48 protein-coding genes (2 of these 48 cut by a window edge) are annotated in these 57,671 nt (G+C 46.9%); 17 read left to right on the forward strand and 31 right to left on the reverse strand.

The annotated features are described in order from the left end of the window. The 9 genes from AB4111_RS03505 to AB4111_RS03545 all read right to left on the reverse strand — a co-directional run. Window positions 1-658, reverse strand: partial view of a carbohydrate ABC transporter permease gene (locus tag AB4111_RS03505; RefSeq protein ID WP_253434624.1) — the 5' portion only. 215 nt of this gene lie to the left of the window's left edge; only the first 658 of its 873 coding nucleotides appear in the window; the start codon lies at window positions 656-658; its stop codon lies beyond the left edge, outside the window. Window positions 659-697: 39 nt separating this feature from the next. Continuing rightward, window positions 698-1,600, reverse strand: a complete 903-nt coding sequence (locus AB4111_RS03510) for an ABC transporter permease (RefSeq protein ID WP_062834078.1) — start codon at window positions 1,598-1,600, stop codon at window positions 698-700. A gap of 111 nt (window positions 1,601-1,711) precedes the next feature. Beyond that, window positions 1,712-3,313, reverse strand: a complete 1,602-nt coding sequence (locus tag AB4111_RS03515) for an extracellular solute-binding protein (protein WP_442030490.1) — start codon at window positions 3,311-3,313, stop codon at window positions 1,712-1,714. 396 nt (window positions 3,314-3,709) lie between these two features. Then, a complete protein-coding gene (locus AB4111_RS03520; RefSeq protein WP_442030491.1) occupies window positions 3,710-4,084 on the reverse strand; it encodes a hypothetical protein in 375 nt (124 codons plus the stop codon). Between the two features lie 232 nt (window positions 4,085-4,316). Then, on the reverse strand, window positions 4,317-6,560 hold the full coding sequence (locus tag AB4111_RS03525) for a helix-turn-helix domain-containing protein (RefSeq protein WP_442030492.1): 2,244 nt from the start codon (window positions 6,558-6,560) through the stop codon (window positions 4,317-4,319). Window positions 6,561-6,581: 21 nt separating this feature from the next. Next, on the reverse strand, window positions 6,582-7,805 hold the full coding sequence (locus tag AB4111_RS03530) for an MFS transporter (RefSeq protein WP_442030493.1): 1,224 nt from the start codon (window positions 7,803-7,805) through the stop codon (window positions 6,582-6,584). 43 nt (window positions 7,806-7,848) lie between these two features. After that, the gene (locus tag AB4111_RS03535) at window positions 7,849-8,907 is read right to left on the reverse strand and encodes an ROK family protein (RefSeq protein ID WP_442030494.1); all 1,059 of its coding nucleotides are present in this window, start codon (window positions 8,905-8,907) and stop codon (window positions 7,849-7,851) included. Window positions 8,908-8,943: 36 nt separating this feature from the next. Beyond that, entirely contained in the window at window positions 8,944-10,170 is a 1,227-nt protein-coding gene (locus AB4111_RS03540) for an ROK family protein (RefSeq protein WP_442030495.1), read from the reverse strand. Window positions 10,171-10,702: 532 nt separating this feature from the next. Continuing rightward, window positions 10,703-11,542 (reverse strand): YitT family protein, encoded by an 840-nt coding sequence (locus AB4111_RS03545; RefSeq protein ID WP_339242091.1) that lies wholly within the window; start codon window positions 11,540-11,542, stop codon window positions 10,703-10,705. A gap of 374 nt (window positions 11,543-11,916) precedes the next feature. Between AB4111_RS03545 and AB4111_RS03550 the strand changes: the two genes are divergently transcribed. From AB4111_RS03550 to AB4111_RS03560, 3 genes are all read left to right on the forward strand, one after another. Continuing rightward, window positions 11,917-12,975: a fatty acid desaturase gene (locus AB4111_RS03550; RefSeq protein ID WP_442030496.1), complete on the forward strand. Its 1,059-nt coding sequence runs from the start codon at window positions 11,917-11,919 to the stop codon at window positions 12,973-12,975. A gap of 87 nt (window positions 12,976-13,062) precedes the next feature. Next, window positions 13,063-14,211, forward strand: a complete 1,149-nt coding sequence (locus AB4111_RS03555; protein ID WP_253442520.1) for a histidine kinase — start codon at window positions 13,063-13,065, stop codon at window positions 14,209-14,211. Continuing rightward, a complete protein-coding gene (locus AB4111_RS03560; protein ID WP_253434599.1) occupies window positions 14,208-14,807 on the forward strand; it encodes a response regulator transcription factor in 600 nt (199 codons plus the stop codon). The genes AB4111_RS03555 and AB4111_RS03560 overlap by 4 nt, the downstream gene beginning before the upstream one ends. A 175-nt stretch (window positions 14,808-14,982) precedes the next feature. Here AB4111_RS03560 and AB4111_RS03565 read toward each other — a convergent pair whose 3' ends face one another. The 3 genes from AB4111_RS03565 to AB4111_RS03575 all read right to left on the reverse strand — a co-directional run bounded on the left by AB4111_RS03565 (window position 14,983) and on the right by AB4111_RS03575 (window position 17,691). Beyond that, window positions 14,983-15,894 carry a hypothetical protein gene (locus AB4111_RS03565; protein WP_442030497.1) on the reverse strand — a complete coding sequence of 304 codons (912 nt, stop codon included), beginning with the start codon at window positions 15,892-15,894 and terminating at the stop codon, window positions 14,983-14,985. 79 nt (window positions 15,895-15,973) lie between these two features. Then, window positions 15,974-16,714 carry a polysaccharide deacetylase family protein gene (locus tag AB4111_RS03570; protein ID WP_442030498.1) on the reverse strand — a complete coding sequence of 247 codons (741 nt, stop codon included), beginning with the start codon at window positions 16,712-16,714 and terminating at the stop codon, window positions 15,974-15,976. Window positions 16,715-17,187: 473 nt separating this feature from the next. Further along, window positions 17,188-17,691, reverse strand: a complete 504-nt coding sequence (locus tag AB4111_RS03575; protein ID WP_339242083.1) for a ferritin — start codon at window positions 17,689-17,691, stop codon at window positions 17,188-17,190. Window positions 17,692-17,863: 172 nt separating this feature from the next. On the opposite strand from AB4111_RS03575, the gene AB4111_RS03580 reads away from it, so the two are divergent. Beyond that, on the forward strand, window positions 17,864-19,123 hold the full coding sequence (locus AB4111_RS03580; RefSeq protein WP_442030499.1) for an amino acid permease: 1,260 nt from the start codon (window positions 17,864-17,866) through the stop codon (window positions 19,121-19,123). A gap of 59 nt (window positions 19,124-19,182) precedes the next feature. Here AB4111_RS03580 and AB4111_RS03585 read toward each other — a convergent pair whose 3' ends face one another. The 4 genes from AB4111_RS03585 to AB4111_RS03600 form a co-directional block, all read right to left on the reverse strand. Then, a complete protein-coding gene (locus tag AB4111_RS03585; protein WP_017688846.1) occupies window positions 19,183-19,302 on the reverse strand; it encodes a hypothetical protein in 120 nt (39 codons plus the stop codon). A gap of 100 nt (window positions 19,303-19,402) precedes the next feature. Continuing rightward, window positions 19,403-19,660, reverse strand: coding sequence for a YolD-like family protein (locus tag AB4111_RS03590; protein WP_036608707.1), 258 nt, complete (start codon window positions 19,658-19,660; stop codon window positions 19,403-19,405). Between the two features lie 151 nt (window positions 19,661-19,811). Further along, window positions 19,812-21,503: a hypothetical protein gene (locus tag AB4111_RS03595; RefSeq protein WP_442030500.1), complete on the reverse strand. Its 1,692-nt coding sequence runs from the start codon at window positions 21,501-21,503 to the stop codon at window positions 19,812-19,814. Continuing rightward, the gene (locus AB4111_RS03600; protein ID WP_442030501.1) at window positions 21,500-28,210 is read right to left on the reverse strand and encodes a DUF7507 domain-containing protein; all 6,711 of its coding nucleotides are present in this window, start codon (window positions 28,208-28,210) and stop codon (window positions 21,500-21,502) included. The genes AB4111_RS03595 and AB4111_RS03600 overlap by 4 nt, the downstream gene beginning before the upstream one ends. Window positions 28,211-28,853: 643 nt before the next feature. Between AB4111_RS03600 and AB4111_RS03605 the strand changes: the two genes are divergently transcribed. Continuing rightward, window positions 28,854-29,585 (forward strand): GGDEF domain-containing protein, encoded by a 732-nt coding sequence (locus tag AB4111_RS03605; RefSeq protein ID WP_442030502.1) that lies wholly within the window; start codon window positions 28,854-28,856, stop codon window positions 29,583-29,585. 103 nt (window positions 29,586-29,688) lie between these two features. Here the strand turns inward: AB4111_RS03605 and AB4111_RS03610 are convergent, their stop codons facing one another. Together AB4111_RS03610 and AB4111_RS03615 are read right to left on the reverse strand one after the other, a co-directional pair. Then, window positions 29,689-30,210, reverse strand: coding sequence for a hypothetical protein (locus tag AB4111_RS03610; RefSeq protein WP_442030503.1), 522 nt, complete (start codon window positions 30,208-30,210; stop codon window positions 29,689-29,691). Between the two features lie 71 nt (window positions 30,211-30,281). Next, window positions 30,282-31,922, reverse strand: coding sequence for a sensor domain-containing diguanylate cyclase (locus AB4111_RS03615; protein ID WP_442030504.1), 1,641 nt, complete (start codon window positions 31,920-31,922; stop codon window positions 30,282-30,284). 459 nt (window positions 31,923-32,381) lie between these two features. Between AB4111_RS03615 and AB4111_RS03620 the strand changes: the two genes are divergently transcribed. The 6 genes from AB4111_RS03620 to mnhG are packed head-to-tail and all read left to right on the forward strand — an operon-like array spanning window position 32,382 to window position 38,290. Then, window positions 32,382-35,336 carry a Na+/H+ antiporter subunit A gene (locus AB4111_RS03620; protein WP_442031568.1) on the forward strand — a complete coding sequence of 985 codons (2,955 nt, stop codon included), beginning with the start codon at window positions 32,382-32,384 and terminating at the stop codon, window positions 35,334-35,336. A gap of 1 nt (window position 35,337) precedes the next feature. Beyond that, a complete protein-coding gene (locus AB4111_RS03625; RefSeq protein WP_036670645.1) occupies window positions 35,338-35,676 on the forward strand; it encodes a Na(+)/H(+) antiporter subunit C in 339 nt (112 codons plus the stop codon). Continuing rightward, window positions 35,669-37,147 carry a Na+/H+ antiporter subunit D gene (locus AB4111_RS03630; protein ID WP_442030505.1) on the forward strand — a complete coding sequence of 493 codons (1,479 nt, stop codon included), beginning with the start codon at window positions 35,669-35,671 and terminating at the stop codon, window positions 37,145-37,147. The genes AB4111_RS03625 and AB4111_RS03630 overlap by 8 nt, the downstream gene beginning before the upstream one ends. Window positions 37,148-37,153: 6 nt before the next feature. Next, window positions 37,154-37,630, forward strand: a complete 477-nt coding sequence (locus AB4111_RS03635; RefSeq protein ID WP_442030506.1) for a Na+/H+ antiporter subunit E — start codon at window positions 37,154-37,156, stop codon at window positions 37,628-37,630. Next, on the forward strand, window positions 37,630-37,914 hold the full coding sequence (locus tag AB4111_RS03640; RefSeq protein ID WP_017688855.1) for a Na(+)/H(+) antiporter subunit F1: 285 nt from the start codon (window positions 37,630-37,632) through the stop codon (window positions 37,912-37,914). Before AB4111_RS03635 ends, AB4111_RS03640 begins: the two co-directional genes overlap by 1 nt. Beyond that, window positions 37,898-38,290 carry a monovalent cation/H(+) antiporter subunit G gene (mnhG, locus tag AB4111_RS03645; RefSeq protein WP_442030507.1) on the forward strand — a complete coding sequence of 131 codons (393 nt, stop codon included), beginning with the start codon at window positions 37,898-37,900 and terminating at the stop codon, window positions 38,288-38,290. The genes AB4111_RS03640 and mnhG overlap by 17 nt, the downstream gene beginning before the upstream one ends. A gap of 133 nt (window positions 38,291-38,423) precedes the next feature. On the opposite strand, the gene AB4111_RS03650 is transcribed toward mnhG, so the two are convergent. The 6 genes from AB4111_RS03650 to AB4111_RS03675 form a co-directional block, all read right to left on the reverse strand. After that, a complete protein-coding gene (locus tag AB4111_RS03650) occupies window positions 38,424-39,596 on the reverse strand; it encodes a rhamnogalacturonan acetylesterase (RefSeq protein ID WP_442030508.1) in 1,173 nt (390 codons plus the stop codon). A 51-nt stretch (window positions 39,597-39,647) separates the two neighbouring features. Then, complete coding sequence (locus tag AB4111_RS03655) at window positions 39,648-40,667, reverse strand: dienelactone hydrolase family protein (protein WP_442030509.1); 1,020 nt, start codon at window positions 40,665-40,667, stop codon at window positions 39,648-39,650. A gap of 189 nt (window positions 40,668-40,856) precedes the next feature. Then, window positions 40,857-43,082 (reverse strand): MMPL family transporter, encoded by a 2,226-nt coding sequence (locus tag AB4111_RS03660; protein ID WP_442030510.1) that lies wholly within the window; start codon window positions 43,080-43,082, stop codon window positions 40,857-40,859. A 108-nt stretch (window positions 43,083-43,190) separates the two neighbouring features. Next, entirely contained in the window at window positions 43,191-44,345 is a 1,155-nt protein-coding gene (locus AB4111_RS03665) for a type III polyketide synthase (protein ID WP_442030511.1), read from the reverse strand. A 242-nt stretch (window positions 44,346-44,587) separates the two neighbouring features. Beyond that, the gene (locus AB4111_RS03670; protein WP_442030512.1) at window positions 44,588-45,208 is read right to left on the reverse strand and encodes a flavin reductase family protein; all 621 of its coding nucleotides are present in this window, start codon (window positions 45,206-45,208) and stop codon (window positions 44,588-44,590) included. A 167-nt stretch (window positions 45,209-45,375) separates the two neighbouring features. Beyond that, complete coding sequence (locus AB4111_RS03675) at window positions 45,376-46,329, reverse strand: iron-hydroxamate ABC transporter substrate-binding protein (protein ID WP_442030513.1); 954 nt, start codon at window positions 46,327-46,329, stop codon at window positions 45,376-45,378. A gap of 290 nt (window positions 46,330-46,619) precedes the next feature. Between AB4111_RS03675 and AB4111_RS03680 the strand changes: the two genes are divergently transcribed. Further along, window positions 46,620-47,213, forward strand: a complete 594-nt coding sequence (locus AB4111_RS03680; RefSeq protein WP_442030514.1) for a hypothetical protein — start codon at window positions 46,620-46,622, stop codon at window positions 47,211-47,213. 94 nt (window positions 47,214-47,307) lie between these two features. On the opposite strand, the gene AB4111_RS03685 is transcribed toward AB4111_RS03680, so the two are convergent. Next, a complete protein-coding gene (locus tag AB4111_RS03685; RefSeq protein WP_442030515.1) occupies window positions 47,308-48,543 on the reverse strand; it encodes a multidrug effflux MFS transporter in 1,236 nt (411 codons plus the stop codon). Window positions 48,544-48,549: 6 nt separating this feature from the next. Then, on the reverse strand, window positions 48,550-49,293 hold the full coding sequence (locus tag AB4111_RS03690) for a GTP pyrophosphokinase (RefSeq protein ID WP_062834047.1): 744 nt from the start codon (window positions 49,291-49,293) through the stop codon (window positions 48,550-48,552). Window positions 49,294-49,549: 256 nt separating this feature from the next. Here AB4111_RS03690 and AB4111_RS03695 point away from each other — a divergent pair, with 256 nt between their 5' ends. Together AB4111_RS03695 and AB4111_RS03700 are read left to right on the forward strand one after the other, a co-directional pair. Continuing rightward, window positions 49,550-50,428, forward strand: a complete 879-nt coding sequence (locus AB4111_RS03695) for an alpha/beta hydrolase family protein (RefSeq protein WP_442030516.1) — start codon at window positions 49,550-49,552, stop codon at window positions 50,426-50,428. A gap of 85 nt (window positions 50,429-50,513) precedes the next feature. Continuing rightward, a complete protein-coding gene (locus tag AB4111_RS03700) occupies window positions 50,514-51,233 on the forward strand; it encodes a YoaK family protein (protein ID WP_442030517.1) in 720 nt (239 codons plus the stop codon). A 61-nt stretch (window positions 51,234-51,294) separates the two neighbouring features. Here AB4111_RS03700 and AB4111_RS03705 read toward each other — a convergent pair whose 3' ends face one another. Next, a complete protein-coding gene (locus AB4111_RS03705; RefSeq protein ID WP_442030518.1) occupies window positions 51,295-52,191 on the reverse strand; it encodes a LysR family transcriptional regulator in 897 nt (298 codons plus the stop codon). Between the two features lie 137 nt (window positions 52,192-52,328). On the opposite strand from AB4111_RS03705, the gene AB4111_RS03710 reads away from it, so the two are divergent. From AB4111_RS03710 to AB4111_RS03720, 3 genes are all read left to right on the forward strand, one after another. After that, window positions 52,329-53,033 carry an O-methyltransferase gene (locus AB4111_RS03710; protein WP_442030519.1) on the forward strand — a complete coding sequence of 235 codons (705 nt, stop codon included), beginning with the start codon at window positions 52,329-52,331 and terminating at the stop codon, window positions 53,031-53,033. A gap of 77 nt (window positions 53,034-53,110) precedes the next feature. Further along, window positions 53,111-54,424, forward strand: coding sequence for an MFS transporter (locus AB4111_RS03715; protein ID WP_442030520.1), 1,314 nt, complete (start codon window positions 53,111-53,113; stop codon window positions 54,422-54,424). 144 nt (window positions 54,425-54,568) lie between these two features. Continuing rightward, window positions 54,569-55,684: an AbrB family transcriptional regulator gene (locus AB4111_RS03720; RefSeq protein ID WP_442030521.1), complete on the forward strand. Its 1,116-nt coding sequence runs from the start codon at window positions 54,569-54,571 to the stop codon at window positions 55,682-55,684. A 131-nt stretch (window positions 55,685-55,815) separates the two neighbouring features. Here the strand turns inward: AB4111_RS03720 and AB4111_RS03725 are convergent, their stop codons facing one another. The 4 genes from AB4111_RS03725 to treP form a co-directional block, all read right to left on the reverse strand. Further along, complete coding sequence (locus AB4111_RS03725) at window positions 55,816-56,019, reverse strand: hypothetical protein (RefSeq protein ID WP_339242039.1); 204 nt, start codon at window positions 56,017-56,019, stop codon at window positions 55,816-55,818. 77 nt (window positions 56,020-56,096) lie between these two features. Beyond that, window positions 56,097-56,360 (reverse strand): YkgJ family cysteine cluster protein, encoded by a 264-nt coding sequence (locus AB4111_RS03730; RefSeq protein ID WP_442030522.1) that lies wholly within the window; start codon window positions 56,358-56,360, stop codon window positions 56,097-56,099. A gap of 87 nt (window positions 56,361-56,447) precedes the next feature. Next, window positions 56,448-57,296, reverse strand: a complete 849-nt coding sequence (locus tag AB4111_RS03735; protein WP_442030523.1) for a chemotaxis protein — start codon at window positions 57,294-57,296, stop codon at window positions 56,448-56,450. 217 nt (window positions 57,297-57,513) lie between these two features. Beyond that, window positions 57,514-57,671, reverse strand: the 3' end of a protein-coding gene (gene treP, locus AB4111_RS03740) for a PTS system trehalose-specific EIIBC component (RefSeq protein ID WP_253434519.1). The gene runs 1,864 nt beyond the window's last position; 158 of the gene's 2,022 nt are visible here — the last part of the coding sequence; its start codon lies off the right edge, out of view; it ends in the stop codon at window positions 57,514-57,516.

The following is a 57,671-nucleotide window of genomic DNA, read 5'->3' on the forward strand; positions in this document are numbered from 1 at the left end:
CAGGCTTGGTAATATACATGAGTGCATCCTGGAAACCATTCCAGCGTCCTACCGCGTAGAATAGGCTCAGTGTTGCCATAACCGGAAGAGATAGCGGCAAAATAATGCGCATAAGTGTTCCGAAGTGACTGCTTCCATCAATGCCCGCTGCTTCTTCCAGACTTTCGGGAATACCTCGGAAGAAGGTAATGAGAATGATCATATAGAACGGACTAATCAATCCAGGCAGAATAAGTCCCCATGTGCTGTCGAGTAGATGCAGATTTTTGATCAGAATGTACTCGGGAATAATACCTCCACTGAAGAACATCGTCACCACAATGACAAGCATAAACCACTTGCGCCCCTTCAGATTACTCTTCGCCAGCGGGTATGCCGCTGCAATGGTCATCGCCATGCTTAGCACCGTACTGAGGACGGTCAGCCAAATAGTATAGATGAGGGAACGAATCATCGATCCATCTGCAAATACTTTGGTATATGCCTCAAAGGATAACTCTTTGGGGAAAAAGGAAACTTCTCCTGAACCGATCGCCCGGTTCGAGCTGAGCGAGATCGCAATAATATGAATGAATGGTGCAAGACACAGCACCATCGTAATGATAATAAGAATGACGTTTACCGTGTTGAATATTCGATTCGCCGTGTTTTCAGACATCCCACTCACTCCTTACAGATCATATGTGAATCAAATCCACTACATAATGCTCTCATCGGTCAATTTCTTGGACGTATAGTTTGCTCCGAGTATGAAGACAAGTCCAACTAAGGCCTGGAACAAACCTACAGCTGTTGCGAGCGTGACCTGACCAGATTGTAAACCGACACGATAGACAAACGTGCTGAGCACATCCGAGTATTCACGTACAGCCACATTTCCGATAATAAACGGTCGGTCGAACCCGATGGAGATCATGTTGCCGACATTGATGATCAATAAAGTAACAATCGTCGTTTTGATGCCGGGCAAGGAAATGTGCCAGATTCTGCGCAGCCGACTTGCTCCATCTACTTCTGCCGCTTCGTACAGTTCCCGGTTAATGCCTGTCAGGGATGCCAGATACAGAATCGTACCCCAGCCTGCACTCTGCCACACGCCTACCGCAAGATACGTGAAGAGCCAATAGTTTTTGTCTGAGAGGAATGGCAATGGATCAAATCCCATGCTCATCAAGATATTGTTGATGAAACCGGACTGCGTACCGAATACCTGAAGCACGATCCCTCCAATAATAACCCACGAGATAAAGTGTGGAATGTAAAGCAACGTCTGTGCCAGCTTTTTGAACCAGGCCTTCTTCAGCTCGAATAATAAGATGGCCAGTATAAGCGGCGCCGGGAAGGAAACCAATAAATCCAGCATGTTTAGTACCAACGTGTTGCGTAATGCAGTGTAGAACCCCTGATTTTGAAATACTTCTCTGAATGCATCCAAGCCAATCCACTCACTACCAGAGATCCCTTGAAAGAAGTTAAAATCCTTAAACGCAATCTGCACGCCATACATTGGCCCATACTTGAAAATAATGAAGTAGATCATGGGCAGTAGGAGCAACGCATATAGTTGCCAGTTTCTGCGGAAATAGATGCTTGTTTTCATAAACCTTCCCCCCATGTCATTCAGGATTCTTCATCAAGGCGATGTTGCCATCGCCCTAATGAAATCCCTGTTCTTTGTTGTCATACACATTGGATGTGATCTCTACTCTACTTATTTCATCGCTTTGTAAGCTTCTGTACGTTCATCCAGGATCGCTTGCCCACCGCTTGCCATGTAGTCCTTCATCATGCTGTCATACGTAGCTTCAAAATCAGCTGGTTTGGAAATGGTTGTTTTCACGAAGAACTCCATAAATTTGTCTTTCAGGCCGTTACCATAGCGCGCTTCTGCATCAATAGGTTTGGAGAAGCGTACCGGTTGAATCGTGTCCGTGTTGGAAATGGCTACCGACTTGCGCATATCATCCCGATACTTCGATTCTACCTGTACGACATAAGCCTCTTCATTTTTCTTGTCATCCCCAACGTATTTACCATTGACGATAATGGCAATGTCACCGGAATTATAGATACGACCTGCGATTTCAGGAGAAGCATCATCTTTGATCAGTGGCACACCATCCACAAGCTCATAGTTCTCATTTTCAACACCGAATTGCAGGTCGAACAAGTTGTTGCCTGAAGCCATCCAATCCAGGTACTTCATCGCTGCTTCCGCATTTTTGCTTGATTTTGGAATCATGACATACATCGCATTGGGAGCATATGCCGGTTTGGCGAATTTGCCTTCGGAGTTTTTGAATGCATCAATCGGTGTGATCACTGCACCAGGTTGATTGGTTTGCAGGTTTTTGTACGTACCGGAGATGTAAATCTCCCCTGCATCCTCGGTGTAGAATCCAACTTTGCCGTTAGATACATCTTCCCACAGCTTTTTCTTGTCTTTGTCGAGTCCAAAGTCCTTGCTCATCAAACCTTCATTATACAGTGTGTTCATATATTTCAGGGCGTCCTTGAAACCAGGCAACAACGTTGGATAGTCATTGGAACCCAGTTGTTGAGTTAATGTATATTTTTGTTCTTCCGTCAGCGGTTCAATGAATGACCAGATCAGAGGTTCATATTGAGCCGAAGCAATGGACATCCCCATAGGAATAAGTCCTGTGCCAACCTTACCCGGATCTTTTTCCTTAAAGGCCTTCAATGTTGTATGCAACTCCTCAGCTGTCTCAGGTGAAGGCAATCCGAGTGCGTCCAGCCAGTCCTGACGAACATAGGATGCGTACTTGCCAAGTACAAGACGTTTACCTGGAACCGCGAACTGTTGCCCATCGTATTGACCGTAGGCCAGTGTTTCATCTCCCAGGAACTTCTTCAGATTAGGGCCGCTTTGATTGAGCAGATCGGTAAGTTCAGTCAGACCTCCTTGCTCTGCATACCGGTTGAATGTTCCCGAGTCGTAGGTAAATACGATATCAGGTACTTCAGAGCCACTCGCCATCAGAACGTTAAGCTTCTGTACTTCCTCCGAGCGAGGTACCGGAACAAACTGAACATCGATGTTGTTTGGATCACCAAACTTCTCTTGAATGAAGCGAGTCAGATAACTGTCCGAAATGGTGTAGCCTGCCGGAGTATTTCCCCGGTCGAAGATTTCTACTTTCAAAGTCGTTTTTTCCCCCGAACCTGATTCTCCTGATGAAGATGCAGATTCGCTTCCTGATGAACATGCGGATAATAATAGAGTGAATGCTGTTACCACTGCGAGGATTGAACTTGCCTTGCCTGCCTTACGTCTTTGAAATAATCTCATTTGACCTTTCCCCTTTCGCACACACTCTGATATGGATTCACATGATTGCCACTCCACTTTGTTCCGTGCATTTCGTTGCACCTGTGAATGTCACTAATCATTACATACGGTCTAATGATTAGACAATAAACTATTTTCAAAATGTAAAATTCACGATTTTTACGTCAAATCCCGCGATATATAAACATATTTCCTGACAATATACAATTTTCACGCCATCTATGTTAATTATATTAACACAATATGTTGCGTTACGTAGGATTCTCATACGCAATCTGGCATCGCCCAGCTTGCAATAATCCTTTTTCCATTGAATCTCTCTTCAAAAGAAAGAAAAAGAGACCACATCTTATGTGATCTCCTTGTTTAACAACACTTGTAGAACGATTGAACTCACTAATTCCTCGGCGGAAGATTAAACTTCACTTGACCAAACAACGTATCGATGGCATTTCCCGCAAATTGATCGATAACATGTTCGTTGCTCGTGTCCGTATGTTCCAAAATCAATACATTATACTTCTCATCATAATGCATGCCGCCCAAAATAAATCGTACTGGAATGTTCAGTGCCGCCCCTGCCTTCGAAATGGCCTGAATAAGTTCGGATTCATGCCTTTGTTGACTTGTTGTGTAGGTACCAACAGGTATAGTTATCGCATATGACGAGTTATCTACATTAAATGTAAATGTGTTATTGCTTGCTGTGATGGTAACCCGTTTACTGATATCTACCGTTCCCCACACTTGCTGTCCGTATTTGTACATCATCTTCAACTCCTGTCCTATTCATCTATGGATTGTCATAATGTTAGTATAGGACATTCGTAAAATTCCTTAACATACCAGCTACACTGGCCCAAGATCGTGGTTGAGCATCCAAAAAATCTCCTGCAAAGGCGATAAGGAATGAACCTTATTCCCTCATACAGGAGATTTCATAGATATCTCTAAGATTATTGGATTTCACCCGCTAACGGGTGTTCTAACACGACCAATATCATTATTGATCCCCTTGTTTTCCACTTTGCTTGCGGTAGTCCCCTGGTGTCACGCCCATAATCCGTTTAAATACTCTGCCGAAGGAGATGGCATTGGCATAACCCACTTGCAGAGCAATATCCTGAACAGCCATATCGGATGCGGACAACAAACGGCAGGCCTTTTCGACCCTCAGTTTCACCAGAAAATCAACAAACTTCATCTCAAACTCTTCCTTGAACAAATAACTCGCATATTTACCCGAAATCTGGAACCGATCACTCAGATGTTTTAGCGACAGATCCGGATCATCAAAATGCTCTTCAATATAGATCCGCAGCTCGTTGATCATCGCACGATGACTTTTCGTCTCATTCACAGACACATAATTGCGATAGACCTCTTTCAGCCATTCCTGCAAAATGTCTTGAATTCCCTCCAGTGTCTCTACCTGCTGGATATCACTGCGAAGACGAGTCAGGATTTCCTCGGCAAATTGGCTCTGTAACCGCTCAGACAGCTCCCCGAATTCACGGGACAACATCTGGATTAACGCCTGCAGCAACATGCGAATATCGTTATCTGTAATCTGATCTTCGCTGAACGCAACAAACATCTGATCCAGTTGTGTCCGCCAGCCATCACTGGTAAGCCTGAATTCACGGACAAAGTCCGCGAGCATCTGCAAGTACTTGTACGATTGCAGCTCAATACGATCCGGCAGTTGCTCACTGAGAACGATCGCATCTTTACCAAGGGTAAGTCTATGCTGCAAACCTGCATCGGCACTTGCATAGGATCGAGTAATCTCCTCCCAGCCCGTTACGGTTCGTCCAATCCCGAAGGTAAACCGGAGACGGAAGTTTTCCGCAATCCACATATGCATCTGCTTAGCCAGATCCATAAGCAATTCACGGTCCAATCCTTCCTGTTCATCCGATGCAATCACCACAATAAGCCTTCGGTTCCCAAACCATTCAGCCCAACCGCCGAATTGGGTCTCGTTCTGCACAAGTTCTTCCACTACATTCATAAGCGCGATCTTCAGAATATTCTGATTGGTCGAGAGGTCGTCACCATTCATCTCCGCAATGAGGACAGCAACACTCTTCGGTTCCATGAATCGTTCCTCTAGCGGTTGCAAATGGCGAAGTCGTTGACGGAACGAATCCATTCGCTCCCCTTCCATCAGATCAACAAGTAACTGCCTGCGATGAATCAGCAGGTTTTCATGATGCTGTTTCTCATAGTCAACCGTTTGAGCAATCAGATGTTCCAACGCACGGTCGATGAGTGCCAGTTCATCCTTGACGGATGGAGCTGCTTCATCCTCCTCGGCACGTGGCTGTAACGCCTGAATTCGATTCATGATGAGCTGGATGGGCCGCGTATTTCTGCGCGTAATGTAGATCAGTCCCGCCACAGCGCCAATAATCGTTAATAATCCAATGCCGATCCACACATAAGAGACAAGTGATACCCATGAATACAGTTGACCGGATTGAATGCCACTCTCGAAGACCAGACCAAGCTTGTCGGAAGACACACGATTAAGGATTTCACCTGCTGAAGGGTCCATTTGATGCGCTGTATAGATCAGATTGTCGCTCTTGTCCCGAACCTGAAGAACAGATAACTTTTCATTCGTCATGTTATCAATCTGCCGTTCTACTGCATACATGCGGATCGTAATGACGAGCAGACCTTCTCCGCCCCACGGTAAAGGAAGCCACTTATTCATGCTAATCACCTGTGAAGGTACGTCAAAGGAACGTTCCTTGTATTCACGTGGCAGGTTCCAACCGAGGTTCTCCCGATCTTTCAAGGCTTGTTCAATATAAGCACGATCTTCGAAATCTTCCAAGCGCATCATGCCTCTCGGGGTGAGGATCTGGGAATCTGACATGCGATAGAGATAAATGGATTGAATCATATCCTGTTGATCCAGCATACGTCCCAGCCCGCTTGCCGCATCATAGATGAACTGACTCGATAATTGTCCCTGTCCGGCCTCCAAAAAACGACTGTATGTCTTGTTCGCACCAATGTCTTCAAGCAACCGCAGTTCAATGTCGCTTAGCGAGCGTTCCAGTGTATCCACGATATAGCGGGTGGAGATCATGTCGGCTTTTTGCGTTTCGTTACGTGAGAGTTCGTTGACAATCAGGAAGGAGAGAAAGATCAGAATGGAAATCGTAAGCAGAAAAATAGGAAAATAGGAATACATCAACTTGGTGTGCCAATTCCGCTTCAGATTTACTTTCATAGGCTCCAACTCCTTCCATCTCTATTCTAATGAGTATGATCTTCTTTGTTCTTTGGCCTGCTTGCTGACGATATACAGAATCACCGATCCTAGAGCCGCACTGATCGTGCAAGCCAGATACATCAGTGACGGACCGCCGGAATCGAGTAAATATCCGTTAAGCATATTACCAACAATTCCGCCCAGGCCGGCAAACACCATGTTAAATAAACTTTGTCCAGTGGCCTGCATTTCCCGTCCCGTAACCGAAGCCACATACTCCACTGCTGCGATATAGAAGAATCCGAAGGACAACCCATGCAGCACCTGAACGCCAATCATCACCTCAGGCGTTGGCCATAGCCATTGTATTCCCCAACGTAACATATACGCACCGGCTGCAAGCAACATCGTCCGTTCATGTCCCCATTTTCGGAGTACGAATGCCGCTGCCAACATGGATGGAACATTGGTGATCGATGCAAGCAATAGCGCTGTACCTGTCATCTTTACAGAACCGCCAGCCATCTGAAATGAAATAACAAAAAAGGAGTTAAACGCAGTGAGCGTTTGGTTAACCAGGAAACAACCTGTTAGAAATAGAAGGAATGTCCGGTTTCGGAGCAATCTTGCCAAACCTACGGAGAAGGTTACCGAGGACGAGGATATGCTCGTCTGCCGGGGGAGTGTGCTTGCCAGTATGGCGCTCAGAACGTTAAACATCAGAAATGGCAGCCATAACATGTGAATGGAAAACTGAGAGAGATACATCCCTGCTGCAAATCCACCAACTCCCGTTCCTATGCTCCCGAAGAGTCGGATCATGCCATATGAGGTGTTGGCTGCTCTCGCTGCGGTAACCGCATAGGAGTCAGCCACAGGTATTTGAGTCACTTGGAATATAGTGCATAAAGTATAAATCAATATTAATACAATGTACACTTGAATATTGTAGAAGTACGCTAACGATGCAGGAACAAGCAGGCTTATTATCAGTACGAACCGTGTCTTTTTAAATTTATCTACCAGAATTCCCCATATAGGTTGAAGAATAATAGATACAAGTGTGCCAAACGCCATGATAAATCCGGTTTCTTTACTGGAAAAACCTTGTGCAACCAAAATGGGGTTAATGTACGGGTTAAACATTCCCCCGGCAAGCCCCATAAACAGATACAGGCCCTGCAATTTGATTAAAACACGTTTTGCATCATTGAAATCGGCTTTTGTTTTCTCTGTGTAAGCCTTCATATGTCTGCTTCTCATCCGGATCTCCATCCTTTAATTCTATAGTAGCTTCACCTATTCTCTATTGATATGTGCGCGCTAGACTCGACCTGATTGCAGCCAATGCCCCAATTGCTCCTGCTCTATTACCGAGTTCAGCTACAGCTAAACGTGCAGGCAGAACGGTATAACGTTCGAGGCGTGTTCGCACTTCATTTAAATAATAGGATGGGTTGGATGCTGCCACGCCACCACCGATTACAATCATGGAAGGATTCAGTAAAGCCGTAATATTCGCCAGACCTCTAGCCATATAACGCATAGGCAGTTCCAGAATCTCAAGTGCAGCAACATCACCTGATTCGGCTGCCTTGAATACATGTCTGGCTTCAATCTGCTCCATTTCCCCTCCTGCCAGACTCATGACCAGAGAAAAGGCACTTCCCTTTCCATCCTTAAAATAACGTCTTGCTTGTTCGGTAATTCCCGTACCTGAAGTCGCTTGCTCAAATACGCCAAAGGAATCCGCATCTGCAACGTAACCTTTATGAAGCCCTTCGTCTCCTGCAATGAAATGCCCAATCTCACCTGCTGCTCCATTTTGTCCGCTGTAGAGTTGTCCATTCAGGATAAGAGCAGCTCCAATGCCAGTTCCAACCGTGACCATCACACAGTGTTGATGTCCCTGCGCCGCCCCTTGATCATATTCTCCCATTGCGGCCAGATTCACATCATTATCCAACATGATATTCCCGCTATAATACTTCGCAATCACAGGGCGAATATCTTGCTCAGGCCACTGAAAAGCTGGAGCATTTCGAAGTATCCCTTCCTCCTGCAGAATCACACCAGGGAACCCCAAGCCTGCACCGGAAAGTCGATCCAGACTGCATCCAACTTCGCGGCAGAACGTGTCCAGTTCAGCGAATAACCATCGGAAGAACTCATCCGGCTGATCACTGACACGCGTAGGCAAGATACGTTCATGAACTTTGCTTCCAGCCTGTCGTGATGATAAAAGTATCAATGTTTTGGTGCCTCCAATATCAATACCTGCAATCCAACCGGATAGATCACCTCCAACCGTACCATCCTGATTAGACGGATACTCATTACTTACGTTTTTCACGGATTCTGTCATCCCGTTTCCCTCCTCAGATATTGTATATCCAATCTCTTATTCCAGCGCTTCCTGCTGAAGGTTCAGCATCGTTTGTTGTATGGCTACCTGCACCGCGCCAGTGACAACAGCTTGCTCACCAAGCTTGGAGCAGATTAACTGTGGTTGCACCGGGAATTGCTCAGATATGATCTGCCTCATTAAAGGCAATAACACATCGCCATTTCCTCCTACGCCTCCGCCAAGCACAATGAGATCTGGAGCAAGCACAACGCTAATCTGACGCAGAGCTGAAGCAATCATTTGGCTGTATTGTTGTAAAATATCTAAGGCATCTACTTCTCCATTGCGTGCGGCTTCAAATAACTTCTCTGGAGTCAAGTGTCTGTTAAGATCATCTGCAACTACGTCTACATTTAAATCCGCGCCTGAATCAGCAACTGCCAATAGTTCATCATGCGGATTAAGGTGACGTTTTGCCACCTGCATCAGACCATCGGCTGATAACACTTCCTCCAGACGACGGCCATCCTCCATCAGCATCTCTGCGATCTCTCCGGTTAACCCACCAAGACCTCGCAGCAGTTGGCCATGTACCATGATGCCAGCGCCCGTCCCTGTACCGATGGAGAAAAAAACAAACAAGTTATAACCTGCTGCTGCACCACTCCGATACTCCCCAAGCGCCGCAAGATTCACATCATTTTCCAGAATCACTTCACAGGGAAAAGCTCCTGACAACGACTCTAGAGAGAATGCTTGTTCCAGACCGGCTAACGGGTCTACAATACGATTGATACGTCCTGAATCAGGCAAGACCACGCCCGGTATGCCGAACCCGATGCACTGAATCTGCTCCCAGTTCAGATGATTCTCATCAAGCAATTCGTTCATATGGCTTCGAAGAAGCTCCAGCATCGTCGCTTCTGCTTGCTCATGAGCTTCTTGGACTACCATGGGATGTGTTCTATAAGCGATAATCTCTCCATTCAGATCGGATAATGCGATCCGAATACGTGTTGCGCCGATATCTATACCACAGACATAATAAGCCGTTTCATTGAAACGGATGAGAGTTGCTTTGCGACCCTGAGCATTGTCAGCTCTCCCCATTTCCCTTACCAGATTACGGTCAATCAGATGTTCAACCGCCAACGACACCGTTGGTTTACTAAGTCCGGTCTGACGGCTGATATCCGCTCTCGACATGGTTCCCTGAGTTATGAGGGCATCCATAATGAGATTTTCATTTAGATTGCGCATATATTGCGGTGTGCCAGCCATGTTATCGCCTCCCTTTATAGTTAGTTAAGTTTATTAACAAATTAATTAAATTCAATATATCATCGTGCCTGATAGGTGTACAGCTTTTTATCATTGCACTCTTTTACTAGAAAGAACTACGCCTTTACTTGTAACACAAAAGCCTAATAAAGGAATTATTATACAATAATAGACGTTTATATATTTCCGTTACAATATCCTGTTCATATAATACCTTATCACAATCAGGGAGGGTTCAATATGTACAGAAAGCATAAATGTCATCATCCAAGACCAAAGTGTTTCTACAAAAAAATTACGAAAACTTGTGTTACTAAAATTAAATATGTCCCTACAAAGTGTAAAAAACACTGTCATGTAACGGTTGAATATTGTGGAGTCAAAAAAAGAAAACATTATTAATATTGTTTGCCCTTCTCTATAGAGAAGGGTTCTTTCTTTTTGAACTAGATTAATACCGGCTACCATTAACCTATCAAAAAAGTTGCGGTGAACGATCACCGCAACTCCTTTCTTCCTTATATACATATCATCAAGTTTTGGAGAGTTCAATAAATCCTTCCCCGAATACATCACGCACATCATGAATCGTGATAAAAGCAATCTCGTCTTCAGCTCGTACAATCTTCTTTAGCATGGAAACTTCCTGCTTGCTAATGACAATGTATAGGATCTCTTTCTTATTTTTCGTGTAATACCCATGACCGGATAACACGGTTACACCGCGGTCCATCTTCTCAATCACTTGCTTCGCAATCTCATCCTGTTTGGAAGAGATAATCATAACCGCCTTTTTCGGATTGAGTCCTTCAATAATGAACTCCATCGTTTTGGTACCCACGAACAGCAAGACAATCGTACACATCAGACCTTGCGGCCCTATAATGAAGAAAGATGAGAACGCCACAATCAAATCAAAGAATAATAATCCATAACTGATGTTCCAATCCAAATATTTATTGGCAAGCCGTGCCAGGATAACTGTTCCGGCTGTTGTTCCCCCTACTCTAACAATCAATCCGATCCCAAGACCCGCAAACAATCCACCAAATATCGTATTAATCCACAGCTCATGAGAGTCAATTGTCCAGCTCTCTGTCAGATGCAGAAACAATGAGTTGAACACAACCGCAATAATCGTATACACCGTAGTCGTTTTATCTAGAAACCGGTATCCCACAATTAACAAAATACCGTTCAGGATCAGGTTCATCAGTCCTGGTGACCATTCAAACAGGTAATACAAAATAATCGTTATACCCGTTACCCCGCCTTCAGCCAAATCGTTCGGGATGACGAACAGGTTCACCGCCAGCGCAAACAGAAATGCACCTGCCATAATAAATAGAATATCCGTAATTCGTTTCTTCATTAAGCATTCCATCCAATCCATCAGAAATCAACCTAATCGACCCGTCTCATAAGTTGTCATAATCACTCAAAGATAGATTTTACCATGCTCACAACAAAATTTGTATACATAATACAAATTGTTGCGTGATTTGTGCAAAGGAATTTGTAAAACGTTCTCTTTTGTCTTCTGCCAAGCCGTTCAGAATCATACACCCATGACAAATGTCATGGTCCATCATTGATATTCATCATTACAGAGGGCTGACGTTTATGACTTACTGTCATGTTCGGATTGTTTTACAATGATAAAAACGCTTCCTAGAGGAAAGTCTTACCGGGAAACGTCAAGTTGTAGCTGATACAGTTATAACGATTGAAGGAGGACACACGTCAATGAGTAGAAATAAAGAAATGGCGCTAAAAAAAGAAGTCACCCCTTACGAAAAAAATGATCTCAGATTAAGTATCCGTCAGTTAATCAATACATTGCTCCCGCTCTTCCTGCTATGGGCTGCGGCTTACTTTAGCTTATCGGTATCCTACTGGCTGACCTTCCCGATTGCCTTGGTGGCATCCGGATTTGTACTACGGACATTCATTATCTTCCATGACTGCTGTCATGGTTCATTCTTCAAGAGCAAACGTGCCAATGATATTCTCGGTACCATTACTGGTGTATTAACAGTGACACCCTATCAGCAGTGGAAAAACGAGCATTCTATCCATCACGCGACAAGCAGTAATCTTGACAAACGTGGTGTAGGTGATATCTGGGTTATGACGGTTGACGAATACAAAGCAGCTTCTCCTTGGGGACGCCTCTTCTATCGGATTTATCGTAACCCGTTCGTATTGTTTTGTATCGGACCCATCTACGTGTTTCTGTTGGCTTACCGTTTTAACCGCAAAGGTGCAAGACGTAAAGAACGCATCAATACACACCTAACAACAGTATTGATCGTAGCCCTCTATGCATTCATGTGCTGGTTGGTCGGATGGCAGGCTTTTGTAATGGTGCAGGCACCTATCTTCTTCTTCTCCGGTTTCTTTGGGATCTGGCTGTTCTACGTGCAGCATCAGTTCGAAGAGACGTATTTTGAACACGAAGATGAATGGAGTTATGTAAAAGCAGCTGTCGAAGGTAGTTCTTATTACAAATTGCCAAAATTATTGCAATGGATCAGTGGTAATATCGGGTTTCACCATGTGCATCACTTGAGCCCGCGTGTACCTAACTATTTCTTGGAAGAAGCACATAACGCAACACCACCCTTGCAAAAAGCAACTACCATTACATTACGTTCCAGTCTGGTTGCTCTGCGCTTCCGTCTGTGGGATGAAGATTCTAAACAGTTCATTAGCTTTAGACAGCTCAAAAATCTATCCCGCAAACCTTATGTTCAACCAACTATCCGTGTTACGAATCCAGCGGGTCTGACAGAGAAGCCTTAACTCTGTCGGATTCGTTTTCTTGTGTTCAAGCCATAGTCATGCTACAGTCATGCTACGGTTGAGTACAAGTGCAAGGAGGAGAATCATATTCAGAAGTGGATGCAGATTTTTTATAAAAATACAGGGTTAAATCCTTATGTATGGCTCGTCTTTTTCATCCTGCCCTTCTATTACATTTCACAATATTCCAAATTATGGACGATGGTAACCGGCATTGTTATCATTCTCGTTTTCTTCGTCTGTTATCTGCTCGCCTTCATCACCAAGGGCTGGCAGGTATACATGTGGATTGGTTTGCTCATTGCCATATCCATTACGATGACTATCGCCTATGATTATGCCTACTTTTCATTGTTTCTTGCTTTTTTTATTGGGAATATTAAAAATAAGGCTGGTTTCTTCACCCTCTACTCGGTGAACTTGGGAGCCAGTTTCCTAACCATTAATTATGGTTTTATCAATCAAAGTTCATTATTGGTGAGTCAGTTCCCGTTTGTATTCATCAGCTTAATGGCCTCCATCCTGCTTCCAATCAGTACGTATAACAAAAACAAGACTGAACAATTGGAAGGCCAATTGGAGAATGCAAACAAGCGACTCGATGATCTCGTAAAAATGGAAGAACGCCAGCGTATCGCTCGTGACCTGCACGATACACTCGGACAGAAACTCTCTCTGATCGGTCTGAAAACCGATTTGGCGAGACGACTGCTCCGCAGTAATCCCGATCAGGCTGAGATCGAATTGAACGACCTCAGACAAACGGCAAGCACAGCTCTAAAGGAAGTCCGGGAAATGGTCACCACCATGCGTGGTACACAATTGGTCGATGAACTGTTCCGGGCGGAGCAGATTTTGAAGGCCGCTTCCATTGAATATATACTCGATGGCAATCCGAAGTTACAAGACACGTCACAATTGAATGAAAATGTGCTTGGCATGTGCTTGAAAGAAGCTGTTACTAATGTGGTCAAACATAGTCAGGCAACAGCATGTACCATCATTATTGAGGAATCACCCGCCAATAATATACTCACTGTACAAGACAACGGCGTCGGAATAGAACGATCACACAGACAGGAGCGGCGAGGAACAGGGATTTTGGGCATGAAAGAACGACTTGAATTTGTAAACGGCTGTCTGGATATTCGATCTGATACAGATATTCAGGGTACAGAGATTATTATTCATGTTCCCAAACTCGTCCGCAAACCGATAAAGGAGGAAGAATCATGATCAGAATTGTAATCGCGGAAGATCAGCGCATGATGCTCGGTGCCTTGTCTTCTCTCCTCAATCTGGAGGAAGATATGGAAGTCGTCGGACGTGCCAGCAACGGCCAGGAAGCCCTTGCACTTGTCCAGGAGCTTACACCAGACATCTGTCTGATGGATATAGAAATGCCCGTGAAAAGCGGCCTCGAAGCCGCAGAAGAACTCAAAGGAATGAGCTGTAAGGTCATTATCCTGACCACTTTTGCCCGGACCGGATATTTCGAACGTGCCTTAAAAGGCGGTGTCCGTGGTTACCTGCTCAAGGACAGTCCAATAGAAGAACTTGCCGAGGCGATCCGCCAAGTTATGAATGGCAGACGCATCTTCGCTCCCGACTTGGTAGATGAAGCTTATGTAGAAGAAAATCCTCTGACAGAGCGGGAAAATGCCGTGCTAGGCCTCATGGCAGATGGCAAAAACACCAAGGAAATCGCCGGACATCTGTTTATCACAACGGGCACGGTGCGTAACTACATCTCCATTATTCTCAACAAGTTAAATGCCAGTAACCGCATTGAGGCCATCACTCGCTCTAAGGAAAAAGGGTGGTTCAAATGAAAGTACCGCTTTAACCCATTGAAACATAAATAAGCATGTACTCCTGCTTTACATGCTTTCATAACATCTCTAATAAAAAGGTTGGCCCAGAAAAAATCCTGGGCCAACCTTTTTAAATATATACCGCAACCATCCAACACTCATCTCTTCTACAGTTCAGATATCCATAAATTACTCAAGATTTCACAGATACAGTCATGCCAAGAGCTTCTAGTGGTACTTGATCGGTCTTAAGCTGATGAATTTTATTACCGTCCTGCCATGAGATCGTTACATGAACAGACTTTCCACCACTTGGATATTCAACCTTGATATATCCTTTATCTTTCGGTATAGGCAATGTATGTGACTCCAGGTACTCCACCATTTTCTTCGCTATGCCCGGATTATTCATTTCATCTTCGGAAACCGAACGAATTTGCAGCGTCCATCTGCCTTCTTGCCAAGTCAGATATTGACTGCCTGCCGCACCTTCAGCCATGCCTTTGATGCCATGTCCCAGGTCTACAGCCATATCTGCTGGAATATCTTTCAGGTCCGTCTCAGGAAAAATGCTATCCTGATCAGGGTTCTTATAAGTCTTCACTTCATAGGAAGCCAGTACAGGTATCTTACTGTCGGATGCCGTTAAAGATTGATCATTAACAGCAACCGACTGAGTGGTGGCGTAGAAGTTCACTTTAAATGCATCAGCCGTATTGGAAGGTATTGCTGCACCCAAATATGTGCCTTTGTCCAATGGGAATGAAGTGGGTAACGCTGCATTCTCCATCTTCAACTGGTTGCGAACTTGCTTGATCACATCATTCACACCTGATTGACCTGTGGCAGTATGGTTTCCGCCGGCCTGCGTTCCTGATGTTTCTACACTATTCACTGTTCCCGTGTTCTCTTTGGTTCCTGTTTCATTTTCATTAGAGAAATCAGCACCACCGCTGCCATTCTCGGTCTGTTCACCCACTGTTGTCGTTGGTGAAGAACTACTCTCTGATGATGAAGCATTGGAATCCGGTCCGCCACATCCTGCCAGAGCAAGTAAAACGGCTGTCGTTACCGGAATAGTTATCCATAATGATTGTTTCTTCATGATGTGTACCTCCTTCGTTTTAGCCAATCTATTATCAGGGTCTACTCTATCGTCTGATTGAATTGGAAAATTGAAAATATTAACGTTTGTCGTTCCAGAAGTTAACCGGCTGCACTTTCTTGCTTAATACTTCAAAACGATACCCTTCTGCCTTCAATGTTTTTAATACTTGCGGTAATACTTTCAGCGTCGCTTCCTGGTCGTGCATAAGCACAACCGGCGTTGTTCCGCTCTTTTGCACATGGTGGATCTGCTTCATTACACTGTTATAGACTTTCTGGTGATCTTTCTTGTATTTCCAGTCTTCCGAATCCACATTCCAATCCCATAGATGGAATCCACCCTGACCCAGCAGCACGTTACGGAATGCCGGTTTGAGATATGGTTTACTACCATATGGCGTCCGAACGAGACTTGTTTTAACTCCAGCAACCTTGTTCAGACTTACATTGGCCTGTTGCATCTCTATCAATCCGCTATATGCGGATTGATAGAATTTGCTTGGAACGTGACTCACCCCATGTAAACCCAATCCATGCCCGTCAGCTACAATTCGTTTGGTAGCCTTCTGAAATTTCTCCATCTGAGGACCCAGCATGAAAAACGTTGCCTTCGCATTATACTGATCCAGAATATCCAGTAACTGACCCGTATGAGCGGTAGGCCCATCATCAAAAGTCAGATATATGATTTTGGAATTTGCTTTGCTTGCACGATCCTTGGAAGTAGCGGATTTGGCAGATACCGACTGCGGCAATAATAGTGGAATGATTAGTAAAATAGCAAGTGTGACCATGATAGATTTGCGAATATGTAACATAATTAAAATCTCCCTTGTGTGTTATATTTCCCCGGGTGTCCATGTTGTTCTACCTTCATCCCTTGGCGATTAATCCTAATACTATCAAAGGTAGTGACTGCTGTTCTCGCTTCAAAGGCTACGGTAGAGTTACACTTTTGTCAGATAAACCTAAAATTTAATACGAATTTGATAGATTTGAGCAAAATAAAGATCCCGTCAGGATAGATCAATTGTGACATATCCTTTATTACCCACATTCAGGATTTTGATAGACTTTTGCTCCAATTCAAGCAAATCAATACAATAATTAAATAGCTATGCATGCAAAAAAAGCCTGCACAAGTGCAAGCTTTTTCGTCTTCAATCAGCATATGGCATCAACCCGTCATCCCTTGCAAGGAGACCTAACCCCTATTGCTTTGAGGGTGATTTCCTTATGCCGTATGTAAAAGTCTTTTGTTCTTGGAATCTTCTCGACTCCCTACGTGCATTTATTCAGCTGGAGCTGTGAATGAACGTTTGCCAAACTCGGCATCCAGCATATAGAAGGCATTGCTGTCTTTTTCAATGCGGCGCAACTTCTGAATAATGTTGTCAAACAATGCTTCCTCTTCAACTTGCTCATCAATGAACCATTTCAGGAAATACATTGTCGCATGTTCACGTTCGTTCAAGGCGATGTCAGCCAGATTATAGAATTTTTTCGTGTTCTGCTGTTCATGAGCATAACCATGCTCAAAGACATCCAGCATCGAAGCATATTCATTCTTCGGTTCTGGCAAAGCCGCTAATGTAGCACGGTGTCCACGATCATTCAGGAATTTGTATATTTTCATACCATGGAATCGCTCCTCTTCGGCTTGCACAATGAAGAAGTTCGCAAATCCATCCAGACTTTTGCTGGAACAATAGGCTGCCATAGCCAGATATACATGAGCGGAATAAAACTCGAAGTTCATCTGTTCATTTAAAGATGCTGTTAACTCTTGGCTCATTATCCAAACACCTCTTTCTTTCTCTAGGGATGGTTATATTCTAACATAACGCCAGCAGGACTTACACCGATTTTCTACAAAATTCGCCAATGACTGAATGGTTCTCCTCCTATATAATTACATAGTCATTATCAGAATAATTCCAATCTGGAAGGTAGGCTAATACAATAACATGAACACCTCTTCACAGCTCAAAAAAACAATCGGCATGCCGCAAGCCGTTGCGCTCTATGTAAGTGCAGTACTCGGTTCAGGTGTCCTGATTGTACCCGGACTGGCTGCTGAGCTGGCAGGTCCAGCTTCGCTATTGGCTTGGGGCGGCATGGTCCTGCTAATTCTGCCACTCGCTTTATCCATGGGACTATTATCTGCTCGATATCCCGATGCAGGCGGTGTATCCCATTTCGTCACCCTTGCTTTCGGACAACGTGCCGGAACAATCATTGGCTGGTTCTTTTTGATGTCAGTACCCATAGGAGCTCCTGTCGCAGCTCTGACTGGTGCAGGATATATGACGGCTGCGTTGGGGCTAGGTGAACATATTAGAATTGCGATTGCTGCTATAATGCTGGCAATTGGATTGATCATTAATATCGTTGGTATGCAAGTTGCGGGTAAAGTACAGATTGGTGTCGTCATCGCTATTGTTGCTGTGCTGGTGATGGCCTTTGTACTGGCTCTTCCCAACATGGACTCCATCCATTACACTCCATTCATGCCTCATGGCTGGGTCAGTATCGGTCAAGCCGGGGCGATTCTGTTCTGGTGTTTTATTGGCTGGGAGGCGGTATCTCACTTGTCTGAAGAATTCACTGATCCTCGTAAAGCAGCCATTAAAGGTGTAACTATCGCTGCGATTATCGTAGGTGTGCTCTACTTCCTGACAGCTCTGGCTACCGTAGGCACGCAAAGTTATCTTCACGGCGGGGCCGATGTATCCCTCGTATGGATCATTAGCCAACCTCTCGGTATCTGGGGTGCTTGGATCGCTGGACTGACTGGCATATTTATCTGTACTGCAACCGTCATTGCCTATGCTGGGGCAGCTTCACGGGTTGGTTATGCACTCGCGAGACAAGGGGCTGCACCGCGTTGGATGGCTCATCTGTCCAATCGATTCCACACACCTGTAGCAGCAATCGGATTCCTGGGGATCTGCTTCATTCTGGTGCTAAGTGTCTATGCAAGCGGCATCGTTTCACTTACAACGCTGATTCAACTTCCCAATGCAACCTTTATCCTCACATATCTTGGGGGCTGTGCAGCAGGCATCCGGTTATTGAAAGGCAGTCGCACCGGCGTGACCATCAGCTGGATTTCCTTTGTAGCCACAGCGATCGTATTCCCTTTTGCCGGATGGGCGGTATTGTACCCGGTTCTTATTGTGATTCTCTATGGCTTGTTCAGCCGCAAACAACCTTCCAAGATCTGAACGAACAAAAAAGCTCTGCCGTGATGGCAGAGCTTCTTTCATTCTTTCGAGATATGAAATTATACCAAGAACGCTTTGGAGATGATAACCAACAGGATGAACAGAACCAGAATGGCACCTACAGAAGTGAAACCTCCGTATCCGTAGCCTCTTGTTTCTCCACCTAATACTTCGCTCATTGACCGTACCTCCTCTGCAACAGGTATGGGATATCTTATGCAGGAAGTACGACTTTGACAGGGCGGATGCCCTTATTATTCAGATTGCTGTTTTTTTCGTTCAATACCGGGGAGATTGCACACGCATGATATCCAGAAAAGGCACCTTCGCCGTGAACTCTTCTTCGGTATACTCTACATGCACAAGTCGTGTACGGGAGTCCATTTTGACAATGACTCCTTGCACCTGGTCTTCTTTGCCCCATACGGTCAACAGTACTTCCGAACGTTCACGAAAGGCTTCAACCAGTTGATTTCCCAACTCTTCAAGTTCAAATTCATCCCGTGTAGGTCTTTTTGCTACTTTTGCTTTTGCCAATGTGGCTGCCTCCTCTACTCCGACGTCCCGATTCCACGGGTTGATTGCCGAGTTCGTATTCAATTAGTATACCATTCATTTGCGTTCGTGTAATGTCATGACAGTTCATTGGGGCAAATTTTCCAATTCATCATACGTAAGCTGGTTGGCGTTATTCTTCACGGTATTCTATAACAATTGTATACTCGTTCGATCGAACTTCACCGCTTCGTCTCTGTCCGTTCAGTTCATAAGTATACAGGGCAGTCAGGAAACCATTCAGCGTTCCCGTCTCCTCTGTAGATAACTGCGCTACATAGGAGATATTTTTCTCCGCGCCCGGGGCCAGTTCCCCCAGATGTAGATACCTTGGCGAAGAGTATTCGGGTATGTTCCATTGAACCTGACCTTCCGCCTGACCACTCCATTTGGCTCCCGGTGGAAGAACGCCTGTCAATTGTACACGGGCAGACAGAGAGCCTGTATTCTCAACCCGGACCTGAAAAGATACGGATCCTCCCTGCTCAACTAGATTAGGATTTACTCCAACGTGAACCTTGATCATCGGGCTTTTCAGGTAGACCGTTGCTTCGTTGGAAGCAGCTATGCGCTGCACCGTTCGTGAATCCGGCAATCGATACGTATACAAGAGACGCGCCTGGTTAACCAGCTCGGATGGATCAGACATGGCTGTCCTTTGTTCTATAATCTTTGCTTCAAATTGAATATTGACGATAGACCGTGCAGTTACTGTCCCGAGGCTAACTCCCTTGACCGGATTGGCCCCGGGCCGCTTGACCCCATTCCAGCTGAGGCTCCCTTCAACAAACGTCATACTGGCCGGCAATGAATCCGATACTTTGGCATCCACCGCATAATTACTTTCATTTGCAATGGTAATGTCATATTGTATGATGTCATCCAATGAGACAACTACCGGATGTACCTTTTTTTGAATCGAAATAAAAGGCTGGATGACTTCAAGTGTGACTTTGTTTGAATAAACGACTTCCTGCTTGCCTGAAGAAGTATACTCCAGCACCGCCTGAGTTGGAATGCTCTCAGCATCCCTTACCGAAACAACCTGTACCCGATATTGAATGGTAACTGAACTTCCGGGCTCAATGTCACCGATCTCTATTCCAGAATCCGGGGTCATCTGGGGGGCAAACATTCCATTAATAACAACACTTGCAGGAATAAATACAAGGCCAGGAGCCAAAGCGATGGTCACCTTGGCACCTGTAGCTGTCAGAAATCCCGGATTGCTCACAACGACACTGTACAAAACCATATCCCCTGAGAAGGTCGAGATATGGTCCGATTGAAGGACCACCTCCAGACGGGATGAGGCCAAAGTGACCTCAACCGCATTGGAAAGTTCTCTGCCTGTAACTGTTCTGCCTTCTGGTGTTAGAAATTCATAGTTTACTTGCGCCTGATTCAACAGCTTCAGTGTCGAAGGCAAACGCACGATGGCAACTTGAAAGTGGTAGCGCAGTGTGGCTCCCGGCGTGACCTCAGCAGGAGGAAGCCCAAGCTGGGGTGATGCACCGGGTAATGGAATCCCATCACGAAGCACACTATTCGGAAGCAGTGATGTATCTTCCGAGAGCGGATCCACTACATGCACGATGGCGGTTCGATTACCAGAATTCGTAATCTCGATCTGATAAGTGAGCGACTGCCCCAGTGCAGCTACAGTCACATTGGATCCCTTTCTTACTTCAAGTCTGGGTCCAACCCATGGGGTGACTACGGTATTGGAATAGGCCACCTGTTCCAGTTCAGTCGTACCCGAGCTGAATCGAACCAGGGACTGATTCTGTAGCCAGTGGGACAACGGACCGGAAGATTGGCTCATATCACCACGACCCCTACTCTGAATGTCACGGTCACCGAAGCACCAGCAGCAATCGATCCAAGTGTTATTCCGGTATTCGGATTGCCGGTTGGTCTTGCAACTCCATCCACCGTTACGCTTCCGGGTACAAACACTGTTCCTACCGGTACAGGGTCAACCATGACCACATTATTGACCGCTTCAATACCGGCGTTTGTAACAACAACCGTATAAGTGATTACATCACCGACCACTGCATCAATGGCATCAGTGCTTTTGACAACCGTCACGTTAGGTGAAGATACTGGAATGACAAGGACGTTGGAAGACACCGTACCCGTTAACTGACGGCCATCCGGCGGACTAAATGTATAATTGGCCACGGCTTGGTTCGTCAACCGCTGATCTTGCGGCAGCGAATCCACGGTAACTTCAAGGGTGACGGTCACATTAACGGATCCCCCTGGCGATATGCTGCCTACAGCAATGCCTGTTTCCGGATTGGCTCCTGGTTGCGGCACACCATCAATTAAAACACTGTTCGGAAGAAGCACAGCTCCATCCGGAATGTTATCTGTCAAGGTCAGATTAACAGCCAGATTTCCGCTGTTGTTGATGGTAAAAGAGTAAACGATGGTGTCACCGATCGTAGCATTAGATGTATTTGCCGTTTTGGTCACGGCAATGATTGGTTGATAAATCGGTGTGACTACGATATTCGAGTATGAAGCACCCGAGAAGACACCCGATGTGAAACTTACGGCTGACTGACTGCTCACAACAGGTGGTGTAGGCAGTGTATTGACTCGCACTGCATAGGATATTGCTGCTGAGGCTCCTGGAGCCAGTGATCCAATGGCGATGCCAAGTGCTGGGTTAGCCGAGGTACGCGGAACACCATCCACCAGAACACTTCCGGCGACAAATGTGGTAGCTGGATCGATCGGATCGGTTAGTACCACATTGTTAACGGGATCAATTCCGTTATTGGTCACAACCATCTGGTACACAATCGTGTCGCCGACCACTGCATCTACCGACGTTGTTGTTTTCGTTACACTGACATCCGGTGCAGATACCTGAATGTTGAGCGAATTGGATGTTAGACTGCCTCCCAGTGTTCTTCCGTCTGGCAGCGTATACGTAAAGGTTGCAGAAGCCTGATTCGTTATCGATTGGCTCAAAGGAAGAGTGACAATGACCACCGAGAACATAACCATGGTTGTTGTTGACACGACGCCCAGCGGAATACCCGAAGCCGGATCGGCACCCGGTACAGATGCACCATTGACGATCACACTATTGGGCACAAGCTCAGTTCCGGCAGGGATCGTATCCGTCAACGTAACAGAGGCTCCATAGTTCCCGGCATTAGAGATGGAGATGCTGTACACAACGGTATCCCCGACCGTGGCTATCGTCTGATCCCCCGTTTTGACCGCCGTCAGAATCGGCTGGAACACCGGGGTTGTAACCGTATTGGAGAACGTGGTGGCTGAGAACACGCCGGATGTAAAGCTGACCGTGGATTGATTGTTCAAAACGGTACTTGCCGGGAGCGAAGTAACCCGAACACTAAATACTACAGTCACGGTAACCCCAGGGGCAATGGAACCAATGGTGATCCCGGTTGAAGGGTTGGCACCAGGGCGAAGAACCCCATCAACAAATACGCCAGTTGGCGCAAGAACGGTGCTTGCCGGTACCGCGTCTGTGAAGACTACATTACTGACCGTCGCAATTCCGTTATTTGTCACTGCTACGCTGTATGTCACAATATCGCCAACAGAGACCGACGTTGATGTCGTCGATTTCACTACATCGACATCCGGAGCCGACACGGTGATGGTAAGTACATTGGACAGAACAGAACCTGTAATCGTCCTACCGTCCGGCAATGTGAAGGAAAGAGCCACCGAAGCCTGATTCACCAGCTGTTGCGGAGACGGCAAAGTATCGATAACGACAGAAAAAGTAATGGTTGTTGTCACACCGGCAGCAACAGTGCCTGCCGAAATACCTGTGGCTGGATTGGCTGCAGGCAGCGGCTGGCCATTCACAATGACACTGTTCGGAACGAGAATGGTTCCCGTTGGGATATTGTCCGTCAGGTTAATCTGGGCCCCATAGTTACCCGTGTTGGATACAGTAACCGTGTAGCTAACCGTGTCACCTACAGTAGCGTTCTGTGTGCTTGCCGCCTTTGTTGCAGTGAGAATGGGCTGGAATACCGGTGTGACCACCGTATTGGAAAATGTTGTGCTCGAGAAAGTCCCTGATGTAAAACTGACTGTGGATCGATTACTCAGCTGGCCGCTTGGCGGTATCGCATCCACACGGAAGGCAAAAGTTACAGTTGCGGACGCTCCTGGAGCAAGTGTGCCAAGTGATATCCCGCCTGCCGGGTTGGCTGCAGGTTGCGCTACTCCATTCACGGTCACACTGCCTGTGACAAAGGAAGCCCCTGCAGGTACCGGGTCCGAAAACTGAATATTGTTTACAGGAGCTATACCACTGTTTGTTACCTGAACGGAGTAAGTGACGGTATCACCTACCGCTGCCGCAGTTGAAGGTGTACTTTTAACGACAGCAACGTTTGGAGAAGAGACCGGAAACGTCAGCGTATTTGAAGTGGCTGTTCCTGTCAACGTACGTCCGTCCGGAGGTGTGAAGGTAAAGGAAGATGTAGCAAAGTTGCTAAGCTGCTGCGGAGATGGAAGTGTATCCACAACCACAGCAAACGTAATAACGGCGGTTGCTCCAGCTGCAACATTGCCTACTGGAATACCTGTTCCCGGCGTCGCTCCAGGCTGCGGCACACCTGAAACAACAACACTGTTGGCTACAAAAGAAGTCGCAGCAGGAATCGTATCTGTGACGGTAACATTGGCCTGCAAATTGCCCGTGTTGCTGACAGTCACCGTGTATACAACCGTGTCACCTACGGTGGCATTGACTGTATTGGCGGTTTTGACGAGTGAAATCTGCGGTTGGATAACCGGCGTCTGTGTTGTATTGGAGGAGGATGACCCCGAAAATGAACCGGATGTGAAACTGACCGTCGACTGATTGTTAATCTGCGAAGGGATCGGCATGGTAATCGTCACCTCAAAAGTTACGGTAACCTCAGCTCCTGGAGCCAAAGTACCGATTGGAATACCGGCGGTCGGATTGAAGAGCAGGAATGAAGTCCCGTTCACAATGACGCTTCCGGGTACAAATGGGGTATTCGGAGGAAGAGGGTTGACATATACCACATTGTTAACTGCTACGGTTCCGTTGTTGCGAATAACAGATGTGTACCTGATGACATCCCCGACTACGCCGTAATCTACATTGTCACTATTAACAATCGTTACATTGGGTAGAGAGACAGGAATAGTGATGGTGTTGGATGACGAGAATCCGGCAATCGCTCTTCCACTTGGAAGTGTGTATGAGAATGAAGCAACCGCCTGGTTAGTCAACTGTCTTGAATCAGGCAAACTTGTTACCGTTGCGACAAAAGTAACTGTTGTGCTTGAGTTGGCTGGAATTGAGCCCAAACTAATACCTGCTGCCGGACTTACACCTGGTGTGGGTACACCGTTAATAATGACACTGTTCGTACTGAAAACAGCTCCCGCAGGAATCGGATCCGTCAAGGTAACCGAAGCTGCGATGTTACCTGTGTTGTTAATCTGAATGCTGTAATTAAAGGTATCTCCTACCGTCAGATTCGTTGTACTTGCTGATTTCACCACTTGAATGACGGGCTGAAATATGGGTGTACTAACCGTAATCGATGAAGAGACACCATTAAAACTTCCCGACGTAAAGGCTGCGCTGGCACGGTTGGTAGCTGATCCTGTGGAAGGAACAGACGTCACTCTGGTCTGGTATGTCACGGTGACGCTGCTTGAGCTGTTTAAGGTTCCGACAACAATGCCTGAGACCGGACTTGCACTTGCGGAAGCTGTTCCGTTAATGGTGACACTGCCCGGCACAAACTCCGAGCCGGTCGGCGTATCCGAAATCACCAGATTTTGGACTGCACTAATTCCGGCATTAGTTGCAATAACGGTATAAGTAAGAATGTCTCCTACAGTCGCATCAGGTGTGTTTACCGTTTTGCTAATCGAAATATTAGGGGCCGATGCAGGTATTCGAACGATATTGGATTGACTTGACCCTGAGAGATTCCGTCCGCTGGGAAGCTGGTACGTATAAGTTGCGGTACCCTGATTCTCCAGTGTTGGCGGAGATGGAAGTGTACTCAGTGTTGCGCGAAATACGACCGTAGCTGTAGCTCCTGGCGAGAGACTGCCCAGCGTTATACCGGTTAATGGGCTGGTTCCCGGACGCGCAGTACCATTCACTGTTACCGAATTCGGAACAAACGTCAGTCCTGCAGGGATCGTATCGGTTACCGTAACTTGAGCAGCTATGTTTCCGCTGTTTGTCACCACAAGTGTATATGCAAGCTGATCTCCCAGCGTCGCATTCGTTTGACTCGCCGATTTATTAATCGCAATGACCGGCTGGTACACAGGAGTAGTGATCGAATTGGAGTTGGAAATACCCGTAAAGGTACCTGAACTATAGGACACAGAAGCCCGATTAAGCAGCGATCCTGATGCAGGCAAGGATTGAACCGTAACCTGAAACGTCACCGTCGCTGAACTTCCCGCAGTCAATGTTCCAACAGATATGCCACTGTTCGGATTAGCCGATGCAACGGCCGCTCCTCTTACGGTGACACTTCCCGGAACAAATATAGTTCCTGCCGGGAGAGCATCCGTCAGAATCACATTGTTAATCGGCTGAATGCCACCGTTCGTGGTAACCACGGTGTAGGTGAATGTCTCTCCTACGGCTACGTCACTGACGGAAGCGGATTTAACTGCGGTTACATTGGGCAAAGTCACCGGAATCGTCAAGGTGTTAGACGCTATTGTTCCTGTTATGGTCCTTCCGTCAGGCGAGTTAAACGAATACGAAGCGGTAGCCTGATCCACAAGGGTTGGCGGTGTAGGCAAGCTTGTGACCAGCACTTGAAAGGTAACGGTATTCGCGCTACCCGCAGCAAGGCTGCCCAAATTCACACCAGTCGCGGGATTGGCGCCTGCAATGACATTTCCGTTCAGGCGGAAGCTGCCTGCTACATACGAACTGCCACTTGGGATGTTATCTGTCAATGTGACGCTAGCCGCAACATTCCCTCCATTGTTTACCTGAATCGTGTACGTTACCGTGTCACCCACCGTGGCATTGGTGGTACTCGCCGACTTCACAATGGACAGGTTCGGTGAATATACAGGAAGTGTGGAGTTGTTGGAGGGAATTACGCCAGTAATCGTCGGCCCTCCTGCCACACTCTGAAACGTAAAAGCTGCATTGGCCGAATTCACAAGCTGCAAGATGCTTGCATCCTGTCCGATAAGTGCCCGGTAGGTTACAACAATACTGCTTGACAGGTTTAATGCACCCAGCGGAATACCTGCGGTTATATCCAGTGTTGGGCGGGATACACCTGCAACTGTGACGCTCCCAGGAATAAAAGTAAGTCCTGCAGGCAATGAGTCGGATAGAACTACACTGGCGGCACTGGCTGTACCTGCATTGGCAACCGTAACCGTATAGAGAATGCTATCCCCCGCTACCGCACCGGTGGCCGTTGACCCCTTCGATACGGTAATTCTTGGTGCGTTAATATCGACTTGAATGGCATTGCCATTAACGATGTATGCATCGCCTGAAGTCGTTAGCGTAAGTACTGCGGAGGATTGATTGTTAATCAGCCTGGCAGATACATCCACATTGGTAATATCCCAGCCTTGACGACCGCCGACGATGTTGGAACCCGGAGCTCCGTTGATCTGATTTCGAGTTCCGAAAGTGCCCGTTGTGTTAAGCGCTCCCGTATCCCCATTGATTTGGGATGCAAAGAAGTTCGCAGCCAGATTGTTTGGCCCGGATAGGGCCACTGAAGTCGCAGAGGTCGGCCCGAATAATGCCTGATCACCTGTTCGATTCGCGTCACCTTCCTGGGCACTGAACAGTGCTCTTCCTCCGAGTACACCGGAGAGAGGGGTTGCGAATCCTGTCAGTGTTGTAACGACTGGTGGTGAAGTGGATTGCACAAGTACGCCGCCTGCACGCAAAGACATGTTGCGAAAAGGGAGATTGGGATTCTGATAAATAACGCCAAGCGTCCATCCCGCATGATTGGCTGTAGCATCATTCGTAATCACAATCGTTCCCACGACCGCTCCGGTGATATATGTACCTGCTCCCCCATTTTGTACAAGTGTCGTTACATTGGCTGAACGTACATAACCTGCGGCGTTGTTACCCAGATCAAACTGATTGTAAGTCGCCGGGTCAGGTGTAACACTGAATGAACCTGCAGGGGTGATGAACGTTACCGGATTGTTGATCGCTGAGCTCAGATTGACAGTTCCATTGATATAACTTCCGCCCCAGATTAATTCCGCATACAGAACGGTACTGCCCGCAGGAAGAACAAGGATAGCAGCAGAACTGTTACTCTGATACAAGCTTGTGGTTCCCAGTGGGTAGGTTCCATACTGGACGGTGGTGTTGGTTGTGGTAAAACCACCAATACTGTCCTGTGTTCCCGGTACCCCTGCTGTTTCCGAACGACTCAGTCCAAGCGTATTGCCCGTAAACGTAATTGCTCCCGTAGCGTTAACGGTTGAACGAACGACAAGAGGAATGGAATTCACCTCCCCTTCAGCAAGAATTACAATCCTATGATACGGAGCCTTCTAACAGTCTATGTCGCTCTAACCGAAATTTGTATGTCCTTCCTCGGAAAGTTTCAGTCAACGCTTGTAATATAATGTAAGCTTAGTTCCCATGCTTTAAATATAATGATTTGCGTTTTATGCATTGTGATTTATAATCATCATATACGAGAGTAATTCTGTCGTACCATTATGATGCAGTCAGCGGTGATATATGAAGAGTTTCCATACGCACACTAGCCACATCCCAACTGAATACGAATTCAAGCATTCCAAATGGATCAAAAAAATGCTTCATGCCTACTGGATTGTCATTACCTCACATTTAGTCATTCAGATAGGCTGTTTCCTATTTCTGGATTATGATCGCACCCCTATAGATTTCATGATGAATGTCCTGTTCTGGCCTACGACCATCAGCAGTTCATGCATTTTGCTAGCAAGTTGGGTTGATCGGCGCTTCAGTTCATATTCCTTTTACACCATGTCTATAGCCAGCACGGTTATCGCCTGAACGATAATTCATGTCAATTATGACATTCGAATTATACTAGCGATCTGCCTGTTGCCCATCTTCGCTTCGGTACTGTTTTTCAGTAAAAAGAGAGTATGGATTGTTTGCATGATGCAGATGATGGGTTATCTTCTGGTTCTGTTCGATCCGTTCTATCGACTGTACCTGTCTTCATTTGACATGGTATCGATTCCTGCTTTTTTAATCCTAGGTACATATGTAGCACAAGTTATCGTAACCAGCGGAGTTGAAGTGCTGGTTGATCTTCAGGCCAGTATGCTCGCCAAGCAGGACCTTATTGTGCGAAATGCCATTATGACCAAACAGTCCAAAACAGATGGCTTAACCAACCTTTATAATCAAAGCTCGTTCAAGGATTATTACGAAAAAGCATTTGAGTATGCCAACAGCGGCATGAGTATGCATCTGGCCCTGATCGATATTGATGACTTCAAATCCATTAATGATACTTATGGTCATCGGGTTGGAGACATCATTCTGGAGAAAGTGTCCCTGATCATCCAGGAAACCATTACCTCAAGTGATATTGCAGCACGGTACGGGGGCGAAGAGTTCGCCTTATTGATGTTTGAGCAATCTTTCAAGCAGGCCTATGCCTTGGTGGAACGAATTCGTCAGAAAATTGCCCTGATGGGCCACCTGGAACTTGGAGGAGCTTCCATCACAGTGAGTATCGGTCTCAAAAGTTACAATCCTAATCTAAGTAAAGATAAATTGTTTGAGGAAGTAGATGCCTGTCTGTATGCCGCCAAACGAACAGGTAAAAATAAAACCGTAACATCACTTGACCTGACTTCGTCCTTCGTAGAGAAAATATAAATAAAAAAGTTGTGCTGTACACCGGAATGCCGGTTTGTACAACACAACTTTTTTGGGTTTGCATATGATCAGCAGGCTGAATCTCTTTATACGCTCTACGTTTTCATTCCGCCCATTCCCAGCGATGACGATTTTGCTCCAGCCTGGGATGAAGATCACCTGATGGTCCGTCAATGATGAGACGCAGCTCTTTGATCCAATCCTTGAAGGAATCAAATGAAGCAAACATATTCGCCATTTCAGTTGTCATATACAAGAAATGAGGAGCTGGGTATTCCGACGTGATATGGCGCAGCGCGCTATCCACAGGCGTATATTTCTTTCTCTTGCCCTCAAGCCCCTCCACACGTATACGTGAAGTTGGATGTTCCCGCCGCCAATCGTGCAAGCGGTCTTCTCTTTTGTAATATGCCTGTATTGTATCCTTGCTCATTCGCTTAAACGTGCTCTCGTGTAAAGGATACAGCACGAGCTGCTTAAATGAACGAGTGTCCACCGTTGCAGCAGCGCGTTCGAGTTGCTCATCAGTCACATGTTCGAACGAGTCATAAAAAGTCAGTGTCCCTCTGCGGCTGTCCACAGGTGGCTCATAACCGTAAGGTACCGATGCATATTTACTAGACATTTCACCCCTCCTTGTCTATAAGATGATACGCGCAAAGGTGATTGGGATAACCCAACTATTGTTATTATACGCTAACGATCCTGCTTCAACTCGGAATAAAAGGTCATTCTGTTCTTGCCTGCACGTTTGGACTCATACAACGCTTCATCCGCCATCCGGATAATCTCACTTGGGTTATTGCTGTTGGTTGGATATTCAGCCCCTCCGATGCTACATCCAATTCGAATTCGCTCGTATTCAATAATAAACGGCTTGTTCAGACTTTGAATGACGGTTTCTGCATAAGCGCTGGCTTCTTCCCTCGGATGACTTCCAACCGACTGAAGTACAATCAGGAATTCATCTCCGCCCAATCGGACCGTAATGCCCTTCTCCTGACCAAGAGAGCACAGACGCTGAGCCACTTTCTGTAACAGAACATCTCCAACCTGATGTCCAAGCGTATCGTTGACACGTTTGAATCCATCGAGATCCAGATAGAGAAAAGTCAGCGTGTGATTTTCACTTTCGGTCTCCAGAGACTCCTCCAGATACACTTCAAGGGCAGTGCGATTTGGCAGACTAGTCAACTGATCATAATGCGCCAGATTCTGCATTACGACCAGTTCTGAGTCTTTATTCGTGAGAGAGGTCAGCATATCTCGAAGCGAACGGGACAACACTTCAATCTCCGTAATCCCCTTATTCTCGGGAATTTCAAGCTCTTCCCCTGCTCGCAGTCGATTGGCCACTCTGGTAAGACGCACAAGCGGGGCAGAGATCAGACGTGAGACAAACCAGCCAATGAGTGCAAACAGCACAGTAACAGCGAGTCCCGCCCACACATTGAACCACATCAGGTCAAACACAGAAGCAAAAGCAGTCGACTTGACTTGACGAATGACTACGGTCCAGCCTAATCCGGGATAATCCAGGTGACCCTGGCTGTAGGCAAACCCTGTCACATATTCCTTACGATCTGGCCACTCTTCAATGGACCAGCTGCTTTTGTTGCGCTCGGCCTCTTCGATGCCGGGCAATACTAATGGTTTCCCGATCCATTCCTTCGGCCCCAGGAGCACTGTACGTTCCTTTTTACTTACGATAAAGAACTCAATGTCCTTTTCTTCTCTTTTCAATGGGGCAAGCACGGATTCTTCGACTTCCTTCGCCCATTCCCAGCTTAAATGTGCAGCGAGCACACCCTGAATATGTCCTTTGCTATCCTTCAGTGGAAAACTGATATCGACAAATTGCAACGGCTCTCCCGTTGGATTTGGTAGCAGCTTGGCAAGAAGTACTGCGTTATGCACATCTCCAATGAATTTACCCTTGATCCCTTCCTGATACACAGGTCGCTCTGATAAATTTTCCCCCAGCAAGATACCATCTGTCGCAGCTAACACTTTTCCCTTCGGGTTCATGAATCCAACCCATGAGAATGAGGGAAAGCTATCTTGTAGCTGATCCAGCAACATCTGAATCTCATCCGGTTGGAAACCATCTTCCAACGAAGCCATTCGGCCCAGCAGGTCCAGTTCACCCGCGCGAGCGGACATGAATCGATCCAGCTTGTCCGAAGCCTGTGAGGCCGTGCCTGTAAGCGAGTGACCAATCTCAGTCTCTACAGCAACAAATGACTTTTGGCTAAAAATAGACCCAATCGTCAGGGTAACCAGCAGGGATAACACAGCAAAGATGACTGTAAGCACAGTTCTAATTTTGAATGACATTACTTCCTCCATTACACGGTGAAACCATCTTGCTTTTCAACATAACTATGCTGCAAAGAGTACACGGAATGTCACCTCGGACGTGTCTCAAAACTCGCTGAAGTGCATCTTTTACCGCCTTTTCGCCCCCTGCTGCGTCACTTTCCCTTGACGTGCCCCGGCACGCCTGCGGAAAACTTCCTGGCTTGGAACGAAAATTCGGCAAAATCTGCTTCTTCGGAGTTTTAGACACGCCCTAATCGTTTTCATATTTATCGGAACTTGTGTGTTTATTTATTATACATTCCCATACAATAATTACTGAAATCTTCACCGTGTTTCTTCCATTCAAAGAATAGACACGATTCTGTATATACATACTTGGGTTATGAATATAGAGAGCAAGCATATCCTTTGAGGATTATGCGCCTGTATGTCACAGAGAGAGTAGTCGAAATTCTAAACATTGGGGGTGTAATGTTGAGCCTGCTTCATGTTGCTGTTATCCTGCCTTTTGCCGCTGGCATTCTCCTTGCCGTGCTGCATCGTTTCTTCCGTAAAATTCATCTGGGATGGCCGGTTCTTCTTGTCCCGGCACTATTATTTGTATACTTTGCGAGCCTCATACCCGCTGTGTCACAACACAATACCGTATCCGGAAATATCCCATGGATACCTTCACTGGACATTGGATTTAACCTGTACCTGGACGGTCTGAGCCTCATGCTGACACTGCTAATCACCGGAATCGGTGTCCTCGTTGTTCTCTACTCCATCTTCTACATGGATATGAAAGAAGCGCTAAACCGCTTTTACCTGTATCTGTTGATGTTCATGGGAGCCATGTTGGGCGTGGTGCTGTCTGATAATATGATCGTGCTCTACGGATTCTGGGAATTGACCAGTATTACGTCATTCCTGTTGATCGCATTTCATTACAAACGTAAAGCCTCGACTTCAGGAGCACAAAAATCCTTCCTGATTACGGTATTTGGCGGTTTCGCCATGCTTACCGGATTCATGATGATGTATCTCATTACCGGAACATTCAGTATTCGTGCGACTATTGCAGGTTTGGGACAGTTTCAGGAGAGCGCACTATTTCTGCCAGCACTTGTCTTGATCCTGATTGGGGCTTTCACCAAGTCAGCCCAATTCCCGTTCCATATCTGGTTGCCGGATGCCATGGAAGCTCCTACACCTGTCAGTGCCTATCTGCATTCAGCCACGATGGTCAAGGCCGGACTGTATGTTGTGGCCCGGTTTACACCGATATTCGGTGGACAGGGACTCTGGTTCTGGCTCGTTACCGGCGTTGGTCTTCTGACTTTGTGTTATGGATCATTCCTAGCGGTGAAAAAAAACGATCTCAAAGCGATTCTCGCCTATTCGACCATCTCTCAACTTGGTCTGATCATGTCCCTCTTAGGAGTTGGATCTGCTGCTCTCTACTTCGGATATGGCGAATCCTCTGCGATGTACACCGTGGCAACAACCGCTGCGCTGCTTCACCTGTTTAATCATGCGACATTCAAAGCCGCTCTGTTCATGGTTGTAGGCATTGTCGATCATGAAACGGGTACACGTGACATCCGAAAGCTCGGTGGACTTGCTTCATTCATGCCAATTACATTCACCGTAGCATTAATCGGATCACTTGCTATGTCGGGTATACCACCGTTCAACGGATTCCTGAGCAAGGAGTTATTCTTCCAGGCGATGGTCGAAGTCACGCATCTGCGAATCTTTGGACTTGGGTCCTGGAGTGTCCTATTGCCGGTATTGGCTTGGCTTGCAAGTGTGTTTACCCTGATCTATGCGCTTATTATCGTGTTCAAAACATTCCTCGGTCGTAGCCAAAGCGAGATCCCTGCCGAGAAGCTGCACGAAGCGCCCGCTGGTATGCTCATTCCGCCTGTTGTTCTAGGTGTTCTTGTCATTGTATTCGGACTCTTCCCGAATCTGCTGGCCGGATCACTGATTGAACCGGCAATGGCAGCTGTGCTTCCATCCCTCTTGAATGGGAATGAGCGCTTCGATGTACATTTCTCCCTGTGGCATGGATGGACTCCGGAACTGATTATGACGATCGGAGTTGTGATTCTCGGAATCACTCTCTACAAGCTGTTGCCACGATGGAGGAATATTTATGAGCACTATCCGCAAGGATTAACGATTAACAATATGTACCATGTTGTACTGGATAATCTTCAGCATTATGCACGCAAATGGACGGAAGCCTATATGAATGGCTCGGTTCGTAATTATCTGGTTTACATTTTCTCATTCACGGTCGCCTTGTTGGTCTATGCCTTCTTCCGTTCAGGTGAAAATATTACCTGGAATCTGCAGGGCAATGCACCTTTCTCATTTTATGAGGTCGTTCTGCTAGTCACGCTCATCGGTGCTGCGGTTTCAATTCCTTTTGCCAAAAACAGACTGTCGGCAGTCATTATGACGGGCGCGGTTGGTTACATCGTAACCCTGCTGTTTGTACTCTTCCGGGCGCCGGATCTGGCATTGACACAGATGATTGTCGAGACCGTATCCGTTGCATTGTTCCTGCTCTGCTTCTACCATCTGCCTGAATTGCAACGTGGCAAATCAAGCCGCAGTTATCTCACGGTAAATATGATCGTAGCCATTGCAGTCGGCGTTGTGATGACCTTTGTTGCTCTAGCTGCAAGCGGAACAGCATCACTGGACAGCATTTCTACCTTTTTCCTTCAGGAAGCGTATGAGTCTGCTGGTGGTAAAAATGTCGTGAACGTGTTGTTGGTTGATTTCCGTGGCTTCGATACATTATTGGAGATAATGGTGCTTGGCGTTGCTTCATTATCCATCTACTCCATGATTAATCTGAACCTCGAAGCAAAAGATCTGGGAGCTCGCTTGAAGTTCCGTAAGAAGGACGAAAGTCAGGAGTCCGAACCTGCTCTGGATGATGAAGCGGACAATACGAAAAAGTATGGTAACCGGGAACGGAGCTCATCCTCATGGGATACTGTACCTTTGCAGAGTAATGATGTATTGCTGCAAACAACCACCAAGGTCGTTGTGTTCATCATTCTGACATTTGCCATGCACCTGTTCTTCGCAGGACACCACAATCCGGGCGGAGGTTTTATCGGCGGCTTGGTAACAGCGGCAGCGCTCGTATTGATTGCCCTGGCATTCAGTACGGATACGATACGCAAAGCGTTACCCGTTGACTTCCGTGTTCTAACAGGAATCGGATTGGGTATAGCGTTACTGACAGGTGCAGGTTCATTTATATTCGGAGTTCCATTCTTGAGCCAAACCTTCGGTTATTTCGAACTTCCTTTGCTGGGAGAGACAGAACTCGCCACGGCTATGCTGTTTGATCTTGGCGTGTATCTCGCTGTCCTGGGTGTCACCATGACCATCATTCTACAGATCGGGGAGGATCGCTGATATGGAAATATTGATGTGTGTAGCCGTTGGCATTCTGTTTGCGGTTGCCGTCTTTTTAATCTTGTCGCGGAGCCTGCTCCGAATCGTACTTGGCATGTCCATACTAACCCATGGTGTGCATCTGCTCTTGATCACCATGTCACGTCTCAAAACAGGGGCACCACCCCTGCTTGGGGAGATGGCCGAGCGCTATGTCGATCCTCTTCCTCAGGCTTTGATACTAACTTCAATTGTAATTAATTTTGGACTCACTGCGTTCTTCTTTGTTCTCTCATATCGTTCTTATCTGAAGTTGAAAACAGATGATATGGAAGAAGTAAGGGGGCGCCCATATGAATAATCTCGTCGTTCTGCCGATTCTATTGCCTTTGATTACAGGTGTTCTGACTTTGCTCTTTTTCCGAAAAACAAATATCCAGCGGATCATTAGTGTCATCGGACTTTTGTTTACAGCAGCGGTCTCAACGATACTCATTACTCGTGTGACTCAAACTGGAGTGCTAACACTTAACATGGGTGGATGGGCACCTCCCTATGGTATTGTGCTAGTTGCTGACATGGTGTCTGCGTTGCTTGTTGTTGCTGCTTCCATCATTGCGTTGGCGTGTCTGCTGTATGCATTCCGCAGTGTAAACAAGGAGAGAGAAGAACATCACTTCTATCCGTTCTTTCATTTTCTGATCGCAGGAGTTAATGGTTCGTTCCTAACCGGAGATTTGTTCAATTTGTTTGTCAGCTTTGAACTGATGCTCATCTCTTCCTATGCACTGATTGTATTGGGAGGTACGGAAAGACAGCTTCGTGAAACGATTAAATATGTCTTGATTAACATCGTTTCTTCAGCCCTGTTCGTCGCATCCATTGGCTTCCTCTACTCCATTACTGGCACACTGAACATGGCAGACTTGTCCGTGAAAATTGCTGAAGTGGGACAGAGCGGGGTCATTACCTTAATTGCCGTCCTCTTCCTGATCGTATTTAGCATCAAGGCTGGACTGTTCCTGTTCTTCTGGCTGTCGGGCTCTTATGCGGCACCACCTGCTGTCGTCACTGCATTATTCGCAGGATTGCTCACCAAGGTTGGCTTGTACGCCATTGTGCGAACATTCACACTGATCTTCTATCATGATCCTGATTTCTTCCATACCCTGATCGGATGGATGGCTGGTGCAACGATGGTCCTTGGTGTCATCGGTGCGATCTCGTACCGCGATGTGAACAAAATTCTCATCTACAACGTGGTCGCAGGTGTAGGTTTCGTTGCTTTTGGTATGGCTTCAGCCAGTCGCCCTGCACTGGAAGGTCTGCTCTTCTACATGCTGCATGACATGTTGATCAAAACATTGCTCTTCCTGCTCGGCGGTGCCTTGATCGCTGTTGCCGGAACATCCAAACTCGACAACATGGGCGGGCTGATCCATCGCTATCCGCTGCTCGGCTGGATGTTCTTCATTAGCGCACTTGCCTTGGCAGGCCTGCCTCCATTCAGTGGTTTTCCGGGGAAGTTGCTTCTCTTTGAAGGTGGCTTGCAAGCAGGCTTGTATGGTCTGACCGGCATTGCGGTGCTTTCGAGCTTGTTGATGTTATATTCGGTACTGCGCATCTTCATACAAGCGTTCTGGGGCGAAGCGCCTGCCGGGGTTGCCAGACGCCCATACGCGGTGAACGGCCTGTTGATTCCTGCCGGAATTCTGTTTGTATTCATCATCGTAATGGGTGTGGGGGCTGAAGGCATGTTCCAATTGACCTCCCGCGCAGGCGATATTCTACTGCATCCCAATATTTATATTGATGCCGTATTGAAGGAGTAGATGTCTATGGCCTTTCAGATTGTACTGAATCTTATCATTGCCTTTGTATGGATGTTTCTGAACAATGCCTGGAATGGTGTTGGTTTTCTCATAGGTTACCTGCTCGGACTGCTTCTCATCGGGGGAATGCGCAGATTCTTCCCCCAGCGCTTCTATATTGTTCGAGTCTGGGCCATCTTCAAACTGATTACATTGCTGTTCAAGGAACTGGTGCGAGCCAGCATTGAGGTTATACGCCAGATTATCAAGCCCAAGCTCGACATAAGGCCCGGTATTTTTACGTATAAAACTCAATTGTCCTCGGATTGGGAGGTCACCCTGCTCTGTCTGCTTATTTCATTAACACCAGGTTCTCTGCCACTTGAGATCTCGGGTAATCAACACAAACTGTTTATCCACGCGCTGGATATCAAGGATGAACAGAAAATGAGAGATGATATCCAAAATACATTCGAAAAAGCAATTATGGAGGTGACGCGTTAATGTTATCCTCACTGTTGTTCATCTCATTGCTCATTCTCTCTTTAGCCATACTAGGTTGCTTGTACAGGGTACTTCGAGGACCATCCATGGCTGACCGGATCACGGCACTGGATACCATCGGTATCAATGTGATTGCCATCGTTGCCGTTCTGTCGATGATGCTGCAAACTCAGGCCTATCTGGATATTATCTTGCTGATTGGCATTCTGGCTTTTCTGAGTACAGTGGCATTTGCACGTTATATTGAACGGGGGGCGGTATTCAAAAATGATGGAGATCGTTAAGGTGACCTCTGAAACAGCTATAGGTTTGCTCGTACTGCTTGGTGCATTACTTAGTGCCCTCAGTGCGTTCGGACTTATTCGTCTACCTGATGTATATCTGCGAGCCCATGCCGCAACCAAAAGTATGACGCTTGGCGTGTTCTGTGTACTAAGCGCGACATTTTTCTACTTCTGGTACTTCGATAACTATATCAGTGCCCGCTTGTTGCTAGGTATCCTGTTTGTATTCATCACGGCTCCTGTCGCCGGACATCTGAACGGACGGGCTGCCTATCGGACAGATGTGCCACTCTGGGAACAGAGCGTTCAAGATGAACTGGAACCCTTGTTAAAAGGTAAAAAGGTGAATCATGAAGCCAAGGACATGATGGAGTAATCCTCCATCTCAGGCATAGCGAATACCCCCGAGGATCAGCCGCCCGTTTCGCGGATTGTTCCCGGGGGTATTTTTTTATTTTCACACACAGATCATATCAAATCCGGATCATGCTGGCCGATTAAATTGCACGTCAGAATCCATTCAGTCCCTGTCTTCTCAGATCCGCAGCCACAATTCGTGCAAGCTGTGCAGCACCTTGACGATTCGGATGCAGACTATCCCCTGTCATATACAGAGCGAGTGTTGCTGCCGGACCAATGGATGTGAAATAGGCCGAACTCAACTTATTCAGTTCAACCAGGGTGACCCCCTCTTCCTGAGCCAGTGCACGGGTTGATGGATTGTACCAGCGGTTCTCCGCTTGATGTACATTGGCTGTATTAAAGTCTGTTGCCCGGCCCTGGGGCGTGGAGAGGATGACTGTTGCTCCTTTGTTCTTCGCCTGGCGCACCATATCCCGCATAATCTCTTTGAACTGCGCCTCCGTTGTATTGTTCTTGGCATTGGTATCGTTAATTCCGAATTGCAAAATAAAATAATCTCCCGGCTTGATATACTTGAGAATTGCCTCCATCTGGCCATCATCGCGGAATCCTCTTGCAAACTGACCACTTGATGCCATATTGCGGACCTGGAAGGTAGCGTTGTTCACATAAGACGGCAACAGCTGTCCCCAACCCCCTTGTACACTGCTGCCAAGTGGATAGTAATTGCATACCGTTGAGTCACCACCAATGTAAATTGTGCGGTTGGTTACGGTCTGATTGGATAACTTCCGGATCTCGAGTGCGCTGATTGTAAATGCAGTACCTGCTTTTCCTTCCGTAATGAGCAGATTGAGTTGCCCGTCAGTTATCGGAATTTGAAATTGATCCGTCGCCCCGTTGCCCGTCATATTGATGATCTGGTATACACCTTCTGCAGCCACACTTGCTCTGGCTGTATTGCCCAGGACCACTTTGACCTCATAGAGACCATTGGACAGATCCACATTGAAGGTATTGGTGCTCTTCGTGCCAAACGTCAGAAACTGCACGGCGTCACTCATCACTCCGCTTCCAGAAGCAGTCACATTTCGCATATTGCCAGGCGTATTGAACCCATAACCTTTTGTAGCTGTATAGGCATCTCCTGCAGACACGCCTGTGTAACCGTTCTCAACAGCTCCCGAACCAAAATCAAATCTGTAATTGTCCGTTGCTGCCTCGGCGACTTGCCCTCCACTACTTCCCAGACTGATGCCCAACGTACTTGCAAACAGAACAAGACAGAGCAGAAACTTTACCGATATTGACCATTTCATCACTGAATTCTCCTCTCGAATCAGAATTATATTGGTGCACGATCCACAACTTCACAGAACTTGATCAAGCCAGTCATAAGCTTTAGCTCCGCTAATCTCATGTCCACCTGTAAAGAAATCCGCATCCAGTGATTCTGATGCTCCCGCCTGCTCATATATATGTGTCAAACGGGCATACGCCTCTCTCGCTGCATGGATTGGGAACACCTGATCATCACTTCCGGCTTCAATAAAAAGTGGCCTAGGCACAATCAGGCCGATGAGATCCGGCAACTCCGCTTCACGCAGGATACCTGGCACATAGTTGTCCAGACAATGGTTCCGATCCAATATGCTGCCCTGGAATGTATTTGCATAACCGCTTACCACAGTTGCCCTGAACCGTTCATCCAACGCGGCTGTAAATGCGGTCACCAGTCCACCTCCCGAGATACCCATGCTTCCAATTCGCTCCGAATCCACTTCTGGCCGAGTCGATACATAATCCAGTACACGTGTTGTTTCATACACCCTATGACCGGCTAGGGTCTTCCCCACCATGAGCAGATGCGCAGCAATCTTCGTACAGGAACTTACCCCTGGTGGCGCATTGCGGTCCTCTATCAATCTTCGATCACCAAATCCGAGCAGCTCTGGAGCCGCAACCACATAACCACGCTTCACAAGAGCTACAGCAAAGTCCTTGTGTAATCCGGGTTCGCCTGTCCGTAGTGACCCATCCGGTTCCATACCCGATATCTCTCGGCTACCGTAGCCATGCCCATGACAAGCAACGATAGCAGGTTTCTTGTTTTCGGTAATGCTTCCATCACCCGGAATTAATAAATACACAGGCATGCGAAGTCCTGCATAGGTCGTAATTTCAATTCGCTCCCGAATATATCCGTCACATATAATGCGCTCCAGTAAGACAGGATTCAGCGCGGCCGCCATCGTGGGAAAACCGCCCAGCCGTTCTTTCACACGTGTACGTAACTGATTACGCCATAACTCCAGGGGTTGATCTGCATGATACGCGGAACGACCACGAAGATTCGTTTGTTGTTGTAGATAGGCTTCAATATCAGACATGGGCCTGTGTCCCTCCTGTTTTTCGTAGGATAACGTAGATATAAGACTGTCATATGGAATTAATCCCATCCATTATAGAACATCTATGTCACCCATGAATTGAACATGTTTGCCTGTTTTGAATGGAATCACACGATTTCTAGCCAAAAAGGATACCTCCAACCTGAAGACAGGTTACGGAAATACCCTTCATTTGATCTGACCTGGCAGCCACCAGTTCCACCTGCCCATTAATCTCATCAACGCAGGTACCAATATTAGGCGGATCAATGTAACGTCAATCAATACCGCTGCCGTGATTCCGATCCCTAACTGCCTCACACCTGCAACTTCAGCAAAAGCAAACGGCACGGTCACCGCAAGCAGAATTGCCGCTGCGGAAGTAACCAGACGACCTGTAGAAGCCAATCCCTGTTGGACAGCTACATCACTGTCTCCGGTTCGTCTATACACTTCCTGAATACGGCTTAGCATAAACACCCCATAATCCATGGATATGCCAAACACCAATCCTGCAATGAATACAGGAATCATAATGGCAATGGCTGGTTGCTCCATGCCCAGATGTCCTTCATTAAACACCCACACCAATATGCCAAATGAAGCGGCTAAACTGAGCAGATTCATCACAATGGCCTTGATTGGAATGAGTAGAGATCGGAATGCCGCCAGTAACACAAGATAATTGGATACCACTACAAATACCAGCACTTTGGGCAGTTGATGTGTAACTTCCTGCATGATTTCAACCTGCTTGGCAGCTTCCCCACCATAACGTAATTTTACGTTGTTCGAACCTAGTGCATAATCGTAATTCCTCATTCGTTCCAGCCAGTCTGCGACCTGCTCCGATCCAGGCTCCCCATGCACGGTGGCTACCAATCGTATCGAATGATCAGAGACCGTTGAACGCAGCCATGCCGTCCTTGGTGACTCCTTGCCTTTTAGGGCAGAAGTGAGCGACGACGGTGGAATTCTAAAAAGGTTTTGTGAGCCATTCTGACCCGGCTGTAATAGGCCCCATGGTGAAACAATGCTCACTACGTCCGAGTCCTGGAGTAATTGACGTGCTTTGTTGTGGGCCATCTGCCAGTGTGAGGCAGTCAACCGCTCCTGCTGTCCGCCAATCACGATCTCGATGGTGGAGGTATTTTTCGAACCATAATCATGCTGTAACAGCTCTGCTGCCTGTCGGGACTCCATTCTGGCTGGTAGTGAAGAGGCATCCGGGACGGACAGTTCCAGCCGGGTCACTGGATAGACACACAGAAGCAGCACAACCGTTCCTCCGATTGCCATGCTGACTGGTCGTTTCATGACCATTGCTGACCATCTGTGCCACACTGAACCTCTAGGTAACGAATGGACTGAATTTTGCCTGAAGACCCGATCCGCAGACAGTGACAGTAGTGCTGGCAGCAGCGTAACATTTAACAGTAACGATAGGAGTAGAACAATGACAGCCCCCAAGGAGACACTCAGAAACATCGGCAGCCTGATCCAGAGTAGACCCAGCAGCCCAAGGAGTACGCAAGCTGCCGAGAACAACACTGCTCTGCCTGCTGTACGTAATGTTCGCTGAAGAATTTCGCTTCGCATATCCAGACTTCTTCCTAGAACATTAGCTGCACCTTCATAGGCCCGCTGAACTTCTTCCCTGTACCTGCTCAGGATGATCAGGGCAAAATCTATACTGAGTGCCATGCCCACCATGGGAATGACGTTGATGATGAAGTTGGACAGTTCCAGATGATAACCAAGGAGCGTTGTGGCTCCCATAGCGGTAATCACAGCACTGATGCCCATCATGACAGCAATCAATGCGGCATATAGACCCCTGAAAGCGAAGCACAGAACGATTAGGGCAATCGGCAGCCCCACCATCTCTGCCCGTTCCAGGTCACTAAAGCTCAGATGATTCACATCCTGCTGTACGACGGCCTTGCCGGTCAGTTGGACCGTACCCGGACCGTCTGTAGCCAGCACGACGCGCAACTGCTCAATCGGAGGACCCATCTGATGCGGGGGCACATCCATCTTCACAAGGGCATATGCCCTGTGATCTTGTAGCGTCACCCTTTCGCTAGCATCCAGAGGGAACGTGATAGAGCTTACCGCAGGCAATGCTTGAACCTGTGTCAGACGTTCCCTGATCCACTGACGGAACTCTAACGGCGAGGTATTTTCCTTTTTCTCAAAAAGCAGAATAACCGGATTAGCAGGAGAAGCGAATTCAGCCTCCAGAACAAGCTCAACGGCTTGTGCATCTCCGTGAACCCGTTTCAATCCGTGATCCTGGACAATGTCAGGCAACCTCCACGCCCAGACCGCTGACATGCCGATGATAAATACCCAGCAGAGAATAATGAACCGTGGATATCGGCTGATGAAGGCAGCAAGTCTGCGATAAGCCATACCTAAGCTCCTCTGCGATCAGATTAGTCATTCGATTACGTTCATCGGTAAGATCTTACGCACATCCGACCACTTGCGGTGCATGTCTCCTTCACTCGAATTCGCGAACTAATGGATGACATGCTTTACAGGTGTTCTGTTCGCCATGGGGACAGGAATGTATGTAAAAGGAAGTAATTCTGCGGTCAGTCCAGGTCCAAAGGCAAGCGCTATTCCACTCGAATGATCTTCTTTCTGTCTGTAATCCTCGCGGATGGCTTGAAGTACAAAGAGAATCGTCACAGACGATAGGTTGCCATAATCCCGCAAGATGTTACGACTGTATGAGACCTGCTCATCTGTCAACTGATACAACTTCTGAACGGCATCCACGATACCTCTGCCTCCCGGATGGATCGCCCATATTTCAGGTAAACTCCCCCCTTCAAGCAGCCGCTCAACCTCTGGCCCGAGATGTAAACCAAGCAGCTTCGGTATCTGTGGTGAAAGGTAGAGATCAAAGCCTGTATTGCCCACTTCCCAGATCATTTCTTCTGTACAATCCGGGAGCAGCGTTGAGTATCCACAACCCAGTCGAAAACATTCATTGCGGTCTGTTCCGGACGCGCCAATAACACAGGCAGAGGCGCCGTCTCCGAAGAACGATGCAGCATACAGGTCGTCCCGTTTGGCAGATGGCTGAAAGTGAAGTGTACATAGTTCCACACACACGATGAGAACTGTAGCCTTCTGATCTGTCGTTACAATGGAATTCGCCAGTTGGATCGCCTTCAGACCCGCTGCACATCCTTGAAACACCAGTGGAATCCGGTTGATCTGCGGTGACAGTTCAAGCTGTTGGATCAGCCGAACATCAAGTCCGGGCAGGAATTGCCCCGTGCAACTCACCGTAATGAGATGTGTAATTTCCGAGGAGGATACGTCTGCATCCCGAAGCGCCTGTCCGGCCGCCTCCAGACCAAGAGGAACAGCAGCAGCTTTGTATTTGCCCATACGCTCCGATGTAGTCGGAACTTCCTCCCTACTAGTGAAAGGTAAATATCGGCAAGAATCCACAGGCTCAAGCAGATTGGGTTCACACGTGTAACGAGTCTCCACACCGCACTGATTAAAGATTCGTTTCGCCCATCTTCTCGCATCCGGCTCATGTTCCAGCGCCTGTGCGAGACGGGCAGACACATCCTTTTGCTCAATACGGTGGGCTGGCCACGCGGTTCCTATTCCCATAATACTTGCCCCTTTAGTTTCCTCAAGCTGGTTCATCGGCTTAACCTCCCTATATAGTCTTGTCTTTCGTAATCAAAAATGGGCTTTTTAAACAACCTGTATATCAAATAAGTTCATATAGAAATGTGCAGGATATAGTACAAGTCTATTCACTCCCTGTCCCGTTTATGTTCATATCACAACGAAAGGCGGACAACCTATGCGAGTTTCGCATGTGTTGTCCGCCTTTATCTACAGGGTCAAACCCTTTCACAAATTACATATAGGATCTTTCATAACTATTCTGGCCGAATTATGGTGAATCTCTCTCCGAGCTTGGCATAATCATTACCCGCAAGTCGGCTGACTGGTTTCAAATGATCCATCAAGATATACCCCTTGTCCGGATTATAGACTTCTTCGCTGAAATGATACTGCACTATGCGTACCAGCAACAGATCACTCATCGGTTTGCCATCATCGTTGGTAATGGGAATGTGCTGATACAGCTCACACTCCATCCGAATAAGTGCTTCCTTTATTCCTGGCACGGCGACCTTTGTACTTGGCACTGTAGTCAGTTTCGTCCGCTCAAGCTCACTTTCATGGGGTTCAAGGATAGCTGCTGTCTCATTTACTTCTGCTATGATTGCTTCATCACATATATGCACGACCAGCTCTTTATGAGCAAGTACATTACGCGCAGTATCTTTCATCATGCCGTCTTTACGTGCAATGGATATGGATAACAGCGGTGGGTCCGAACTGACCACATTGAAGAAACTGAAAGGCGCTGCATTGATCACATCATTCTCATCTGAACGTGTCGTCACAAAAGCAATTGGACGTGGCACTACCGAACCACTCATTAGTTTATAGTTGTCTCTTCCCGTTATCTCACGTGGATCCAATGAATACATATGTAAATATCCCCTTCCTTGCTCGTGTAACAAGTGTCAATTTCACTTCAAGACACGATCACACACTCATATTTATTATATAACGTAAAATGCTGAATTAACAAAAAAACTCCCTGGTGCCTATTGCACCAGGAAGTAGGAACATGCTTTTTCATATGGACTATTTATTATTTAACAATGCTGTTCTGAATGTCTTCCATAATTTGAAGGTTCGCTTGAACTCCACTATACAACCAGCTGCTAGACCGGGTGAATTCAAACAAATTGCCATTTTTTACAGCCGGGATACTTTGCCACACTGGATCTTTCAGTGCTTCCGCCCCAGTACCTTCATCACTATTCACAAAGAACAAGTAGTCTACATCCATTTCCGCTAGCTTCTCCATAGAGATGGAAGACCAGTTACCTGTTGCATTGGCAGAGATTTCTTTTACAACTTCAGGCTCTTGAAGTCCAAGCTCTTTGTACATTACTTCTCCACTTGATACGTTGTCACTTACAATAAAGAACTTGCCGCTAACCAACCAAATGGCCGCTGCTGATTTTGTTCCACCTGTAACGTTGTTGATCTTTTCCTTGATTTCTGTAGCTTTAACTTCGTAATCATCCAGCGCTTTTTGCGCTTCATCACTCTTATTCAAAATCTCACCGATTTTCAGCAACGTTTTACGCCAGTCGCTATTGATCTCATCGCCAAGTACATAAGTAGGTGCAATTTTACTGTACTGTTCGTATTTTTCTCCTTCAACCACACTTTCAGAACCAACAATAATCAGATCCGGGTTAAAACTTGTTACCGCTTCAAAAGGCAGATCAAAAGCAATCGTTGGGATACCATTCAGATCTTTTTGCAGATATTCCTGGATTCCGTTGGCTACCGACCACTGGGCAACTGGCTTAACACCTAGTGTTACCAAATTGTCTTCCAGATAAGACGCGATGACACGCTCCGGATTAGCCGGGATGGTTACTTCGTGTCCCATAGCATCTGTTAAAGTGCGCTCTGTAGCGGCTTCTGTTTGCGTCTCTGTCTCGGTTGTTGTGTCGTTCTCTGCCGGCTTCGCTCCACATGCTGCTAACCAGATGGACATGACCATCACCGTAATCAAAAGTGTGATCATCTTTCTATTTCTCTTAAACAATTTATTATCCCCTTTCAATATGAAAACCTTAATCGGCGTGATTGTGACAGATATCTACGTTCAAAAACATTGATACTATTATTGATACATATAATATCCGTATGTACATTTGACCAATTCCATTGACAATGATAATTGTTATCAGTCCAGTTGTCAATCCGATTATGTCCCGAGTGGATCATATAAAATCTTCTTGGCGAGATTCACCTATAGGCGAATGCCGCCATATGCTGAATGCAGAATACGACGACAGGAAGGATGTTCTGTACATGTATTACGAATATAACCCTTATATAAGTTATGGAGAAGACCGTTCCTTTCAATTGCCTCCACTGTTCCCAGGAGGTGGCGGTGGCATACCGGGTGGTCAGACGTATCCGGGTACACCTGGCGGTCAAGGCTCCTATCCTCCATTCATTCCAGGCGGAGGACCAGGTCCATATATCCCTGGAGGCATTCCGGGTACAGCAACGGGCGTACCTGCGCAACTGGCACAAGGCAATCTGCCGACGCTGCTTAGTGCCTATCCCCGGCCAGTAGGTCAGCCTCCGGCAGAGATGATTTTTCTGTATAACCTGATCAAAAGCAGCCCGGGTCTGCTTCCACTCTTCCTCCAGCAACAGCCGCAAAGTCTCACTCAAGCTGTGCAATTTGCACAGACGGGTGCAGCGGCACCTCGAGAAAACGAAGAACGTGCACTGCCCAACTTTTGCTACAACCGGTGGTCTCTTGTCTTCACATACAATGATGTGTACCTGATGTGGCCCGCCATCAATCTGTTTGGTTTTGTGGTGGGCTACTTCTATCCATTTCTCACGCCAGGAATACTGTCCAATACACAAATTTTGTTTGCGCTCTGCTAAACTTGTCCTTACCCACAGCAAGAGCCTCGCTTGGAAGCATGATTCCTTCCAAGTGAGGCTCTTTTTCGTTCTATTAACCGCAGAATCAGTACATTTAACTCAACGCCTGACCCTTCTGACGCTTCCTGCCCCTACTGACCATTAGGAAGTAAATCACCAAGGCCCCGAGATCAGCACACGCGATAACGATTCCCATTGGCACAGCTGTGCCTTCTCCTCCGAGACCTACGAGTGGAGCAACGATACCACCGAACAGGAACGTCATCACACCAATAAGCGCAGACGCACTGCCTGCAGACTTCTCCTGATTGGCCATTGCTAGGGCGAAGGACGCAGTATTGACCAGCCCAACACTGGATACCACCAAAAATAATGGAATCAGTACAGAGATTAGATTACCTCCAGCCAGAATGGCGATGAGCAGTGATGTTCCTCCCAGCGCCGCGGTTAGCAGCCCTGCGATTAACAGGCGGGTTTCAGATACCTTACCTGCAAGTCTGCCTGCAACCTGACTGGCCAGGATAATGCCAAGCCCGTTTATGGCAAAACAAATACTAAACATTTGCGGGGATACCCCGTATATTTTCTGAAGCACAAACGGTGAACCGGATATGTAGGCAAACATGCCAGCCGCTACGAAACCCTGGGTCAACGCATAACCCATAAACTGACGATCGCCTGCGATTTGACGAAACGTAATCAACGTCTGTTTCAATCCCCCGCTTGATCTGCGGTTGGAGGGCAATGTCTCTCCAAGGCCGAAAATAACAGCCAACAGCGTCAGTATACCGATGAGGCTAAGCAAAATAAATACGCCCCGCCATGACGTATATGTCAACAATTGTCCACCAATGATCGGTGCAGCAATCGGGGCTACGCCGTTAATCAGCATTAACAGGGAGAAGAACCGTGTCAGTTCCGGGCCTGAATATACGTCTCTAACGATTGCGCGCGAGATGACAATCCCAGCCGCTCCGGCTACACCCTGAATGAACCGCAGCACAACAAAAGAGCCCATCGTAGGGCTGACCAGGCAGAGTATGGAAGCTATAGTATAGAGCACAAGTCCTGCAATAAGCGGTGTTCGCCGACCACGTACATCACTTAGAGGTCCGGCAAGCAACTGTCCAACCGCAAGTCCAATCATACACGCCGTCAGACTGAGTTGAGCATACGAGGTCGATGAACCGAACTCATCAGCCAGTGTAGGTAATGCGGGTAAATACATATCCAGGGACAACGGCCCGAAGGCCGACAGCGTCCCCAGAATTAAGGCCATCCGTACACGGGATGTGGAATTCGTGTTCAATGAATCTATTGTACTTTTCATCGAGTACTACTCCCCGCTACCCAGCAGTTTGAGCAAGTTGGACGGCAGTGTGAACTGTTGGTTGTTAATAATGATACGGCGCAGTTCTTCTTCATCCCGCTCGTTCTCGGCGTCCTTGATCTCCTGAATTTCCCGGTGAAGTCGTTCCATCTGTTGATCCAGAGCATTGGCGGAGTCTGCCGCACTTTTCAGTTCCCTGGTCAGATGCTCGGGAACATCCTTATTGTATTTATAAAAAATCTTATGTTCCAGACTCGCCCAGAAATCCATCGCGATCGTACGAATCTGAATCTCCACACATGCTCGTTCCTCGCCATTGGACATGTACACAGGCACTTCCACCAGAAGGTGAAGGCTCTGGTAACCATTAGGCTTCGGATTCTCGATGTAGTCTTTGACCTCCAGTACACGCAGATCACTCTGGTTGCACAGCATATCCTTAATGCGATAGATGTCCGAGATAAAGGAACATGTAATCCGTACCCCGGCGATATCCTTGATATTTTGCTTGATGCTCTCAAACGTTAACTCATGATTTTTACGGAACATCTTGTTCATAATGCTCTCAGGAGATTTCAGTCTGGACTTTGTATGCTCAATTGGACTGTAATCATGCAGAGACTGGAATTCTTCCTTCAATACTTCAATCTTGGTCTCCATTTGATCCAGAGCAAATTTATAGATCATCATAAATCTCGTAATTTCATATTTAAATTTCTTGAATTGATCGATTGGATGTGGAGCGTTCATCATGGCTTTCTCCCTTTCTTTCTGCACACTAAAGTTAGTTTTATGAATATGAGGACAAGCGGTCAATCCACATGTCTCCTGAACCATTATAAATCATCTGAAGCCAATAAACGAATTTCTCACCTTCGGGGTGGCGATTTAGCCTGGAAGGTATGGGAAATTATTTTACGAGCATCATATAGAAGCATCCCTGTCATTGGGCCATTCATTTGCCGTTCATTACTAATAAAAGAGGTGGATCTCCCTGCTCTATCAAGTGACGTATTCATCCGATACACTCCGGGTTAAAGCTTATCTATTCCTGCCACGAGGTTGTTCATTACCTGATATAACGACATATGAATCTTCTTATCCTCGCTCTGTCTCATCTGCCTTTTCGGACTTCACTTCCACACTTAAGTCTCTACATCTGCAACCGCTCGCCAGCGACTACCCTGCTGCAAAAATACATGATATCGCACACACACAAGAACAGTGGCCAGTGCTGATCTATTGTCGTGGCGGACTTGGCAGCTATGGCGGGGTAAATACCGTTTGGCTTGAGCAGTTTGTACATAAAGGTTATATTGTGTTCGCCCCATCCTATCGTGGCAACGAAGGTGGTGAGGGTCGTGACGAGTATGGCGGGAAAGATGTCGAAGATGTGCATGCCGCATACCGGTTGATGCAGCATTTACCTTTTGCCGACTCGACTCGGATATCGTTAATGGGGTTCTCCCGTGGGGCCATAAATGCTGTACATACGGCAACTGCCTACAATGAGGGCCCGGATAAAGTACATAAATTAGTTCTTTGGAGTGGTGTTTCCGATGTGGAACGCACTTACCAGGAGCGAACCGACCTGAGGCGCACATTAAAACGGGTCCTAGGTGGTTCCCCACGCGCAGCTCCGGAAGCTTATCTCGCCCGTTCTCCCTTATCCAAAGCGAACAAACTGTCTTGTCCGGTGCTGATCATGCACGGTACATCAGATACACAGGTGAATTATAGCCACGGAACCCGAATGTATCACTGGCTTAAGCGCCGAGGTGCAAACGTCACATTTCACGCTTATGGCGGGCAGGATCATCATTTTCACGAGAAAATACATGAGTCAGCGGTAAACAATATGTTTGATTGGCTCGCTGCACCTTAGCCTGGCGCTATGAATTTCATTTTGAAGAAGCATGGGGTATGGCTGTATACTGGAAGGGCTATGTTTTTTTGAAAGGACGGATAGAATGAATCAAAGCACCCTCCAAAAATACGCCATGCTGCTTCTCTGTATGTCTGCCGGAATGGTGGATGTGATCGGATATCTGGGACTGGGGCATGTGCTGACAGCCAACATGACAGGAAATATTGTTTTATTGGGTATTGCCATTGCCCGTGCTCAGGAATTTGTTGTGCTCCGCTCATTGCTTGCTCTCATTGGTTTTATTGCGGGCAATGCCATTGCAGCACATATGGTTGGACCTGTGCAGACCAAAAATGGCTGGTCTACTAAGGTCACCGCCGTATTTACGGTTGAAAGCATATTGCTCCTCCTGTTCGCAATCGCCATGATTAGTCCATTTTCAGAACAACTGTCCTATCTGTTAATTGTCATCCTAGCCGTTGCCATGGGAATGCAAACAACTGCGGCACGTCGAATTGGAATTGCTGGCATCTCAACAACCGTGCTAACCAATAATCTGGCCGCTGTGGTTGAGGACACCGTAAGCATCCTTAAAAGACTGCGACATGCTAATATCCGATCGTTAGCTACAGCCCTGTCTACAGACGCCTACCTTCGTGCAGGTGCTGTTGTCATCTATTTGGTCGGCGTCATTGCAGCCGCACTGCTATTCCACCGTGTGCCCATGATCGCAGTCTGGATTCCTGTCCTGATCATTGGCGGCGTAACCTTGTATGCCCGGTTGCATGGATGGGGAAGGTCACAGCAAAGTGAAGGCCAATAGTCGAAAAAGGATTCGCTTGTGGTAGATTGTTTCCTTTGAACACATTTTCCAATCGCACTATTCATTTCATCAATGCAGCTTCTTGCCGAATAAACTTGACCAGATGCTGTGCAGCAGGTGACAACACTTCCCCTGCTCGTGTACATACGGCAACCGTATTTCTCAGCTGTACTCCTCGAACGAACACACGTGCTAGCTTACCTTGCCGCACATCTTCCTTCACAACCAAAGAAGATATAAAGTTGGCCCCATAACCTGCCTTCACCGCACTGATCGTTTCATTCAGCCCGTTGAACTGAAGCGCAATGCGGGGAGCGGCCAGGTTATTGGTTGTGCATAGGGACACGAGTCGCTCACGTGTAGCACTGCCTTCTTCGCGCATGATGAACGGTTCTGCCATCATCTCTTGCAGCTTGATTTCTTTTCCTGCATACGGATGGTCTGGGTGCACAACAAACCACATCTCATCGTCAAACAATTCGTCCCATTGGACACCCACATGTGTAATACCACTCCCACCATACACTGCAATCTCTGCCTCATAGCGAAGTAACTGGTCAAATGCCATCCGGGTGTTGGTTGTGCTCACAACAATCTCCACATCCTCGTGCATTTGCTTGAACCGCGCAATCCAGGCCGGCAACAGAAAATTCGAAGGCAAATAGGTTGCTGTAAGACGTATCAGTCCTTTCTTACCCTCCCGAAAATCCTGCACAAAATTCTCGACATCCTGCTCCAGCAAGAATAGACGTTCTGCATAACCTGTTAATTGTACCCCCGCATCTGTAAGCACCAGCCTTCTCCCCTCCGAAACAAAAAGCTGAATTCCCAATTCACGTTCAAACTTTTTCACCTGGGAAGATACAGCAGGCTGACTAATATTCAGTTCCTCTGCGGCACGAGTGACCCCGCCATATCTCACGATGGCATGAAATAATCGTAATCCATGCAGATTCATGTGTTACACCTCTTCCATATCAAATACATAACTTAAATTTATATTAACATATATAATATATATTTTATTTATACAATTACTCCAGCTATAGTTGAATTATGAAACCCAATACAAGAACCAAGGAAGGAACATTGAAGATGAAAAATACAAATACGAACCAACTACAGCATACCTGGACTCAAGTCGACGACTACATGAACGATCTGCTGATCCCCTCCGATTCCCTGCTGGAGCAAACATTGCAAACCAATGCCGAAGCTGGACTGCCCGCTCATGACGTAACACCCAATCAAGGAAAGTTACTCCAGCTCCTGCTGCAAATCCAAGGCGCATCCCGTGTACTTGAAATCGGCACACTGGGGGGCTACAGTACCATCTGGATGGCAAGAGCGCTGCCTGAACACGGACGTATCGTCTCCCTGGAATCGGAATTACGCCACGCGGACTTGGCTCGAACCAATCTCACACGTGCAGGACTTATGCACAAGGTTGACCTGAGAGTTGGCCCTGCCTTAACCACCCTTCCGGATGTTCAGGAAGAATACAGGGAACCGTTTGATATGATCTTCATCGATGCTGACAAACCGAGTAATCCCGATTATCTGAGATGGGCCATGCGACTGACTCGTCCGGGGAGTCTTATTATTGGTGACAATATCGTCAGAGACGGTGAAGTGATCCGCACTGACAGCACGGACCCCAGAGTTCAAGGTGTTCGATCATTCCTGCAGTTAATCGCGGATCACCCCCGGCTTGAAGCTACAGTACTGCAAACGGTCGGTAGCAAAGGTTACGATGGATTCGTCATTGCTCGTGTGTTGGATAACCCTGAACCAAAATAAACAGTGGTCAATTCTTCCGCAAATTCCCCTTTCCTGTTAAACTGGAATGACTACACAGGCAGACTGGAGGGAACCACTTGAGAGTTTTACAACAGATTCATGCTGAAATTCGCGGCTGGTCCCGCAATATTCAACTTTTTTTCCTGGCAAGCATTCTGTATCAGATCGGAAATGGCATGTTCTCTGTCTTGTACAATCTGTACATTCAGGGGCTGGGTTATAATGATACAATGAACGGCCAGATCGTAAGTATTCAATCACTCGCAACAGCCATTATGTTTGTTCCTATCGGTCTATGTGGTGATCTATTCAGTCGCAAGCGGCTGCTCATTACCGGGGCGTTATTCAGCGGAATCTTCCTGATCGGACGCTCCTTCGATTATTCAGCTACAGGACTGATCTGGTTCGCGGTATTTTCTGGCCTTTTCGCTGGTGTATTCCAAGTACTGGCCATTCCTTATCTAGCGGAAAACGTCAAGAAAAGCCAGCGGCTGAAGATGTTCAGTTATTATTCATCTCTTGTGCTCGCTTCCCAGGTGCTTGGTAGCCTGGGTGGCGGTGTATTCGCAGATTTGTTACATACGGCAGGACTCGCCAAAGTGACAGGACTTCAGACGGTATTATTTGTTGGTGGTGCAGCAACACTCGCTGCGTTCATTCCACTGTTATTTGTAACCGAAGACAAGGCCGCTCCGCAGACAACAACTTCGGCGCAATCTGATCTTCAACCCAATGCGGATCTTAAAGAACGTTTGACGAATACCCCGAGCACGAATGATTCAGTCACCAAGAAAAAAGATTCCCGACTGATTGGTCAGTTTGTAGTAACCCAGTTATTAATCGGATTAGGTTCAGGACTGGTTGTCCCATACCTTAATCTGTATTTCACCAATCGCTTCTCGGTATCTCTGAGTGGGATGAGTCTGCTGATTGCACTTGGTCAGATTATGACGATTGTATCCATGCTGATTGGTCCTACCCTGGCCGCAAGGGTCGGGAGCGTACGAGCCGTTGTCATTTTCCAGGTCATGTCTCTGCCCTTCCTTCTATTAACAGGCTTCACCAATCTGTTGTTCATCGCTTCGCTGAGTTTCTTGTTCAGACAAGCGTTGATGAATGCAGCCAATCCCATTCATTCAGCCATACTGGTGGATCGGATCTCCGACAAACGTCGCGGGATCGCCAATTCACTGATGCAGACTGCTTTCATGATTGGATGGGCTACCATGGGCCCCGTTCAATCCTATCTGGTCACCACGTACGGAACGTACTGGGGTTACGCGATCACATTCAGCATCACAGGCAGTTTATATGTCATTTCATCATTGATGTACTATGTAATGTTCAGAGAACCCAAACCTTCCGCTGCTACTCTTGCAGGAGAAGCATGAGCAGGACAATAACAGCCTGGTTGTTCCGCAGATAAGCAACGTATCTCATCATCAGGAGTGATCACACATGAACATGAATCTTCCATTGAACCTGAATGAATACCTGTATCTCATACCCCCTCATTCAACCGGTAGGCTAAACAAATGGAACTGATGCGCAAGCTTGGTTCCTATGTTGTCTTTCGGTTTTTTCTTAGTCTGGGTGTCGCTGTTCTTGGTGGATTACTGTTCACAGCCATTCATACACCGATCCCATGGTTGCTCGGGCCAATGGTATTCATGCTGCTTGGTTCCCAAGTTGCCAAATGGCCACTCATGTGGCCCGCCTCCATTCGAGACTATGGCATTCTGATTGTTGGCTATTCGATTGGACTCACCTTAACAGAAGAGGCACTGCACGGCATTCTGCAACAACTTCCCATGATGCTGCTGATGACCTTGCTGTTAATCGGATTGTGTGTAATTACGGCCTACATCGCTTCAAAGGTAACCGACTTTGACTTCCCCTCCCTGCTGGTTGGAAGCATCCCAGGAGGACTGTCCCAGATGGTGTCCCTTGCAGAAGAGATGAAATCCATCAATCTGACGCTGGTTACCTTTTTGCAGGTGACTCGACTGATCATGATTGTCTTCGTTGTTCCGTTTCTGCTATTCAGTCCGTGGATTGGAGGCACAGCAGGTGGCGGTTCGGATCAGCCTTTCATCGACGTAGCAACATGGGATGCCCTTTTCCCCGAAATTCTCCTTTATGCTCCGCTCTGTGTAGCTGGTGCGTGGATGGCACGCAAACTTCGGTTTCCAACGGCCTTTATGCTGGGCCCCATGATCGTCATGTGTGTTATCCAATTAAGTACCGCACTGCATACGCCCAGTCTTCCAACTTCCCTGCTGAACGTATCGCAATTGATGATTGGCAGTCACGTTGGACTGATGCTCAAGCCGGAACAGTTGCAACGTAAAACGCAGACGGTGACCCTCGCCGTGATTAGCAGTGTACTGCTCATTGTTGGTGCGCTTGGATTGAGTTATCTGTTAATGAATGTGTTCTCCCTCACAGCGGCTACCTCACTACTAAGTATGGCCCCTGGCGGAATGGATCAGATGAGTATCATGGCACATGAAGTGAATGCCGACCTTTCCGTAGTATCGGGGTATCAATTGTTCCGCATCTTGTTTATTTTCTTCATCGTCTCTTCTGTACTCAAGATGATTCTCGTACATATGTTGAAAGGAAATAAAGAATATCCTAGTCTACAATGATTATATTCCTGCCTGATCCCATGCCAAAGAGAGTACCCTCTTGATATCACATCCTGCGGATACTCTCTTTTATTTGTACAGACTTCACTTCAGCGGCATTTGGCCTGTTCGCTTATAACCGAAATGACTACTCATGAATAAATTCGGTTGTACATCCAGCCCACAATGCCCACCGTAACTACCGTTGCCCCAATAATAAATGCATAATACCCCATCTTGCTCTTGGACCCCGAAGTCTGATGATCATAATAATCCGAGTTACGTCGGTAAAAGCCCATCCATAACTCTCCGATCATATTCACAACAACCAATACAAAACGTTTAACAAGTCCCACGGTATGCAAGTCTCCTCTCCCTAATCGACCTTCTTCCATATTAAGTATAATTATCCTATTTAATTAAAACAAGCCACTCAAACTTCTTTCGGTGCAGTTTCTTGCTCCAACCAGGTTAGAATATCAAATGCTTCCTGATCGGTGCTACCACACATCTCTTCCTCAGCCTGCAATCCACTGCATACGGCAGGACGATCTTTTTGGCCAAAAATTCCGCAGCGATTATCATCCGTAAGCTGCACACAACGTACACCTGCCGGCTTGCCATGAGCCATGCCCGGTATCGGTGATGATATGGAAATCGCGATACAACATGCGGCACAGCCTGTCCTGCATTCCATACGTATTCCCTCCTAATTTCAATAACTATAGTACTTGCAATATGTGTTGTAAAAAGAACGGTTTTCAGTTTTTGAACTACCTCTTAATTATGAGCGATTTATCCAGGTCCAGGTTCGTGCGAGCCCCTGCGCGATTCTCCGATTCATGCTTCGATTCGAAAAATACCCCCCATGACTTAGCGGATTCCAACTCATAGCCACGCCGCCAGAGTTCACTTCAATGTCTTCTTTAACCGCTCTCTCATACGCAGGATCAATGGGGCGTAACGGATAACCCAGAATATCATCCCGATCGTAGAAGTTCACCCACTCCCCTTCCAGTCCAGCATAATATTGATTCACCTGGGCAGAGGGCACCTGAATTGGGCAACTAAAGTCATGGTAACGTAAACTCCATAAGGGCAGGGTTGTACCAAACGAGTAAAAATTAGTCAGCGTGTCCCCCCGCTCCAAAGCCGAGTTCACATCCACAATCTCAGGAACACGACTGGACGGATATTGCATATCGTAGAAGAAGTTACTCGCGATTACGGCACCCAAACTGTGGGCAACCACACAGAGCGGAGCTTCGGGTCCGTTACGCTGTGCAAGGGTATGCATCGCCTGATTCAACGTTCGATGTACGGCATCATAGTTATGGCCTTGATTTTCCACAGGTTGATATGCAACCGCGTCAGCCAGGTAATGGATGACAAATCGTCGCAGCGCCTGGTAATTCAATCCCGGAGAGCTGACGAGCTGTTGAAACAACGCCTCTTCCCGCTCCTCAAATACATCCGCCCAATATACGGGCTCAATATCCAGCATCTGTTTGGAGGCTCCAGGCAAGACCATCACCTTGTCCAATTCCTTATGCAAAGAAGTAATCAGCTTGTCCGCGTACCCTTCCTTTCGCATACCCAGCCCATGAATGACCATCACCGCAACACGTGTCATGGCTCTCCTCCTCTAGGAACTCTTTCTCCACCATATGAACGCCACTACTCGAACATGCCTGTAGCTTGTTATGTCAAACGATACCTTCTAGTGACCATTATCTTAAAAATGTGATTCTTCCATTTTATATACAGTTTACCATGATAACCATGGAAATAACGATCATACAGCAAAAAGGAGCTGCACATCCGCAGCCCCTTCATGTAGTTGTATTTAATTAACCTTTCAGATGAACCTTCAGCACACCATTCTGATTGGATGTAACATCACCTGTTGTGACTTCCACCCGTTCAACCATATCCTGACCATCTGGAATGATAATCGGAGTAATCAGCGGGTATCCCGCATCTTCAATGACCTTACGATCAAACTCCA

The sequence above is a fragment of the Paenibacillus sp. 2KB_22 genome, from assembly GCF_052115745.1.
Lineage (GTDB): Bacteria > Bacillota > Bacilli > Paenibacillales > Paenibacillaceae > Paenibacillus.

Excerpts from the sequence above, each read along its gene's own strand:
- AB4111_RS03510 (WP_062834078.1), bottom strand. The coding sequence starts at position 1,600 with ATGAAAACAAGCATCTATTTCCGCAGAAACTGGCAACTATATGCGTTG.
- AB4111_RS03515 (WP_442030490.1), bottom strand. The coding sequence starts at position 3,313 with ATGAGATTATTTCAAAGACGTAAGGCAGGCAAGGCAAGTTCAATCCTC.
- AB4111_RS03520 (WP_442030491.1), bottom strand. The coding sequence starts at position 4,084 with ATGATGTACAAATACGGACAGCAAGTGTGGGGAACGGTAGATATCAGT.
- AB4111_RS03525 (WP_442030492.1), bottom strand. The coding sequence starts at position 6,560 with ATGAAAGTAAATCTGAAGCGGAATTGGCACACCAAGTTGATGTATTCC.
- AB4111_RS03530 (WP_442030493.1), bottom strand. The coding sequence starts at position 7,805 with ATGAGAAGCAGACATATGAAGGCTTACACAGAGAAAACAAAAGCCGAT.
- AB4111_RS03535 (WP_442030494.1), bottom strand. The coding sequence starts at position 8,907 with ATGACAGAATCCGTGAAAAACGTAAGTAATGAGTATCCGTCTAATCAG.
- AB4111_RS03540 (WP_442030495.1), bottom strand. The coding sequence starts at position 10,170 with ATGGCTGGCACACCGCAATATATGCGCAATCTAAATGAAAATCTCATT.
- AB4111_RS03545 (WP_339242091.1), bottom strand. The coding sequence starts at position 11,542 with ATGAAGAAACGAATTACGGATATTCTATTTATTATGGCAGGTGCATTT.
- AB4111_RS03550 (WP_442030496.1), top strand. The coding sequence starts at position 11,917 with ATGAGTAGAAATAAAGAAATGGCGCTAAAAAAAGAAGTCACCCCTTAC.
- AB4111_RS03560 (WP_253434599.1), top strand. The coding sequence starts at position 14,208 with ATGATCAGAATTGTAATCGCGGAAGATCAGCGCATGATGCTCGGTGCC.
- AB4111_RS03565 (WP_442030497.1), bottom strand. The coding sequence starts at position 15,894 with ATGAAGAAACAATCATTATGGATAACTATTCCGGTAACGACAGCCGTT.
- AB4111_RS03570 (WP_442030498.1), bottom strand. The coding sequence starts at position 16,714 with ATGTTACATATTCGCAAATCTATCATGGTCACACTTGCTATTTTACTA.
- AB4111_RS03575 (WP_339242083.1), bottom strand. The coding sequence starts at position 17,691 with ATGAGCCAAGAGTTAACAGCATCTTTAAATGAACAGATGAACTTCGAG.
- AB4111_RS03580 (WP_442030499.1), top strand. The coding sequence starts at position 17,864 with ATGAACACCTCTTCACAGCTCAAAAAAACAATCGGCATGCCGCAAGCC.
- AB4111_RS03585 (WP_017688846.1), bottom strand. The coding sequence starts at position 19,302 with ATGAGCGAAGTATTAGGTGGAGAAACAAGAGGCTACGGATACGGAGGT.
- AB4111_RS03595 (WP_442030500.1), bottom strand. The coding sequence starts at position 21,503 with ATGAGCCAATCTTCCGGTCCGTTGTCCCACTGGCTACAGAATCAGTCC.
- AB4111_RS03605 (WP_442030502.1), top strand. The coding sequence starts at position 28,854 with ATGATGCAGATGATGGGTTATCTTCTGGTTCTGTTCGATCCGTTCTAT.
- AB4111_RS03610 (WP_442030503.1), bottom strand. The coding sequence starts at position 30,210 with ATGTCTAGTAAATATGCATCGGTACCTTACGGTTATGAGCCACCTGTG.
- AB4111_RS03615 (WP_442030504.1), bottom strand. The coding sequence starts at position 31,922 with ATGTCATTCAAAATTAGAACTGTGCTTACAGTCATCTTTGCTGTGTTA.
- AB4111_RS03625 (WP_036670645.1), top strand. The coding sequence starts at position 35,338 with ATGGAAATATTGATGTGTGTAGCCGTTGGCATTCTGTTTGCGGTTGCC.
- AB4111_RS03630 (WP_442030505.1), top strand. The coding sequence starts at position 35,669 with ATGAATAATCTCGTCGTTCTGCCGATTCTATTGCCTTTGATTACAGGT.
- AB4111_RS03635 (WP_442030506.1), top strand. The coding sequence starts at position 37,154 with ATGGCCTTTCAGATTGTACTGAATCTTATCATTGCCTTTGTATGGATG.
- AB4111_RS03640 (WP_017688855.1), top strand. The coding sequence starts at position 37,630 with ATGTTATCCTCACTGTTGTTCATCTCATTGCTCATTCTCTCTTTAGCC.
- mnhG (WP_442030507.1), top strand. The coding sequence starts at position 37,898 with ATGATGGAGATCGTTAAGGTGACCTCTGAAACAGCTATAGGTTTGCTC.
- AB4111_RS03650 (WP_442030508.1), bottom strand. The coding sequence starts at position 39,596 with ATGAAATGGTCAATATCGGTAAAGTTTCTGCTCTGTCTTGTTCTGTTT.
- AB4111_RS03655 (WP_442030509.1), bottom strand. The coding sequence starts at position 40,667 with ATGTCTGATATTGAAGCCTATCTACAACAACAAACGAATCTTCGTGGT.
- AB4111_RS03660 (WP_442030510.1), bottom strand. The coding sequence starts at position 43,082 with ATGGCTTATCGCAGACTTGCTGCCTTCATCAGCCGATATCCACGGTTC.
- AB4111_RS03665 (WP_442030511.1), bottom strand. The coding sequence starts at position 44,345 with ATGAACCAGCTTGAGGAAACTAAAGGGGCAAGTATTATGGGAATAGGA.
- AB4111_RS03670 (WP_442030512.1), bottom strand. The coding sequence starts at position 45,208 with ATGTATTCATTGGATCCACGTGAGATAACGGGAAGAGACAACTATAAA.
- AB4111_RS03675 (WP_442030513.1), bottom strand. The coding sequence starts at position 46,329 with ATGATCACACTTTTGATTACGGTGATGGTCATGTCCATCTGGTTAGCA.
- AB4111_RS03680 (WP_442030514.1), top strand. The coding sequence starts at position 46,620 with ATGTATTACGAATATAACCCTTATATAAGTTATGGAGAAGACCGTTCC.
- AB4111_RS03685 (WP_442030515.1), bottom strand. The coding sequence starts at position 48,543 with ATGAAAAGTACAATAGATTCATTGAACACGAATTCCACATCCCGTGTA.
- AB4111_RS03690 (WP_062834047.1), bottom strand. The coding sequence starts at position 49,293 with ATGAACGCTCCACATCCAATCGATCAATTCAAGAAATTTAAATATGAA.
- AB4111_RS03700 (WP_442030517.1), top strand. The coding sequence starts at position 50,514 with ATGAATCAAAGCACCCTCCAAAAATACGCCATGCTGCTTCTCTGTATG.
- AB4111_RS03705 (WP_442030518.1), bottom strand. The coding sequence starts at position 52,191 with ATGAATCTGCATGGATTACGATTATTTCATGCCATCGTGAGATATGGC.
- AB4111_RS03710 (WP_442030519.1), top strand. The coding sequence starts at position 52,329 with ATGAAAAATACAAATACGAACCAACTACAGCATACCTGGACTCAAGTC.
- AB4111_RS03720 (WP_442030521.1), top strand. The coding sequence starts at position 54,569 with ATGGAACTGATGCGCAAGCTTGGTTCCTATGTTGTCTTTCGGTTTTTT.
- AB4111_RS03730 (WP_442030522.1), bottom strand. The coding sequence starts at position 56,360 with ATGGAATGCAGGACAGGCTGTGCCGCATGTTGTATCGCGATTTCCATA.
- AB4111_RS03735 (WP_442030523.1), bottom strand. The coding sequence starts at position 57,296 with ATGACACGTGTTGCGGTGATGGTCATTCATGGGCTGGGTATGCGAAAG.